General features: G+C 65.0%; 51 protein-coding genes (2 of these 51 running past the window's edge). 19 read left to right on the forward strand and 32 right to left on the reverse strand.

All coding sequences use genetic code 11. The annotated features are described in order from the left end of the window. From OPU71_RS08960 to OPU71_RS09035, 16 genes are all read right to left on the reverse strand, one after another. Positions 1-668, reverse strand: the 5' portion of a protein-coding gene (locus OPU71_RS08960; protein ID WP_267727499.1) for an FHA domain-containing protein. Its footprint begins 226 nt before the window's first position; the window shows 668 of its 894 coding nt (coding positions 1-668); it begins with the start codon at positions 666-668; its stop codon lies beyond the left edge, outside the window. A gap of 41 nt (positions 669-709) precedes the next feature. Further along, positions 710-1,675, reverse strand: a complete 966-nt coding sequence (gene ttcA, locus OPU71_RS08965) for a tRNA 2-thiocytidine(32) synthetase TtcA (RefSeq protein ID WP_267727501.1) — start codon at positions 1,673-1,675, stop codon at positions 710-712. 250 nt (positions 1,676-1,925) lie between these two features. Continuing rightward, entirely contained in the window at positions 1,926-2,666 is a 741-nt protein-coding gene (locus OPU71_RS08970; RefSeq protein WP_267727504.1) for a pteridine reductase, read from the reverse strand. A 22-nt stretch (positions 2,667-2,688) separates the two neighbouring features. Beyond that, a complete protein-coding gene (gene dusA, locus OPU71_RS08975) occupies positions 2,689-3,705 on the reverse strand; it encodes a tRNA dihydrouridine(20/20a) synthase DusA (protein ID WP_267727506.1) in 1,017 nt (338 codons plus the stop codon). Positions 3,706-3,742: 37 nt separating this feature from the next. Next, entirely contained in the window at positions 3,743-4,525 is a 783-nt protein-coding gene (locus tag OPU71_RS08980) for a DUF2145 domain-containing protein (protein ID WP_267727507.1), read from the reverse strand. Then, entirely contained in the window at positions 4,522-4,965 is a 444-nt protein-coding gene (locus tag OPU71_RS08985) for a hypothetical protein (RefSeq protein WP_267727509.1), read from the reverse strand. Before OPU71_RS08985 ends, OPU71_RS08980 begins: the two co-directional genes overlap by 4 nt. Positions 4,966-5,260: 295 nt before the next feature. After that, positions 5,261-5,680, reverse strand: coding sequence for a hypothetical protein (locus tag OPU71_RS08990; RefSeq protein WP_267727511.1), 420 nt, complete (start codon positions 5,678-5,680; stop codon positions 5,261-5,263). A gap of 62 nt (positions 5,681-5,742) precedes the next feature. Then, positions 5,743-7,374 (reverse strand): hybrid sensor histidine kinase/response regulator, encoded by a 1,632-nt coding sequence (locus tag OPU71_RS08995; protein WP_267727513.1) that lies wholly within the window; start codon positions 7,372-7,374, stop codon positions 5,743-5,745. Positions 7,375-7,446: 72 nt separating this feature from the next. After that, positions 7,447-7,887, reverse strand: coding sequence for a hypothetical protein (locus tag OPU71_RS09000; RefSeq protein WP_267727515.1), 441 nt, complete (start codon positions 7,885-7,887; stop codon positions 7,447-7,449). After that, positions 7,887-9,101 carry a hypothetical protein gene (locus tag OPU71_RS09005; protein ID WP_267727517.1) on the reverse strand — a complete coding sequence of 405 codons (1,215 nt, stop codon included), beginning with the start codon at positions 9,099-9,101 and terminating at the stop codon, positions 7,887-7,889. Before OPU71_RS09005 ends, OPU71_RS09000 begins: the two co-directional genes overlap by 1 nt. A gap of 190 nt (positions 9,102-9,291) precedes the next feature. Next, complete coding sequence (locus tag OPU71_RS09010) at positions 9,292-10,116, reverse strand: ABC transporter ATP-binding protein (protein WP_267727519.1); 825 nt, start codon at positions 10,114-10,116, stop codon at positions 9,292-9,294. Between the two features lie 185 nt (positions 10,117-10,301). Then, the gene (locus tag OPU71_RS09015) at positions 10,302-11,621 is read right to left on the reverse strand and encodes an ABC transporter substrate-binding protein (protein ID WP_267727521.1); all 1,320 of its coding nucleotides are present in this window, start codon (positions 11,619-11,621) and stop codon (positions 10,302-10,304) included. Positions 11,622-11,679: 58 nt separating this feature from the next. After that, on the reverse strand, positions 11,680-12,756 hold the full coding sequence (locus OPU71_RS09020) for a branched-chain amino acid ABC transporter permease (protein WP_267727523.1): 1,077 nt from the start codon (positions 12,754-12,756) through the stop codon (positions 11,680-11,682). A gap of 128 nt (positions 12,757-12,884) precedes the next feature. Further along, on the reverse strand, positions 12,885-13,799 hold the full coding sequence (locus OPU71_RS09025; RefSeq protein WP_267727525.1) for a branched-chain amino acid ABC transporter permease: 915 nt from the start codon (positions 13,797-13,799) through the stop codon (positions 12,885-12,887). A 150-nt stretch (positions 13,800-13,949) separates the two neighbouring features. After that, positions 13,950-14,771 carry an ABC transporter ATP-binding protein gene (locus tag OPU71_RS09030; protein WP_267727527.1) on the reverse strand — a complete coding sequence of 274 codons (822 nt, stop codon included), beginning with the start codon at positions 14,769-14,771 and terminating at the stop codon, positions 13,950-13,952. Beyond that, positions 14,771-16,744 carry an AMP-binding protein gene (locus tag OPU71_RS09035; protein WP_267727529.1) on the reverse strand — a complete coding sequence of 658 codons (1,974 nt, stop codon included), beginning with the start codon at positions 16,742-16,744 and terminating at the stop codon, positions 14,771-14,773. The genes OPU71_RS09030 and OPU71_RS09035 overlap by 1 nt, the downstream gene beginning before the upstream one ends. Positions 16,745-17,043: 299 nt before the next feature. Here OPU71_RS09035 and OPU71_RS09040 point away from each other — a divergent pair, with 299 nt between their 5' ends. Further along, positions 17,044-17,718 carry a Crp/Fnr family transcriptional regulator gene (locus OPU71_RS09040; RefSeq protein ID WP_267727531.1) on the forward strand — a complete coding sequence of 225 codons (675 nt, stop codon included), beginning with the start codon at positions 17,044-17,046 and terminating at the stop codon, positions 17,716-17,718. Positions 17,719-17,810: 92 nt separating this feature from the next. Here OPU71_RS09040 and OPU71_RS21225 read toward each other — a convergent pair whose 3' ends face one another. The 3 genes from OPU71_RS21225 to OPU71_RS09060 form a co-directional block, all read right to left on the reverse strand. Next, the gene (locus OPU71_RS21225) at positions 17,811-18,842 is read right to left on the reverse strand and encodes an OmpA family protein (protein ID WP_324256049.1); all 1,032 of its coding nucleotides are present in this window, start codon (positions 18,840-18,842) and stop codon (positions 17,811-17,813) included. A 425-nt stretch (positions 18,843-19,267) separates the two neighbouring features. After that, entirely contained in the window at positions 19,268-19,705 is a 438-nt protein-coding gene (locus OPU71_RS09055; RefSeq protein WP_267727533.1) for a MaoC family dehydratase, read from the reverse strand. 56 nt (positions 19,706-19,761) lie between these two features. After that, the gene (locus OPU71_RS09060) at positions 19,762-20,757 is read right to left on the reverse strand and encodes a DUF4105 domain-containing protein (protein WP_267727535.1); all 996 of its coding nucleotides are present in this window, start codon (positions 20,755-20,757) and stop codon (positions 19,762-19,764) included. Between the two features lie 245 nt (positions 20,758-21,002). Here OPU71_RS09060 and OPU71_RS09065 point away from each other — a divergent pair, with 245 nt between their 5' ends. Beyond that, positions 21,003-21,575, forward strand: coding sequence for a response regulator (locus OPU71_RS09065; RefSeq protein ID WP_267727537.1), 573 nt, complete (start codon positions 21,003-21,005; stop codon positions 21,573-21,575). 8 nt (positions 21,576-21,583) lie between these two features. On the opposite strand, the gene rtcR is transcribed toward OPU71_RS09065, so the two are convergent. Continuing rightward, complete coding sequence (gene rtcR / locus OPU71_RS09070; RefSeq protein WP_267727540.1) at positions 21,584-23,170, reverse strand: RNA repair transcriptional activator RtcR; 1,587 nt, start codon at positions 23,168-23,170, stop codon at positions 21,584-21,586. 349 nt (positions 23,171-23,519) lie between these two features. On the opposite strand from rtcR, the gene OPU71_RS21340 reads away from it, so the two are divergent. The 5 genes from OPU71_RS21340 to OPU71_RS09090 all read left to right on the forward strand — a co-directional run bounded on the left by OPU71_RS21340 (position 23,520) and on the right by OPU71_RS09090 (position 28,726). Beyond that, the gene (locus tag OPU71_RS21340) at positions 23,520-23,972 is read left to right on the forward strand and encodes a zinc-ribbon domain containing protein (protein ID WP_420712366.1); all 453 of its coding nucleotides are present in this window, start codon (positions 23,520-23,522) and stop codon (positions 23,970-23,972) included. Next, positions 23,947-25,158 carry an RtcB family protein gene (locus tag OPU71_RS09075; RefSeq protein ID WP_267727542.1) on the forward strand — a complete coding sequence of 404 codons (1,212 nt, stop codon included), beginning with the start codon at positions 23,947-23,949 and terminating at the stop codon, positions 25,156-25,158. The genes OPU71_RS21340 and OPU71_RS09075 overlap by 26 nt, the downstream gene beginning before the upstream one ends. A 4-nt stretch (positions 25,159-25,162) precedes the next feature. Then, complete coding sequence (locus OPU71_RS09080; RefSeq protein ID WP_267727544.1) at positions 25,163-25,903, forward strand: hypothetical protein; 741 nt, start codon at positions 25,163-25,165, stop codon at positions 25,901-25,903. A gap of 175 nt (positions 25,904-26,078) precedes the next feature. Next, on the forward strand, positions 26,079-27,119 hold the full coding sequence (rtcA, locus tag OPU71_RS09085) for an RNA 3'-terminal phosphate cyclase (RefSeq protein ID WP_267727546.1): 1,041 nt from the start codon (positions 26,079-26,081) through the stop codon (positions 27,117-27,119). Positions 27,120-27,235: 116 nt separating this feature from the next. After that, complete coding sequence (locus tag OPU71_RS09090; protein ID WP_267727548.1) at positions 27,236-28,726, forward strand: DUF4832 domain-containing protein; 1,491 nt, start codon at positions 27,236-27,238, stop codon at positions 28,724-28,726. 381 nt (positions 28,727-29,107) lie between these two features. Here OPU71_RS09090 and tehA read toward each other — a convergent pair whose 3' ends face one another. The 5 genes from tehA to OPU71_RS09115 all read right to left on the reverse strand — a co-directional run bounded on the left by tehA (position 29,108) and on the right by OPU71_RS09115 (position 36,315). Beyond that, positions 29,108-30,058: a dicarboxylate transporter/tellurite-resistance protein TehA gene (gene tehA, locus OPU71_RS09095; protein WP_267727550.1), complete on the reverse strand. Its 951-nt coding sequence runs from the start codon at positions 30,056-30,058 to the stop codon at positions 29,108-29,110. Positions 30,059-30,204: 146 nt separating this feature from the next. Then, a complete protein-coding gene (locus OPU71_RS09100; protein WP_267727552.1) occupies positions 30,205-31,023 on the reverse strand; it encodes a MipA/OmpV family protein in 819 nt (272 codons plus the stop codon). 110 nt (positions 31,024-31,133) lie between these two features. Further along, positions 31,134-31,877, reverse strand: coding sequence for a hypothetical protein (locus OPU71_RS09105; protein ID WP_267727554.1), 744 nt, complete (start codon positions 31,875-31,877; stop codon positions 31,134-31,136). Between the two features lie 69 nt (positions 31,878-31,946). Next, complete coding sequence (metH, locus tag OPU71_RS09110) at positions 31,947-35,621, reverse strand: methionine synthase (RefSeq protein WP_267727702.1); 3,675 nt, start codon at positions 35,619-35,621, stop codon at positions 31,947-31,949. 73 nt (positions 35,622-35,694) lie between these two features. Further along, a complete protein-coding gene (locus OPU71_RS09115) occupies positions 35,695-36,315 on the reverse strand; it encodes an FMN-binding negative transcriptional regulator (protein ID WP_267727556.1) in 621 nt (206 codons plus the stop codon). Positions 36,316-36,546: 231 nt separating this feature from the next. Between OPU71_RS09115 and OPU71_RS09120 the strand changes: the two genes are divergently transcribed. Next, positions 36,547-37,113 (forward strand): NnrU family protein, encoded by a 567-nt coding sequence (locus tag OPU71_RS09120; RefSeq protein WP_267727559.1) that lies wholly within the window; start codon positions 36,547-36,549, stop codon positions 37,111-37,113. Between the two features lie 27 nt (positions 37,114-37,140). On the opposite strand, the gene OPU71_RS09125 is transcribed toward OPU71_RS09120, so the two are convergent. Continuing rightward, on the reverse strand, positions 37,141-38,763 hold the full coding sequence (locus tag OPU71_RS09125) for a methyl-accepting chemotaxis protein (RefSeq protein ID WP_267727562.1): 1,623 nt from the start codon (positions 38,761-38,763) through the stop codon (positions 37,141-37,143). 166 nt (positions 38,764-38,929) lie between these two features. Here OPU71_RS09125 and OPU71_RS09130 point away from each other — a divergent pair, with 166 nt between their 5' ends. The 3 genes from OPU71_RS09130 to OPU71_RS09140 all read left to right on the forward strand — a co-directional run bounded on the left by OPU71_RS09130 (position 38,930) and on the right by OPU71_RS09140 (position 43,101). Continuing rightward, positions 38,930-39,409, forward strand: coding sequence for a nucleoside 2-deoxyribosyltransferase (locus tag OPU71_RS09130; RefSeq protein ID WP_267727564.1), 480 nt, complete (start codon positions 38,930-38,932; stop codon positions 39,407-39,409). Between the two features lie 73 nt (positions 39,410-39,482). Beyond that, entirely contained in the window at positions 39,483-40,574 is a 1,092-nt protein-coding gene (gene ydiK, locus OPU71_RS09135) for an AI-2E family transporter YdiK (RefSeq protein ID WP_267727566.1), read from the forward strand. 133 nt (positions 40,575-40,707) lie between these two features. Then, complete coding sequence (locus OPU71_RS09140) at positions 40,708-43,101, forward strand: CotH kinase family protein (RefSeq protein WP_267727567.1); 2,394 nt, start codon at positions 40,708-40,710, stop codon at positions 43,099-43,101. 75 nt (positions 43,102-43,176) lie between these two features. On the opposite strand, the gene OPU71_RS09145 is transcribed toward OPU71_RS09140, so the two are convergent. After that, positions 43,177-43,926, reverse strand: a complete 750-nt coding sequence (locus OPU71_RS09145; protein ID WP_267727569.1) for a ParA family protein — start codon at positions 43,924-43,926, stop codon at positions 43,177-43,179. Between the two features lie 205 nt (positions 43,927-44,131). On the opposite strand from OPU71_RS09145, the gene OPU71_RS09150 reads away from it, so the two are divergent. The 3 genes from OPU71_RS09150 (at position 44,132) to OPU71_RS09160 (ending at position 46,838) form a co-directional block, all read left to right on the forward strand. Continuing rightward, a complete protein-coding gene (locus OPU71_RS09150) occupies positions 44,132-44,818 on the forward strand; it encodes a DNA alkylation repair protein (RefSeq protein ID WP_267727570.1) in 687 nt (228 codons plus the stop codon). 20 nt (positions 44,819-44,838) lie between these two features. Next, positions 44,839-45,381 (forward strand): M48 family metallopeptidase, encoded by a 543-nt coding sequence (locus OPU71_RS09155; RefSeq protein ID WP_267727571.1) that lies wholly within the window; start codon positions 44,839-44,841, stop codon positions 45,379-45,381. A 191-nt stretch (positions 45,382-45,572) separates the two neighbouring features. Continuing rightward, entirely contained in the window at positions 45,573-46,838 is a 1,266-nt protein-coding gene (locus OPU71_RS09160; RefSeq protein WP_267727572.1) for a diguanylate cyclase, read from the forward strand. A gap of 10 nt (positions 46,839-46,848) precedes the next feature. Here the strand turns inward: OPU71_RS09160 and OPU71_RS09165 are convergent, their stop codons facing one another. Continuing rightward, positions 46,849-47,274 carry a flagellar basal body-associated FliL family protein gene (locus OPU71_RS09165; protein WP_267727575.1) on the reverse strand — a complete coding sequence of 142 codons (426 nt, stop codon included), beginning with the start codon at positions 47,272-47,274 and terminating at the stop codon, positions 46,849-46,851. A gap of 223 nt (positions 47,275-47,497) precedes the next feature. Here OPU71_RS09165 and OPU71_RS09170 point away from each other — a divergent pair, with 223 nt between their 5' ends. Beyond that, the gene (locus OPU71_RS09170) at positions 47,498-48,790 is read left to right on the forward strand and encodes a DUF3422 family protein (RefSeq protein WP_267727576.1); all 1,293 of its coding nucleotides are present in this window, start codon (positions 47,498-47,500) and stop codon (positions 48,788-48,790) included. An 11-nt stretch (positions 48,791-48,801) separates the two neighbouring features. Here OPU71_RS09170 and OPU71_RS09175 read toward each other — a convergent pair whose 3' ends face one another. Then, entirely contained in the window at positions 48,802-49,533 is a 732-nt protein-coding gene (locus OPU71_RS09175) for a substrate-binding periplasmic protein (RefSeq protein WP_267727577.1), read from the reverse strand. Positions 49,534-49,658: 125 nt separating this feature from the next. Continuing rightward, positions 49,659-50,153, reverse strand: coding sequence for a hypothetical protein (locus OPU71_RS09180; protein ID WP_267727580.1), 495 nt, complete (start codon positions 50,151-50,153; stop codon positions 49,659-49,661). 154 nt (positions 50,154-50,307) lie between these two features. Here OPU71_RS09180 and OPU71_RS09185 point away from each other — a divergent pair, with 154 nt between their 5' ends. After that, positions 50,308-51,426: a poly(3-hydroxybutyrate) depolymerase gene (locus OPU71_RS09185; RefSeq protein WP_267727582.1), complete on the forward strand. Its 1,119-nt coding sequence runs from the start codon at positions 50,308-50,310 to the stop codon at positions 51,424-51,426. Between the two features lies 1 nt (position 51,427). On the opposite strand, the gene OPU71_RS09190 is transcribed toward OPU71_RS09185, so the two are convergent. Both OPU71_RS09190 and OPU71_RS09195 read right to left on the reverse strand, forming a co-directional pair. Then, complete coding sequence (locus OPU71_RS09190) at positions 51,428-52,225, reverse strand: hypothetical protein (protein ID WP_267727584.1); 798 nt, start codon at positions 52,223-52,225, stop codon at positions 51,428-51,430. Between the two features lie 128 nt (positions 52,226-52,353). Then, positions 52,354-53,754 (reverse strand): YbaY family lipoprotein, encoded by a 1,401-nt coding sequence (locus OPU71_RS09195; protein WP_267727586.1) that lies wholly within the window; start codon positions 53,752-53,754, stop codon positions 52,354-52,356. 190 nt (positions 53,755-53,944) lie between these two features. Between OPU71_RS09195 and OPU71_RS09200 the strand changes: the two genes are divergently transcribed. The 3 genes from OPU71_RS09200 to OPU71_RS09210 all read left to right on the forward strand — a co-directional run. After that, positions 53,945-54,565: a DUF4124 domain-containing protein gene (locus tag OPU71_RS09200; RefSeq protein WP_267727588.1), complete on the forward strand. Its 621-nt coding sequence runs from the start codon at positions 53,945-53,947 to the stop codon at positions 54,563-54,565. Between the two features lie 84 nt (positions 54,566-54,649). Further along, complete coding sequence (locus OPU71_RS09205) at positions 54,650-54,913, forward strand: hypothetical protein (protein ID WP_267727590.1); 264 nt, start codon at positions 54,650-54,652, stop codon at positions 54,911-54,913. Positions 54,914-55,408: 495 nt separating this feature from the next. Continuing rightward, positions 55,409-56,812: the 5' portion of a methyl-accepting chemotaxis protein gene (locus tag OPU71_RS09210; RefSeq protein ID WP_267727592.1), read on the forward strand. Its footprint extends 219 nt past the window's final position; the window shows 1,404 of its 1,623 coding nt (coding positions 1-1,404); the start codon lies at positions 55,409-55,411; the stop codon falls past the right edge of the window.

Genomic DNA, 56,812 nt, shown 5'->3' on the forward strand with positions numbered 1-56,812 from the left:
TCGAGGATCACGATGTCGTTGCCTTCCTCGCGGCCCATCAAAAGGATCGGGCGCGATTCGGTCACGATGTGGGCCACGCCGCGATGCCGCAAGACAAGCCGGGCGCGGCTGGTATCCGTACCGGCACTGGAACTTGGCGGCACCGAGTCCGGGCCGATTTGCGATGTCAGTTCGTAGAGTGGAATGTCCATGCCGTCGTGGCGGACGTTCCGGTCGCGCACCGACGATGCAAGGGCCTTGACGCCCTCGGTCAGGTGCAGGGCGAGCTCACCGGTCATCAGGGCCTGGCCGGGCTCGGCGGTTTCGGCAAGGCGGCCTGCCAGCTCAACCGCCAGGCCCGAAGGTTCGTTGCCCGAAACCAGCTCGCCGCAGTGCAGCCCGATCTTGAGCCCGATCGTGATGCCGGAAACCGGCGGCAGACGCTGCACCTTCTCGTGCATGTCGGATGCGGCCTGCGCCGCGTCGTCGGCGCGTTTGAACGAGGCGATCAGGCGATCGGCGCGGTCGAGCAGTGCATGGCCATGGTGTGCGTCGACAGATCGCATGATGCGGTTGCGGGCTCGATCCAGCGCGCGCTGAGCCTCGGTCGGGCCAATCTTGTCGGTGAGCTTCTGGCTACCAAGCAATTCGGCAAACAGCACGCAGTTGAAATCGGTCCGGTTCGACATCTGGTTACGTTCCGCGGGAATCGGATGCATTAAGAATCTGTTTAACGGCTGTTGAGCATAGAGCCTTGAGGCTCTTCTGCACCAACGAATGTGTCACGTTCGTTTCGGGCAATCGAAACAATATCCACCACCGCCGGGGCGCTTGGCATGTCCGGTGCGTCAAAGGCAATGTCCCCCTCGTCGACGCCCTCTCCGGCCTTGACCCCCTTGAAGTCGAAAAGCCGCTGATCCTGCAGGTGTGAGGGCACCACGTTGGCAAGCGCGGTGCTCAGCGACTGGATCCGCCCCGGATAGCGTTGCTCCCATTCCTGAAGCATAGCCTTGACATGCTTGCGTTGCAGGTTCTCCTGCGAACCACACAGGTTGCAAGGGATGATCGGGTATTCCATGCCACGTGCGAAGCGGCTCAGGTCGCGCTCGGTGCAATAAGCCAGCGGGCGGATGACGATGTGCTGGCCGTCGTCACTGGTCAGCTTCGGTGGCATCGACTTGATGCGGCCGCCGAAGAACATGTTCAGGAACAGGGTTTCGAGCATGTCGTCGCGGTGGTGGCCTAGCGCGATCTTGGTTGCCCCCAGTTCGCGCGCCACCCGGTAGATGATGCCGCGACGCAGGCGCGAGCACAGCGAACAGGTTGTTTTGCCTTCCGGGATCTTGTCCTTGACGATTGAGTAGGTGTCTTCCGTGACAATGCGGTACTCGATGCCAAGCTTCTCGAAATACGCTGGCAGCACCTCGGCGGGAAAGCCTGGCTGCTTCTGGTCGAGGTTCATCGCGATGATGCGGAAGTTCACCGGTGCGCGTTCACGCAGGGCCAGCAGCAGCGATAACAGCGAGTAGGAATCCTTGCCGCCGGAGCAGCAGACCATCACCACGTCACCGTCCTCAATCATGTTGAAATCGCCGATGGCGCGGCCGACCTGGCGTTCAAGGCTTTTCTTGAGGCGCAGGAAGGTGTTCGAAACGGCGGTTTCGCTCGCCTCGTCGAGGGCGGGTTCCAGGGTCACGGGAGTCGCGTAGGTGTTTGAGATAGCAGGCAATTATAGCTGCCGGACCAGCGCTTTCGGGATTCCTTTTGGCGCCCCGAAAAGGGACTTTCGGCTTTGCGGCGACGTGCGGCCAAAGCAATGATTTCAAAGAACTTATTTGCCACCCGCAATGGCGATCAAGGGGCGGATCATGCGTTTGCGATCCGGCCTGATTCCACCGGCATGGGAAATCTACCCGTGCGTACCACCGTTTGAGGCGGGCGCTGGCTCAAAGATGCGCGGATCGACCGCCGTCCACTGCCAGTATCTGCCCGGTAATGTAGGGCGCATCAAGCATCAGGAAGCGCACTGCGCCGGCAATGTCCTGCGCTGAGCCGACCCGCTTGAGCAGGGTGTGAGCGATGATCGCTTCACGTTCGGCGGGCGGAAACTGGCCGTCTTCGGGCCATTCGATGGCGCCCGGTGCAACACCGTTCACCCGCACCTGCGGCGCCAGTTCAATCGCCAGCGCACGGGTCAGGCCAAGCAAGCCGGCCTTGGCGGCGGAATACACCGGGTAGCCGCTAAGCGGCCGCTCGGCGTGGATGTCCACAATGTTCACGATGGCGCCGCCGCTTGCGCGCAAGTGGGGCGCTGCCGCCTGCGAAAGAAACAAGGGCGCCTTGAGGTTGGTGCCGCTCAGGTCAAGCCACTGCGCCTCGTCGATGTGCCCCATCGCGGTCGGGTAAAAGCTCGACGCATTGTTGACCAGGCCATCGAGACGCCCGAATTGCGCCAGCGTGCGTGAAACCATGTCTGGCAGGGCCGCCGTGTCGAGAAGATCGGCCTGCAGCAGCAGGCTGCTGCCGGGCCTCTGCGCTTCCAGCTCGGCGGCGAGTGCCTGGGCATCGGTGCGCGATCCGCGATGATGCAGGGCCACGCGACAGCCAGCGGCATGCAGGGTTCGCGCAATGCAGGCGCCGACGCGCCGAGCGGCGCCGGTGATCAGGATGACTTTCTCGTCTTGCATCGGGATTCCCTCGTGAATCACTTCAGCCAGGCACCGGGGGCTCGACCGCTTCGGGCTTGCCGACACAGGCCCATGCTTCCCACAGCAGTGCCGGTTCGTCAGCCCGCAGGCGCTGCGGATCAGAGAGCAGGCGGCGGAAGCCGCGTGCTCCGGGCAGGCCGTTGGCAAGGCCCAGCACATGCCGCACGATGGCACGCATCGGGGTGCCGTGGGCGGCTTTTTCGCGCTCGCAGTAAGCGACCAGCGCGGCGATGACATGCTCGCGCGACGGCGCCCAGTCCGGCGTGAACAGCGCGCGCTCCCATTCGGCCAGCGCCCAGGGGTTCTGGTAGGCCTCTCGGCCGATCATCACGCCATCGACATGGCGCAGTTGCACTTCGATCTGCTCGGTGCTGGTGAGGCCGCCGTTCACGAGGATTTCAAACTGCGGGAAGTCGAGCTTGAGCCGGTGCGCGAACTCGTATCGCAGCGGCGGAATTTCGCGGTTTTCCTTCGGCGAGAGGCCCTTGAGCCAGGCATTGCGGGCATGCACGATGAAGGTGGTGACGCCCGCCTCGGCCACGGTGCCGATGAAGTCGCGCACGAAGGCGTAATCCTCGATGCGGTCGATGCCGATGCGGTGTTTGACGGTGACCGGAATCGCCACCGCATCGCGCATCGCGCGGCAGCCATCGCGCACCAGTTCGGGTTCGGCCATCAGGCAGGCGCCGAAAGCACCGTTCTGTACCCGTTCCGAGGGGCAGCCGCAGTTCAGATTGATCTCGTCGTAGCCCCAGTCTTCGCCCAGCTTTGCCGCATGGGCGAGTGCCGCCGGATCGGAGCCGCCCAGCTGCAGCGCAACCGGGTGCTCTTCGCCGTGAAAGCGCAGGTGGCGTTCAACATCGCCGTACTGCAGCGCGCCGGTGGTCACCATTTCGGTGTAGAGCCACGCGTGCGGCGCGAGCAGGCGGTGGAAGTAACGGCAGTGACGATCGGTCCAGTCGAGCATGGGCGCGACGGACAAACGGCGGGGCGGCAGCGGATTTACGGCGTGAGTCATCCGCCCGATTCTAGCGGATCGCTGCCGCCTGCCGGGCTCAGAGCCTCACCAGCACGCGCCGGGCGCCCGGCGCGTAGCGCGCAAGCCAGGCGTAGACCGACTCGACCGTCACGGTGTCGATCTGGCCTGCCATGCGCCGGTCGAAGGGTTGATCGTCGAAGGCGACGTTGGCGCGGAACATCCGCGCGGCGAGCCGTGTCGCGGTGTCGATCTTCAGCGTGGTGGCCTGATAGCCGGCGCGCTTGAGCCAGGCTTGCGCTTCGCCACGGCCGCTGAAGGGGCCGGCTTCGGCATCGGCCAGGACTTCGATCGCCCACTGGTTCGAGTTCTGATAACGCGCCTCAAACGGGTAAGCGAGCATGTTGTAGCGGGCCTCGTGCATCACGGCATAGGCGCCAGACCGGAAGGACGCAGCCAGGCGCTTCTGGGTGTCGGCCGGCGGGATCAGGATCAGCCCTTCCCAGCGGAACAGGTCGTCGGCGTAGAAGTTGGCCAAGCCTTCGGCGTACAGCGCAGAACGGGCGCTGCCGCACTGGTTGAGCTCGTGCAGCACCGTCCAGCGGCCGGAGGGCGAATCGCGCCACACGTAACCCAGATGGGTGTAGCGCAGGCCCCACTTTGAAAGATCCTGGCCCACCCGCGCCAGCATCACGACCTCGGCGCCACTCTGGTCGAGCGACTCGCGGGTCTTGAGCGCGAGCCCGAAAGCCTTGCTCAGGGTTTCGGGCCTGATCGGCTGCTCGGTGCAGGGCTGGCCGGCGTGCGCAAGCCGCAGCGCCAGCAAGCTCAGCACCAACAGGCACCGGCGGAGGGCGCTCACAGCGTGGCACCGGTCAGGCGGGTGTGCTGCAGCAGGCTCTTGCCGATTTCGTTCGGCACGTACGCAATCGCCTTGCCGCCGCTGGTCAGCAGGTAGCCTGCCGCCTCGGTGAGCACCTGCACCGTGCTACCAACCGCCACCGACGCACCACCGGCGGCCTGCCCGGTGAGCTTCACCGACACTTCAAGGCCGTTTCCGATGTTTTGCAGCACCAGCACGCTTGCCTCGCTGCCGTGTTCAACCGCCACGACCGACAACTCGGCACCGGACGACAAGGCCTCGGCCGTACCGCCAAGCACTGCCCCCACCGCAGACGAGGCGGCCGCCGATGATTGGCCCGAGGCCTGCGATGCGTCACCTGCAGCATGCGCAATGGGGGCGAGCGCGAGCACTGCAAGAAGCGCGCTGCAGCGAAGTTGCCTGGCGAACGAAGTCATCATGATGCTTGCTCCAGATACGGCACATGCCGCAGGCGGAGTCTAGGCAGCGTCGGTGTGTGAGCCCCAAGCGCGTACTCGTAAGCAGCGGTGTCACCCGCCTGCCGCGTGAACCGCCTGCACAGCGACTGCCGCAGCGCAAGCCGCGCCTGTGCTGGCGCGCCATTGCGAAGGCTCAGCGCAGGGCGGCACGGGGCGGCCAGGCTGAAACCTTTGATAACCGACGCTCACGATCTGGATACGGCGCCACACCAATGCCGGCAGTTCGCGATCCAGGGCGGGCCCTGCCCGCAGCGGCCTACTGCCTGGGTGTACCGGTCACGCTGATGTCGAGCGTGTACTTCGCGGTCGCGTTGCGCCGCGCGGCATTGCGCATCAGGTACACGCGAAGGGTGTATTCACCGCTGGCCGCCAGTTCAGAGGAAAAGTCGTTGCCCGCACTCGAACCGACGAAGATCGCTTCCCCGCTTGAGCCAGGCGGCAGCACATTGAAATAGGCAGACGGGTTGCCGGGCTTGAACCGCACCACCATCGTCTGGCCCGCAGCAGCACGCAGCGTGTAGTCGATGATCTGCTCGCCCTTGATCTGTGCCTTGATCGTCGTACCGGACGCCCCTTGCTTGAACTGCACCGGCTGCACCTTGATCGCGGGCTCGGCCTGCGCGGGGGTCGAAAGCAATACGACGGCGGTGGCGATGCTTGCGAGAATCGGTTTCATCCAGGGATCTCCGGAGTGAGCGCGTGTTGGCGGGCAGGGCGGTACCGCGGCGAGCACAATGATCAGGCCTTTGCCGAAGGTGGTGCCGGGATCGTGATCCGGATCGTCGTGGCCTGGTCGGCATCGCTGGTTTCCATGCTGATCGTGCCGTGCTGGGCTTCGAGCATCAAGCGTGCCGAGTAGGTGCCAAGCCCGGTGCCCTCGCGCTTGCCCGCCGTGGCGAACTTGTCGAAGAAGCGTTCGCGAACTTCCACCGGCACGACGCCATCGTTGCGCATCACGATTGCGACCGGCGAGGTGGACTCGATCGCTACATCCACCGCTCCCCCTTGCGGGATCGCCTCGCAGGCGTTCTTGAGCAGGTTTTGCAGGGCGGAGTGCAACAAGGCGCCGTCGCCCCAGGCGACGATGTCTTCGGCGCTGCTGCCGGACGGCAGCTCGAACCGGATTACGATGTCCTTGGCGGCGAAGGTCTTGCGCGAGACTTCGATCAGCCGCCGCAACAGCCTTGCCACCATCACCGGCTGCGGTGCCAGTTCGAAGCGGCCGGTCTCGATCTTGTAAAGCTCGGCAGAGCGGTTGATCAGATCCAGCGCCGAGTGCGCCGAATCCTCGATCAGTTGCAGTTGCGACTTGACCTCGTCTGACAGGCCGGCATTTTCGAGCAGGCTCTGGGTGAGGCCCAGCACCCCGGCGAGCGGGCCCTTGATGTCGTGGCGGGTGATCTGTTCGACGTCTTCGCGCAGCCGGGCGGCCTCCATCATCGTGTCGTAATCCTGCTGCAGGCCACGATGCAGTTCGATATAGCGGAGGAAGTTCTTCACCCGCATCTGCAGGGTATCCGGGTCGATCGGTTTGGTGACGAAGTCGATGGCGCCCAGCGTCATCGCGCGGTGCCGCGCGGCATCGTCGGTCAAGGCGGTGACGAATACGATGGGGATGTGTTCGGACGAGGGGTGGCTGCGGATTGCCTCGGCCACTTCAAAGCCATCCATGTCCGGCATCATGATGTCGAGCAGCACCAGATCCGGCGGGTCGTCGGATTGGCAGATCGTCAAGGCCCGCTCGCCGTTCTGGGCAACCTTGACCTGGTAGTCCTGCTTGAACAGGCCGGCAAGCAGGGTCAGATTGTCGGGCATATCGTCCACCACCAGCAGACTGGCGCGCACGCTTGGCGCGCTGCCCGAGTGCGCCGCTGCCCTGGCTGGCGCGGCGGCGGCATCGTTAGTGGCGAACGGCTGGCTGGGCGGCGCTTCGGCACGGCGCGGGCGCCAACGCAGGGCCCGCGCCACGCGCTCTGCCAGCACCGCCGAGGTGTAGGGCTTGACGACCAGCTCCGAAACGCCCGCCGCAATCGCGCGCTCGACGCGGCGGCGTTCGCCCTCGGTGGTGATCATCATGAAGGGCAAGGCGCTGGTCGCAGGGTTTGCGCGCACCCGCTCAAGCAGTTCATAGCCGTCCATCAAGGGCATGTTCCAGTCCGACATCACCAGCGCGATCGGTTGATTCTGGATCACCTCCCACGCTTCGGCTCCGTTACGCGCCTCGATGATCTGCGCTGCGCCGAGCTGCCTGAGTTGATTGACGGTGACCCTGCGCATCGCACTGAAGTCATCCACCACCAGCACGACGCCATCGCCGAACGGGTTGGTCGGTCTGCCCTGCGGCTTGGTCTCGCTTGAAAAGTGACTCAACGTGGCTCCCTTCGTTGCGTAGCAGGGCGGTCACTGGCGTGCGGCGGGCGGACGCTGGTCCTGCTGGTTCGCTCAGAAGGCAAACAAGGGCTTGAGCTGTGCCGCTGCGGCCTTGTCGGCCGGCATGAAGACCACCAATGACGCATTGCCTTCCAGTTCTTTGAGCGCCGCATCGACGTTGGCGACAATCCGCGGTGGCCGGCCCTTGCCGCTGAACACCAGCCGCGCCCACAGTGCCCGCATCTGCACCGGGGTGCGCCCGAGCAGGCGGGCATAGAACACTTCCCGCGCCCATGGCGGCACATCCAGCTCGAGCGCCTTGAGCTGGTTCTTGTCGCCCTCAAGGCGTTCGCCGATGTACAGCCGGGTGACCTCTTCGCGCGACAACATGGCGAGCGTATTGGCATGGCCCGCCACCACCACGACACTGCCCGGCTCTTCGGCGCGCAGGCTCGGGATGGCAAGCAAACCTGCTGAAACGGCGGCGAGAAGGAGGCGGGCAAGTGTGCGCATCAGAAGATGTAGTGGGCGGCAAGGCTGAACACGTCGGAATGCGTCTGTCCGGCCGGCAAAGGCACGGTGAAGCTGCCCTTGGCGCCGTTGCTCGGCTGCACACGGTCAAGCTGCAACTTGAGCGCCAGATTGAGCACCAGATCCCAGCGCAGGCCGACCGACACGGTGCGCTGGCTGTAGTTTTGCTGCGCCAGTACGTTGGCGACTGTCGCGCTGGCGAGCGGGTCGGTGATGCGGGCGTCGGCTTCGGTGTTGTGGCTGCGGCGTGCTGCGTAACCCACGAAGGGCATCCAGTCGCCGAAGCGGCGCCCGACCGTCAGGTAGGCGCCTGTGTCGCTGGCCAGCAGGCGTGAGTCGCCCGGGCGGGTTTCGGCGACTTCAGCAAGCAGCAGCCAGTCTTCCGTTTCATAGCGCAGGCCGGCGCTCAGGTAACCGGTGTTGCTGGATTCGGCAAAGGCGTAATCCGCGGCGACATCCGGTGCCCGCTGCTGCAGGAGCGCGAGCACACGATCGAACGCGGGCGACTCGAGCTGCGTGGTGCCGTTCTGCGCCATGACGCGAAAGGTCCAGTTGCTGTCGTAGAGCGTGAAGGCCATGCCGTAATAGGTGCCGCTCAGCGAAGCGCGCAGGGTCTCGTAGCGGTTGGCGCCGACGAAGGCTTCGGTTGCCAGCGACCACGGCCCCAGCGGCGTCAGATGGCGCAGGTAGGCGCCGTCAAAGAATTCGGTATTGGTGACCAGTGCGTACACCTCGCCCGGCGGGCGCACCCAGGGCTGCGCGTAGCGGACGTTGCGGGTATCGGTGAACAGGAAGAAGGGCATCATGTAACGCCCCAGCTTCACTTCGATCTGGGGCGTCAGCTGGATACCGGCATAGGCCCAGGTCAGCTTCAGCGGCGATCCATCGGACGGGGGATCGCGCAGCAGCACCTGCGCGGTGGCGTTCAGGCTGTCGCTATGGACATAACGCAGTTGCAGGCCCGCTTGCGTATCGACGCGCGGTGTCGCGGCAGTGCCGATGTCAGCGTCGGCGGTGGGGATGTACTTGTAGCGGGCGTCGTCGAAACTCGAACGTGCAAGGCCTGCATTGATGAAGCCGTTGACCTGGATGGCGCCGCCCTCATCCGCCTGCGCCAGCGCTGCAGCCTGGCCAAGGATCAGCGCAGCCGCCAGCCGCCGGGCTCGACGCCAGGTCGAAACCGGGGAATGCCGCACAGAGCCGCATTGATCGCCAGAGCCGTTCACGTTTGCCCGATCAGGAATTGCCGCAGCAGAAAGCCGCCAGATTGCATTACGGCGTATCGACGCCGAACTTGAATCTGCGCCCCAGGGCAAGCGTTGCGCCATCGATCGCCGCGCGGCATCAATGCGGCAAGCCCACCACGCGGGCGCAATCGGTATTTCACTAAAGCCAGCGCTTGCGCCGGCGGTAGTGCTTGACGTCGCGAAAGCTCCTGCGCCCGGTGCTGGATAGACCGAGGTAGAACTCCTTCACATCTTCGTTGTTGCGCAGGGTGTCGGCATCGCCCTCCATCACCACGCGGCCGGATTCAAGGATGTAGCCGAAGTGCGCGTAGCGCAGCGCGACCATGGTGTTCTGCTCGGCGAGCAGGAAGCTCACGCCTTCCTTGTGGTTGAGGTCGCGCACGATCTCGAAGATCTCTTCGACGATCTGCGGCGCGAGGCCCATCGAGGGTTCGTCGAGCAGGATCATTTCGGGTTCGGCCATCAGCGCACGGCCGATCGCGCACATCTGCTGCTCACCGCCCGAGGTGTAGCCGGCCTGCGAGCCGCGCCGCTGCTTGAGGCGCGGGAAGTAGGTGTAGACCTTGTCGAGCTTGTCCGCCAACTGGCGGCGGGTGCCGTTGCGCGTGAAGGCGCCGGTGAGCAGGTTCTCTTCGATCGTCAGGTGGCCGAAGCAGTGGCGCCCCTCCATCACCTGGATCACGCCGCGGCGCACCAGCTCGGCCGGCGTGAGGCGGTCGATGCGGGTGCCGGCGAACTCGATGCTGCCCTTGGTGACATCGCCCCGCTCGGCGCCGAGCAGATTCGAGATAGCTTTGAGCGTGGTGCTCTTGCCCGCGCCGTTGGCACCCAGCAGCGCAACGATGCGGCCCTTCGGCACCTCGAGCGAAACGCCCTTGAGCACCAGGATCACATGGTCGTAGATGACCTCGATGTTGTTGACCGAGAGGTAGGACGCAGTGGCCGGTTGAAGCTGGGTGGGCATGACAACCTCGGTGCTGATTTGCGGAAACTTGAACTCACCGCAGAGGCGCAAAGGCGCAGAGGGCCGCCGAGAGAATCCTGTGTCCTCTGCGGCCCTCTGCGTCTCGGCGTCTCTGCGGTAGGAGCATTGGGCGGGCCTGGTTAGGCTTCATTGCATTGCACCCAAGCCACTCATCGAAGCAATCGTCACATCGCCTTCTTGCAGTCGCGCGGCGTGATGCCCTTGTCCTTGGCGAACTGCGCCGCACTGGCCTTGAAGAGCGGGTGCACCAGCTGGCGGTTGCCGTCGATCCAGTCGGTCTTCACCACCCACTTGCTGCCGTCCCACTGTTGCAGCTTCACCTTGCCGGAACCTTCGTGGTCTTCGCACGAGGTCTTGATCGGCGGCAGCAGGCCGGTGGCGCCCAGGGCCTTGAGCCTGGCGTCGTTGAGGTCGAGGTTTTCCAGCGCCCAGGCGATCTGCTCGCCCGTCATGGTCTTGCCCTTGCCGTACTTGTCCTGCGCCTTGCGGATCGCCTCGACGGCAAGGATGCCGTACGAAACGCCGCGGTTATAAAGGATCGAACCGAGCTTGCTCTTGTCGCTGAGGTTGCCCTTGCCGGCGCCGTACACCACCTTCTCGATGTCGGCGACCAGCGGCACATCCTTGCCAGCGACGTTCCAGGTGGCGCTCATGTAGCCCTTGGCGGCCTCGCCTGCCGGCACGGTGTCTTCTTCCGACCCGGCCCACCACGATCCGATCATCTTCTCGCGCGGGAAGCCGACCTTCTGCGCCGCCTTCAAGGCGGTCTGGTTCATCACGCCCCAGCCCCAGAAGATCACGTAGTCCGGCCGCTCCTGCCGCACCTTCAGCCACTGCGCGCCCTGCTCGTTGCCGGGGTGCGCGACCGGGATCTGCACCAGTTCGAACTTGTTCACTCGCGCCTCGGCTTCAAGCGCGACGATCGGCTCCTTGCCGTAGGCGGAGTCGTGATACATGTAGGCGATCTTCTTGCCGGCAAGGCTGCCCTTGTTCTGATCCTTCAGGTATTTGACGATCGCGGTCGCCTGCATCTGGTAGGTGCCGACCATCGTGAAGGCGAAGGGGAAGACCGAACCATCGACCGCATCGGTACGGCCGTAGCCCACCATCGCGAGCGGGATCTTGTCCGCCGCGGACTTATCGATCAGCGCATACGAGATGCCGGTGGAGAGTGGAAACACCGGCGCCGAATTCGCGCCCGCCTTGCCCTTGAGCCGCTCGTAGCACTCGACGCCCTTGGCGTTGTTGTACTCGGTCTCGCATTCCTCCCAGGTCATCATGACCCCGTTCACACCGCCCTTCATGTTCACGTACTGAAGGTAGTCGATCATGCCGCCGAACAGCGACTGCCCGTTCGCGCCGTAAGGCCCGACGCGGTATGACAGGATCGGGAAGAACTGCTCCTTGGCCTGCGCATGGGCGGTGCCGATGCTGCCCAGTGCCATGGTCGCGGCGGCCGCGACGGCGAGTGCGATGCGTTTCATACGGTGTCTCCTCCGGGTGTTTCTCGTTGTGTTATCCATCGCCGCGTTGATCCCCCGATCAATGTGGAAATGGCCAAAGCCGTAGTTTCTCCTTGGTGATCTGCCACAGCCGAGTCAGACCATGCGGCTCGACGATCAGGAAGAACATGATCAGCGCACCGAACACCATGAACTGGATGTGCGACACGGTGGCATTCGAAAACGGCAGGCCGATCGCCTGTGCGGCCGGCTGCAGCGTGCTGTCGAGGAAGATCGGCAACAACAGGATGAACGCCGCGCCGAGGAAGGAGCCGAGCACGCTGCCGACGCCGCCGATGATCACCATGAAGAGGATACGGAACGAAAGATCCAGATTGAAGCCGTCCGGCTCCACCGAGCCGAGGTAGCAGAAGGCGTACAGCGCGCCGGCCACGCCGCAGTAGAAGGAACTGACCGCGAAGGCCGTGAGCTTGGTGTGCATCAGCGGAATGCCGATGACCTGCGCGGCTACGTCCATGTCGCGTACCGCCATCCATGCGCGCCCTGTGCCGCTTCGGGCGAGGTTCTTCGCCGCAAGCGCCATCACGACGACGATGCCCAGCACCAGCAGATACTTGGAGACCGGCGTGTCGAAGCTGAAACCCAGAATCTGGATCTTCTGCGCCGAGATCACGCCCGACGACGAGTTGTTCGACAGCCACGGGAACTTCGTCAGCACCCAGACGATGAAGAACTGCGCGGCGAGTGTCGCCACCGCGAGGTAGAAACCCTTGATGCGCAGGCTCGGCAGGCCGAACAGCACGCCCACCGCAGCCGCGGTGAAACCCGCGAGCAAGAAGGAAACGAGGATCGGAATGCCTTCCACGCGTAGCTGGAAGTTGTAGGCCGCGTAGGCACCGACCGCCATGAAGGCGGCAGTGCCGAGCGAAAGCTGGCCGCAATAGCCGGTGAGGATGTTGAGGCCCAGCGCGGCCAGCGCGAAGATCAGGAAGGGAATCAGGATCGCGGAGAACCAGTACTCACTGGCGAACAACGGCACGCCGAGAAACGCGAAGGCCAGCAGCAGCCCGATCGCGATGCGGTCTTGCCGGATCGGGAAGATTTGCATGTCCTCGGCGAACGAGGTTTTGAACTGGCCGGCCTCACGGTAGAGCATCTGTGTCACTCCCTTTGAGTCCGTGAGTAGCAAGCGCGCCGAGGCCGTGCCGAGAAGCGCAGTCGTACACGCGGTACGGTGAGCATCGCAGGCGCGGGATCGGCGGGCATAGCAGACGCATCGCGGACTCAAACCCGGTCAATGTGTTTTTCACCGAACAAACCCTCCGGGCGCACCAGCAGGAACAGCAGCGCCAGCACATACGGGAACCAGCCCTCGATGCCACCGAAGTTACCGCCGAAGCCGGCCTGCATCAGCGGTGGCAGATAGATCTCGGCGAGCTTCTCGGATGCGCCGATGATCAGCCCGCCGACGATCGCGCCGGCAACCGAGTCGAAACCACCCAGCACCAACACCGGCAGCGCCTTCAGCGCGGTGAAGGTGAGCGCGAACTGCACGCCGTTGCGCGAGCCCCACAGCAGGCCCGCGACCAGTGCCACAAAACCGGCCACCGCCCACACGATTGCCCAGATGCGTTCGAGCGGAATGCCAATCGACAGCGCGGCCTGGTGGTCGTCCGCCACTGCACGCAGCGCGCGACCGATGCGGGTTTTCTGGAAGAAGATCGCGAGTACCGCGACCAGGACCGCCGCGATGCCGGAGGCCACCAGATCGAAGCGGCTGACGACGATGTCGAAGCGTTCCAGCAGCCACGGAATCGGCTCGTCCTGAATGCCCAGTTCAATCGGCCGTACCGCATCGCCCCATAGCATCGGCGCGAGGCCTTCGATGAAGAAGGCAAGGCCGATCGTCGCCATGAAAAGCGAGATCGGTGGTTGGCCGACCAGCTTGCGCAAGACGAAGCGTTCGGTCGCCAGCCCCAGCAGCACCATCGCGCCGAATGCCAGCACGATCGCCACCGGCAAGGGCATGCCGTGCCCCATCAGGCCCACCACCGTCAGCGCCGCAAAGTAGACCATTGCCCCCTGCGCAAAGTTGAAGACACCAGAGGCTTTGTAGATCAGCACGAAGCCGAGCGCGACGAGCGAATACATCACGCCCGAGAGCAGGCCACCGATCAGCGCTTCAAAAAAGAACTGCATGACTGCCCCCATCGCAAAACCGGTTCAACGCAGAGGCGCAGAGACGCAAAGGGCCGCAGAGGGTTAGGGTCGCTTTGCTCAGCGGCCCTCTGCGTCTCCGCGCCTCTGCGGTTAACACAGCCTTCACAAATACCCAACGTGCGACGGCGCTCAATGCCCCGCCCCCAGGTAGGCCTTGATCACGTGCGGATTCGCTTTGACTTCGGCCGGTACGCCGTCGCCGATCTTCTTGCCGTAGTCGAGCACGACGACGCGGTCCGAGATGTCCATCACCACGCCCATGTCGTGCTCGATCAGCACGATGGTCGTGCCCATCTGGTCGTTCACATCGAGGATGAAGCGGCACATGTCCTCCTTCTCCTCGACGTTCATGCCGGCCATCGGCTCGTCGAGCAGCAGCAGGCTTGGCTCGGCGGCGAGCGCGCGGCCCAGCTCCACGCGTTTCTGCAGCCCGTAAGGCAGTCGGCCGACGGGCGTCTTGCGGATGTGCTGGATCTCGAGGAAGTCGATCACCTCCTCCACCTTCTGCCGGTGGGCGAGTTCCTCGCGGCGGCCGGGGCCGAAACCGAGCATGTGTGCGAACAGGCCGTGGTGCATCTTGGTCACGCGGCCAGTCATCAGGTTGTCGAGCACGCTCATGCCCTTGAACAGCGCGATGTTCTGGAAGGTGCGCGCGATGCCCTGGCGCGCGGCTTTGTGCGGCTCCATCGCGCGACGCTCCCTGCCATGAAAGACGATGCGCCCTTGCTGCGGGTGGTAGACACCGTTGATGACGTTGAGCATCGAACTCTTGCCCGCGCCGTTGGGGCCGATGATGGCGCGCACCTCGCCTTCGCGCACATCGAAGCTGATATCGGTGAGCGCCTTCACGCCGCCGAAGGCGAGCGAGATGTGCTCAAGGCTCAGGATCACCTCACCGATCTTGCGACCCGCCGTTTCTACCGCTGCGTTGCCGATTTGGTTCATCTGCATCACGCCGCCCGCTTCGCGCCACCAAGGGCGAACACCTGCGCCGCTTCGATCTTCAGATCGGCCGCGATCATGCCGCTGCGGCCGTCCTCGTACTTCACCTGCGTCTCGATGTAGCAAGTCGCCTTCGTTTCATCGTAGAGCGCCTCGATCAGCGTGCCGTACTTCTCTTCAATGAAGCGGCGCCGCACCTTGCGCGTGCGGGTCAGTTCACCGTCGTCGGCGTCGAGCTCCTTGTGCAGGATCAGGAAGCGGTGAATCTGGCAGGCGGCCATTTTTTCGTCGGCAGCCAGATCCGCGTTCACCTGTTCGACGCAATCGCGGATCAGCGCATACACCTCGGGCCGGCCGGCGAGATCGGTGTAGCCGGCGTAGGCGAGATTACGCCGCTCGGCCCAGTTACCGACCGCGCTGATGTCGATGTTGATGAAGGCGCACACCTGCCCGCGCCCGTCGCCGAAGGCCACCGCCTCCTTGATATTGGGGAAGAACTTGAGCTTGTTCTCGATGTACTTCGGCGCGAACAGATTGCCGTCGGTGAGGAGACCGACATCCTTCGCCCGGTCGATGATCTTGAGGTGGCCGCGCGCATCGAAGTAGCCCGCATCACCGGTGTGGACCCAACCGTCTGCAGTCTTGGTGCTGGCGGTGGACTCGGGGTTCTTGAAGTAGGCCTGGAACACGCCGGGGCCGCGGTAGAGCACCTCGCCGTTGTCGGCAATGCGGATCTCGACCCCCGGCGCGGGCGGGCCGACGGTGTCGGCAAAGACTTCGTTATGCGGCTGCATGCAGATGAACACGCAGCCCTCGGTTTGGCCGTAGAGCTGTTTGAGGTTGATGCCGAGCGAGCGGTAGAAACTAAAAATCTCCGGCCCGATCGCCTCGCCCGCGGTGTAGCCCACCCGCACTCGTGAGAAGCCGAGCACGTTGCGCAGCGGCCCGTACACCAGCAGTTGGCCAAGGCCGTAGTGCAGGCGGTCGAGCAAGCCGACCTGTTTGCCATCCAGTATCTGCGGGCCCACCCGCTTCGCCACCGCCATGAAGTGATGGAACAGCCAGCGCTTGATCGCGCCGGCATCCTCCATGCGGATCATCACGCTGGTGAGCAGGTTCTCGAACACCCGCGGCGGCGCGAAGTAGTAGGTGGGGCCGATCTCGCGCAGGTCGGTCATCACCGTCTCGGCCGATTCCGGGCAGTTGATGCAGAAGCCGGTGACGTAGGCCTGCGCGCACGAGAAGATGTTGTCGCCCACCCAGGCCATCGGCAGGTAGGAGAGGATTTCGTCATGCTCGGTCAGGCCGTCGAAATCGGCAGCGTTCTTCGCAGTGAGCAACAGGTTCGCGTGCGAGAGCATCACGCCCTTGGGCGTGCCGGTGGTGCCGGAGGTGTAGAGCATGATCGCCACGTCGCCGGCCGCGCCCTTGTCCACCTCCAGGTCGTAGAACTGCGGCTCGCGCTGATGGCGTGCCTGGCCATGCCGCTGAAGTTCGTCGAGCGACATCAGCCCGCGCTGTGTGTAGTGCCGCATGCCACGCGTGTCGTCGTACAAGATGTGGGCGAGCACCGGCGCGGTGGCCTGCACTTCGAGCAGCTTATCGACCTGTTCCTGATCCTCGGCGACGGCGAAGCGGATCTCGGCATCGTCCATCACGAAGGCCATCTCTTGCGCCACGGCGTCCTGGTACATCGGCACCGGGATGCCGCCGAGCGCCTGCGCCGCGCAGATCGCCCAGTAGAGTCGCGGGCGGTTGTCGCCCACGATTGCAAGCCGGTCGCCCCGGCGAAAGCCAAGCTCGGCGAGGCCGCAGGCAATTTCCCGCACCTGCGTGGCTGCATCCGCCCAGGAGTAGGTTTGCCAGATGCCGAATTCCTTCTCGCGTACCGCCGCTTTCGCGGGCCGGACGCTGGCGTGATGCCGCAGCAGCCGCGGGAAGGTATCCAGCGAGCTTGTCTGCGCCAAACCGGGATGCGGCATCCCCACCCTCCTCAATTCGCCATGGCGCGTGGCACCACGGGCACCGGTCGCGCCCCCGCGACTTGTGCCAGAATTCCCCCGTTGGTCTGCGTAGCCGGTCATCGCCGCTACGTCGGAGCGCCTGGCGCCGAAGCCTGCTGAATCCCCCGCAGCACGCTTGTTCCCCTGCACCTTGCGCTTTTTACTTGGTCCCGGCTTCGGGCTCAATCGTGCAGTGCCGCACGGGGGTCGAATCCGGAATGGTCTTCACCATAGCCAAGCGTGCTTACGGCGCGCTGTCACCATACGGACAATCGAATATGAGCACGCTTGCAGACTTGCTGCGCGACAGCCTCTGGATCGGCGATCTCACCGACGCGCAGCGCATGCGCGTGGAACGCGAAGTGCAGGTGCGCTACTACGCGGCCGGCAGCACGGTGGTGCGCAAGGGGGATGCAGTAGAACACTGGACCGGCGTGGTCGACGGCTTGGTCAAGATCAACGCCTTTTCGGCCGATGGGCGCTCGACGACCTTCACCGGCGTGCCGCGTGGCGGCTGGTTCGGCGAGGGTTCGCTGCTGAAGAACGAGATCCGCAAGTACGATGCGATCGCGCTGCGCGATTCGCATGTCGCGCTGATGCCGCGTGCGACCTTCATGTACCTGCTCGATACCAGCATCCCCTTCAACCGCTTCCTGCTCACGCAGATCAACGAGCGGCTCGGCCAGATCATCGGCATGCTCGAATACGATCGCCTGCTTGAACCGGACGGCCGCGTCGCCCGCTGCCTCGCAGGGCTCTTCAACCCGGTGCTCTACCCCGGTATCGGCGCGCAGTTGCAGATTTCGCAGGAGGAGATCGGTTACCTTGCTGGGGTCTCGCGCCAGCGGGTGAACCAGGCGCTCAAGGTGCTCGAGCAGGCCGATTTGCTGCAGGTGGAATACGGCGGCCTGGTGATCAAGGATCTGAACGGCCTTCGCAGCTTCGGCGCATAGCTGGCGCCGCGTTCACGGCTCGACGACCAGACCATCAAAAGAAAAGCCCCATCGTTTCCGATGGGGCTTTTTGCTCTCGGGTTACCGAAGCATTACGGCATGCGGGTGCCGATGACTTCGATTTCCACGCGGCGGTTGGTTTGCAGACATGCGATCAACAGCTTGTTGCTGTTGTTGTCAGCGCCAAGGCCGGTACACGGTGCGATCGGGTTGGCTTCGCCCTTGCCTTCGGTGGCGATGCGGTTCGCATCGATACCCTGCTCGACCAGGAAGTTCTTGACCGCAGCCGCACGCTTCTCGGACAGCGCCTGGTTGTACTTGTCGGAACCAAGGCGGTCGGTGTAACCGACGGCGGTGATCACTTCAAGGGTCGAGAGCTTCTTGGCTTCAGCCGCGAACTCGGTCAGCTTGGCCTTGCCGTCGTCGCGCAGATCGGCCTTGTTGAAGTCGAACAGTGCGTCAGCCGCCATCGTCACCTTCTGTGCGGAAGGCTTCGGCGCTGCTACAGGCGCTGGGGCAGGCTTGGCTGCCGGAGCTACCGGTGCGGCAACCGGAGCCGCCTTCGCCGGCACGCTGAACACCCAGCCCAAGCCGATGCGGTACATGATGTTGCCGCTCGAACCCAGATCTTCTCCCCAGTACTTCTCATCGGTGAAGCCGTAGACGTAACGGGCATCAAGCTGGGTAAAGAATTGCTCACCGAAGAAGAGCTGGGCACCCAGACCGCCGTTCACGTAGCCCGCATTCTTTTTCAGCTTGTTGCCGTTGGAGCTGACCGTGTCTGCTTCAACACCGCCGCCTGCCAGCAGGAAGGGACGGAACTTGCCGCGCGAGAACAGCCACAGGGCATCGGCACCGAAGAGGTTCTGACGATAAGCGTAGGGGTCATTCGAACGGTTGCCGAATGCGCTGAGCTGAATGTCGAACGACTGCGACACCGGCTTGCCGAAGGAAATGCCACCGCCGACATCAAGGTCGTCAGCCATCCAGTCCTTGTCCGAATCAAGCGTTGTAACGCTCGGCAGGACGTAAGCGGACGGGTTGTATGCCATCTGGGCATTTGCCGAGGCGGCCAGGCCAAGCAGCCCGACTGCGATGGCGATGCGGGTCATTTTTACGGACATAGCGATCTCCTGTAGTGCGATTGAATTTATGTTTATTGATGACGTGAGACGAGTTCCGGCGGTACTACAAAGTGAAAACCAGTTTCACCCCTGTTTATAGCTTCTTCAAACAGCCAGCGACACCCGATTACGATGGCCTTAGGGGCGGCACAAGGAATCGCGGTGTTGCACATTTCATGAGTTCGGATGAACGTAATCGCTGTCTGACGCCGCCCTGGCCCAAGAACCTCATCTACCGACAGGCGGACGACAGCATTCTACGCCCCGCTTCGATTACATGACGGTTTCGTTTCAGGATATTGCGCACCACAGGGCGGGCTTTTGTGGCGATTTCGACAAGTCGTGGCGCGAACTTGCCGGACTGGAGCAAGAAGCGCACGGGCAAATTCCTGCTGTGGTGACTTAATTCACACTCAATTGAGCGATCAAGCGCGAATCGGTGCCATGACCGTCGCATCGCCCAACAAGACGGGTTTTCCGCTCACGCTGCAAACGCATTCGAGTTCAACCCGGTTCTTTTCCTTGTCCACCGATTTGACGGTAACGGTGGCTTCGACGGTATCGCCCAGTTTTACCGGCCGACGAAATCGCAAGGATTGCCCCAGATATACCGTGCCGGGGCCGGGCAACTGGTTGCCGAGCAGCGCCGAGAACAGGCTGGCGGTGAGCATTCCATGGACGATCCGGGTGCCGAACTGCGTACTTGCCGCATAGGCTTCATCAAGATGGACCGGGTTGGTGTCGGTGGATACCTCGGCAAATGCGCGTACCTCCGACTCGGTGAATGCTTTGCTGAGGGTCGCCGATTCGCCGGGCATCAGCTCGTCGAGATAGCGGGGCGCTGCGTTTGCATGCTGAGTCATGTCTGCTTTCCTTGAACAATCGCGCCGTTGCTGGGCGCACTACGGTGTTTGTCTGATCAGTCTGCAGGCCGCGGCGGCAGCTCGGCCCGGATACGCGTGGAAAAGTCCGCGGCGCTGCCTGCCTGCTTGGCGCGCTGCGTGATGTCGCTGCGGGTACGTAGCTCCGCCAGGGGCATCGTTGTATTGACGACCCGTTCCTCATACGCCATTTCGTCAAGATGCCCATTGGCAATGATTCGCCAATCGAACAGGCGGCTGATGCCGAACACATGTTTGACGTTCTTGAAGATGGCCGTGGTGCAGTTGGTTGTCAGGGCGTTGTACCAGTCGGGCTTTCGCGCCAGGGCATTGAAGGATTCCACATAACCTTCAAGCAGCTTGCGGGCAGATTCCGGGGAGGTGTTCAGTCGATATAGTCGGATCTGCTCCTTGCGATAATTGGTTCGCACGCCAAGGACATCGCGCTCGTCGGCCACCACGTAGTAAAGCTCGAACTGGCGGAAGAAGCCCAAGACGGCGGAGTATTCCTCACCCTTTTCCTTGCGCGTTTCAATCGAGATCGCCAGCGGCGCTTGATCCTTGAACTGCCAGCTCAGGATCGTGTGCCCATATTGCGTTGGCCCCCAGAAGCTGATTGCCAGATCCAGCCCTTCCAGTTTCGACAGGTCGTAACGGCGGGTTTCCCAGTGCGGGACGAAGTCGGCATCGCTGGAGCGATACTCAAAATTGCGCAGGTTCTTGATGACCAGCGTATCGCCTTCAATCGTCGCGGTGGGCAGCTGGCTGACGTCCGTGAGCCACGCACGATCGTTGCTAGCCGGTATCGTAAGCCACCAGATCGCAACGAGGCCCCAGGCGGCGATGCCAAGCAGCGCCGCGCGCCGGAACGGTTTGATCTTCCACATGATCAAAGCCAGGCCGGCCAGATAAGCCCCGCACAGCGAGCCAGCCAGCGCGCGTGAAGCGGGGCCATCAACCCAGATTGCCGCAAGCGCCCAAAGGCTTAGCAAGAAGGCAGCAAATCCGAGTAGAACACGAAGGAACACGCGCATTGATCAACCCCTGTGCCATTTGACTGCCGCCAGCCTAGCGGCAAGACGATGCCGCGTCCACGCGCGCAGCGGTATCGTCCACGCTATCGGTATGGCATAGGTGTTTTCATCAAAGTGTGACGCCCGACGCATCCGGGCGGAGGCAGTTTCCGATCGCGGAAACGACGACGGTATGATTTTGTCGTTCTACGAACTATTTACAATTCTGGCGCCCGACGCTCAGCGAGCAATCATCCGAGGTCATTGTGGGACTCTTCGATCAACTCAAATCCATCCTCGCCAAGGCCCCCGCTCCTTCCAGCCAGACGCCGCTGCCGCAGCCCGGCCTGAGTACCGGCGAGCAGCATGTGGATCGCCGGGTGCGTGAAAGGCATGATGCACGCCCCGGGACCAGCGCCCTGATCGTTGACGACTCACCCACCATCGTTGCGGCGCTGCGCAAGATGCTCAACTCGGCCGGCTATGTCACGCTTGAGGCGTTGACCGCTGAAGATGGCATCGAGATCGCGCGCGACCTCACGCCGGACATCATCTTCCTCGACATCGTGCTGCCGGGCATGAACGGCTTTGCCGCACTTCGCACGCTGCGCCGCGACCCGCTGACGCGCGATATTCCGGTAATCATGATCAGCGGCAACGAACAGGCAACCGAGCAGTTCTTCGGCACCCGTATCGGGGCCGACGATTTCATGAAGAAGCCTTTCTCAAGGCTGGAAGTCTTTGCCCGGATCGAACGCCTGCTCGATGCCGACATGGTGCCTCGCCGCGTCAGCACAGGTGCCGCGGAAGCCGCGCGGGACGCCGGCGCGCAAGCCTGATCGGGCGGCTACTTCGCCGATAGCTGCTGCCATTCCAGATCGAATCGCGCAAGGTATTTCCGCAAGCGGTCGGCATCGTTGATCTTGGCCTTTTGCAGGCGCGATGCGCCAAACAAGCGCCGGCCGGCGTCTGAAAGTGACGCCGATCGGCGGCAGACTTCCGCCACGCTCTCAAGCTGCAAACGATCGAATAGATCCAGCGTTGCCAAGCGCTCGCCCAGCAGGTCGGCGAGCGGATTCGCACTTGGGCCGCCCCAGGCGCCGCGCAGCCGAGCCAGTTCCTCCACCACCACCGCTTCGGTGATTCTGCCGGTATCGGACAAGGTGGCCATCCGCGTCACCGACGCCGACAACTCGCGGAAGTTGCCCGACCAGCGTGCATCCGGCCCGGTGGCAAACTTCAGGTAGGCACGCTTGGCCTCGGCATTGAAGCGCACCTGCTCGCCGTGCTCGCGGGCGTATCGATCGAGTTCAAAATCCAGGTTCGGTTCGATGTCCTCCGCCCGCTCTGCAAGGCCGGGCAGGGTGTAGGTCCACAGGTTGATCCGCGCGTACAAGTCTTCGCGGAAGCGGCCTTCCGCCACCCACTGTCTGAGGTCGCGTACCGTGCCGGCAATCAGCTGGAAGTCGCTCTCCACTTCGCGGTCGCCGCCGAAGGGGAAGAAGCGCTTTTCTTCGATTGCCTTGAGCAGCATGGCCTGTTCGTCGAGCCCCAACTCACCGATTTCGTCGAGGAACAGCAGCCCGCCATCGGCGCTGCGCAGCAGGCCAGCGCGTTCGCTCTGTGCGCCGGTGAAGGCGCCCTTCACATGACCGAACAGTGCTGACATCGCGCTGTCACCCCGCAGCGTGGCGCAGTTCACTTCGACAAAACGCCCCGCCAGCTGGTGGCGCGTCTTCTTCATCTCATACACCCGCCGCGCCAGCAGCGACTTGCCCGCACCGGTCGGCCCGCAGAGCAGCATCGGCGCCTTCGAGCGCACCGCGACCCGTTCGATCTGCTCGATCATCCGATTGAAGCTCGCGTTGCGCGTGGCGATGCCCGATTTCAGGAAAGACACCGTGGCATCGCGCTCGCGCGCAAAGCGGGTGGCGATGTGGTCGTAGCGCGAGAGATCGAGGTCGATCACCGCGTAGCTGCCCACCACTTCGCCCGCCTCTTTCTTGCGCGGCGGCGAGGTCTGCACCAGCTTGGCCGGCAGGTAGCGCGCCTCGGCGAGCAGGAACCAGCAGATCTGCGCCACGTGCGTGCCGGTGGTGATGTGGATCAGGTAGTCCTCGGCTTCGGTGTCGAAGCGGTAGCCGTGCGCAAAGTCGTGCAGCGCGGCGTAGACCTCCTCGAAATCCCACGGATCGCGCAGGTTGATCTCGACGCCGCGCACCTCGGTTTCCGGCGAGATGGCCGCGATGTCCAGCTTCAAACGCTCGAACAAGCCACGGCTGCGCGGGTCATGCAGCAGCTCGACGCGGTGCACGATGAGATCGTCCTGCTGGCACAGGCTCACCGTCGGCCGCCATTTCTCCCAGCGCTGGCTGCCCTTGCCGACGTAGTCGAGCACGGTTCCGACAAAGCCGATCGCAACAGTCCTTCTCATACGAGCATCCGGGATAAGGTCCTAGCTCACAGTCTAACAATTCATGAGTACCACGCAGGGTGCCGTCGCGACGATCTCGATCAAAATCCTTTCAAAACAGTCGGTTGTGGGGGAAGTGCCGGAAACACCGGGCATTGGCACGCTATTCGCAATAGGGATGGCATCGCAAAGCCTGAAGCAATGGTCCACGAGCTGGGTGTCCAAGCCCGCTGGTGCCACGAAGCCAGTGGTTTATCCACCGTCGTTTCGTGGCATGCCACCGCGAAGGCGTGCGAAGGATGGATGGCCGCAATCGGGCGCTTGCCGGGTTCGAGTCCCGTCGCGCCCACCAGGGTTCTGGAGTGACAACATGAAAAGTGGCAAACAACGAAGGGCCGAGATCAAACACGCCCGGCTGCAGCGCCGAAGCCGGCGAGAACAGGCGCTCGCGCGTGTTCTGGCGCGGACTGCCCGGCCAGGTCATGGCGCCGCCCGCTGCGACGCAGCCAGACTGGCGCCCGCCAACAGCTGCGGGCTGCCCGAATTCGTGCGGCGCGGCTACTACGAAGACCAGCCTTTCCGCTGCAAGGACTGCGGGGCGGCGTGCGTATGGACCGCTGCCAGCCAGAAATGGTGGTACGAAGTCATGCAAGGCGGTATCGAAACACGCGCGGTGCGCTGCACCGCCTGTCGCGCCCGCGAACGCGCCCGCAAGGCGCAGGCGAGGCGCGTGCAACAGGAAGGGTCGCGGGCACGGGCAATACGTCCCGCAGAAAACAAGAACAGAGGAAATTCGAATGCACTACCAGACGCTACAAACTGAACACGGCGCACCGATCAAGATGTGGACCCAGGGCGTGCCGGTGGAAGACGAAGCCCGCGCGCAGCTGATGGCTACCGCGAAGATGCCCTTCATCTTCAAGCACCTTGCCGTGATGCCGGATGTGCACCTCGGTAAGGGTTCGACCATCGGCAGCGTGATTCCCACCCGCGGCGCCATCATCCCGGCCGCAGTGGGGGTGGATATCGGTTGCGGCATGATGGCCGCGCGTACCACGCTCACCGCCGCCGACCTGCCCGATAACCTCGCTGGCCTGCGCTCCGCGATCGAAGCGGCAGTGCCGCACGGCAAGACGATGGGCAAGCGCGACAAGGGGGCCTGGGATACGCCGCCGGATTCGGTGGATGCGATGTGGGGTGAGTTGCACCTCGGTTTCAAACGCATCACCGAGAAGCACCCCAAGCTTGAGCGCACCAACAACCACAAGCATCTCGGAACGCTGGGAACCGGTAACCACTTCATCGAGGTCTGCCTCGACGAGGAAGACCGCGTCTGGTTCATGCTGCACTCCGGCTCGCGCGGTGTCGGTAACGCCATCGGCAACCTGTTCATCGAGCTTGCGCAGGCGGATATGCGTCAGCACATCGCCAACCTGCCGCACCGCGATCTGGCCTACTTCGAGGAAGGCAGCGCGCACTTCGACGACTATGTCGAAGCCGTGGGTTGGGCGCAGGATTTCGCGCGACGCAACCGGCTGGTGATGATGCAGAACGTGGTCGCCGCGGCGCGAAGGGTAATCAGCGTGCCCTTTGCCGCCGATGTGGAAGCGGTGAATTGCCACCACAACTACGTGCAGAAGGAAACGCACTTCGGCCAGGAGGTTCTGGTGACCCGCAAGGGCGCCGTGTCGGCGCAGAAGGGCCAACTCGGCATCATCCCCGGATCGATGGGCGCGAAGAGTTTCATCGTGCGCGGGCTGGGTAACGAAGAAGCCTTCTGCTCGTGCAGCCACGGTGCCGGCCGAACCATGAGCCGAACCCAGGCGAAGAAGCGCTTCACCGTCGCCGACCAGATCCGCGCCACCGCGCATGTCGAATGCCGAAAAGACGCCGAGGTGATCGACGAGATCCCGATGGCCTACAAGGACATCGACGCAGTGATGGAGGCGCAGTCCTCGCTGGTGGAGGTTGTGCATACCTTGCGGCAGGTTGTTTGTGTAAAGGGGTAGAAGAATGGTTGATAACCAAACCTTGCAAGAAATTCTGGGATTGAATGTCCCCAACACGTCGGTCCCAGGCGAACGGTTGTTTCGCGGCGATCTACCCGACTGTAAGAACAACGCTTGCCCGCATTGGTTCAATGATGGTCTTGCATGGAGCCTCATTGCAGACGGGTATCTGCGTTCAGGGAACATCCTTGTTGCTGCGGTGATGACAGGTGATGAGGACCCAAATGAAATGCTGTATCCGGTTTGTTTTGCGTATCGACACGGGCTTGAACTTCGATTCAAAGAGATCATTCTTCTTGGAAATCACGTCAAATCGAAGACCCCGAAGACGGAGTCGGGGCATGACCTGCTCGCCCTGTGGAGACTCGCACGGCCGATTCTTACCAACTACGTTGGCGGCATTACCAACGATTTGCTTGACACCATAGAAGCGCAAGTCTCTGAGCTCCATTCTGTTGACAAGAGTGGCGACGAATTCCGATATCCAAGGACGCTAGACCGAAAAGGCGCTGCCTCGCGCGTGACGCTCCCGCAGGCAAAACACATCAACCTGCGTCATTTGAGAGATGTTGTTGGATCAATCGACACGGTGTTGATTGGTTCCATTTCAGCGCTTTGGGACCGGAGCGAACTTGCATTGCCAGTCGTCACGGATGCACCCGACTTGGCGGAGCCTGACACGACATCACGCCAGGAAACACATGTTCGATCACGCAACCCCGCGCAGGAGGATCCAGAGCTTTGAACGGTAGCGATGTTTGACGGAGGGTCCCTGTTTGAATCCGAGCGTTCTGTGTCACCTCCAGCGCTTTGCAATTCTTGAACTGCGGATTCAATCGCCCACTTGCCTTCCTGAATGAGGCTCCGATCGACAACACGATCCGCCCACGCGGTGGTGCCAACTGAATAACAAGAAAATCATGCAATCAAAACAAAACGCCGCGCCCTGGCTTGAGCTGGACGGCGCCCAGGGCGAAGGCGGCGGACAGGTGCTGCGCAGCGCCCTGACGCTGTCGATGATCACCGGCACGCCCTTCCGCATCGAGCACATCCGCGCCAAGCGCAGCAAGCCGGGCCTGCTGCGGCAGCACCTCACCGCGGTGCAGGCGGCGGCGGCCATTTGCGGCGCCCAGGTCAGTGGTGCCGAAGCCGGATCGCAGCGCCTGAGCTTTGCGCCCGGCCCGATTCGCGGTGGCAATTACCGTTTTGCGATCGGCACCGCAGGCAGTTGCACGCTGGTACTGCAGACCGTGCTGCCCGCGCTGTGGTTCGCCGATGTGCCGAGCACGCTCAGCGTCAGCGGCGGCACCCACAACCGCGCGGCGCCGCCGGCGGACTTCCTGATCCGCGCGTGGCAGCCACTGCTGGCGCGGATGGGGGTTGAGCAGACGCTGCAACTGCAACGCCACGGCTTCTACCCGGCGGGCGGGGGCGAAGTGTCGGCCAGCGTGGCGCCTTGCGCATCGCTGCAGCCGATCGAGCTGCTGTCGCGCGGCGCGCTGGGCGGCATCCGGGCCGAGGCACTGGTGGCCGGTGTACCCGGCAGCGTGGCACGCCGTGAGCTGGAACGCGTGCGCGCACAGATCGCCGAGGTCGACGGCCAGATCCGCGAACTGCCAAGCCGCGAAGGGCCGGGCAACGCCGTGTTGATCGAAGTCGCCCACGCCGGCGTGACCGAAGTGTTCACCGCCTTCGGCGAACGCGGTTTGCCGGCCGAGCGGGTGGCCGATCAGGTTGCTACCGAAGCACGCCAATATCTGCAGAGCGACGCCGCAGTGGGCGAACATCTGGCCGACCAGTTGTTGCTGCCGCTCGCACTGGCCGGTGGCGGTGCCTTCACCTGCACCACCGCCTCGTCACACCTGCACACCAACACCGCGGTGATCGAGAAATTCCTGCCGGTGGAAATCGAGGTGGCACAGCAGGGGGCAGTGGTGCGGGTGAGCCTCACGCGCGCGTAGGCTGGATCTGCACTGCGCCAGCTTGAGGTGCGCGTCATCGCCCAGCATTTGGCAGGTGTGCAAGGCATTCAGAACGACTACATTCACGCACTGATGCTTCGTTCCGCGAGTGCCCTATGCCTGCCCGCTCCGCTCTGAATACGATCCGCTATCTGCTGGTGGCGGCTACCGCGATCACGCTGCAAGCCTGCGGCGGCGGGGGTGGCGGCAGCGATCCCGCGCCGCCGGCAGCGCCCGGCTGGCAGGCCGCGAGTGTAAGCAAGACCTTCACGGCGCTTGATCCGGCAAGTGACACCACGGTGAACCCGCTTCGCGGCTACTACCGCTGGCGCAACCAGGAACAGGTGCCGCAGGCTGCGCCGGCGCTCGACGCCTACAACCGCTACACCTGGCGGGCGCTGGAAACCGGCCCGGGTATCTACGATTTCAGCAAGGTCCTGAGTGACCTGCAAACCGCAAAGGGCCAAGGGCGCAAGTTCGCGTTTCGCGTACAGGCGATGCTCGGTTACGACAATGACACCCGCTACCTGCCCGACTATCTGGTGGGCAACAGCGCCTGCGTTGCCGCTTGCGGCTGGTGGGCCGACTACAGCGCGAGCACACCGGGGCTCAGCTTCATCCCCGACTGGAACGACCCCTACCTGCAACAACGCGCCCGCTTGCTGCTGCAGGCGCTGGCCCAGGCCATCGGCAGCGACGAGGACATCGCGTGGATCGACATCGGCGTCTACGGCCAGTACGGCGAGTGGGCGCTCTCGTCGGCCATCGACTACACCAAGGCGCCGGCCGGTATCGTTGCGCCGAGCGATGCGAGCAAGCGCGAGTTCGTCCGCATGCACCTCGACGCCTTCCCGGCGCGGCAACTCGTGATGTTCGCGGTGTATCGCAGCTTCGATGCAATCCGCTACGCCACGCAGGAACAGACCCTCACATCAAAGCCGGTCGGTCTGCGGATCGACTGCCTTGGGCGTGCCAACTTCATGGATCAGTGGACCAACCATCCGGCCGAGTGGTCGGTGTTGCAGAACCAGTGGCAGCGGGCGCCCTTCGTCGCGGAATTCTGTACCTTCGGATCAGGCGATGCCGCCAACAACGCCAGCGCCGCCTTGCAACAGCTGCGCGACTTCCACATCAGCACCGTCGGCAACGGCAACCTCAATCCCTGGGCGGACTTCACCAGCGCCGACCAACAGATCCTCCAGCAGATCGGCCGCGAAGCCGGCTACCGCTACCGGCCGGTGACGAGCACGGTGACGCTCAGCACCGCCGGTGTTCTGAAGGTTTCCACCCTCATCAACAACGATGGCAATGCGCCGAGCTATGAACCCTGGGCGGTGGGCGTGGAACTCACCGACGGTGGCGGTCAGCGCCTGTGGTCCGGTGTCTTTGCCGGCAAGCTGGGCGATTCAGCGGGCGGCGGCTCAGCGCAGACCTTTGCGGGCGAATGGCAACTTCCCGCGCTTGCGGCTGGCAGCTACACGCTGCACCTGATCGCACGCGATACCCGCGGCGGCCAGGCCAGCACCCTGCGGCCGCCCTTGCGCTGGCATGTCAGCGGACAAGCGGCCGACGGCGGCCTCGGGCTTGCCACCCTTTCACGGAACTGAGCCGGCGCGACCCGCAGGTTCACGAAGCGATGTCGCGCGCAATCACGCACGGCCACCACCGAGCGCTGCGCCGCCCACAGATCAACATCTTCCCGGCGCCGGAGGCGATCGGCGCCGGAAAGCGATCTGGGTTCAGCGCGAACGCGCTTGGGCCCGGGCTCGACCGATGAAACGCGTCTTTCTCGTGCCGTTCGCCGCCCTGAGCCAGCCGAATACATGTTCGATTCGCATTTCGCTGGCCTCTGCTGTCGCTTGTGCGCCCGGATCCAGTGCTCGCGCAGCTGCGCGACGATGCGCATGGCACGGTAGCCCTTTGGGGCCACCGAGCTATTGGGATGTCAGCGTGTAAAGCGTTTTGACCTTGGGGGCCCGCGGTGCCGCTCAGCCCGGCATGCGTGGCAGCAGACGGCCGCTGAGTAAGAGCGCGCCGGTGCGCAGCGTCAGGTAGCCAATGAACAGGTTGGCGCCAATGAACACCGGCAAGGCGAGTATCGTCGCGGCAGCAATGCCCGCCAGCGCAAGCTTGAGCCCCACCACCGTCGCCGAGGCGATACCGAAGGTGTAGGCCCAGTAGCTCGGCGCGAAGGGCTGCTCGCCGAGCCAGCGCCAGAGCCGCACGCCGAGCAGCAACTGGAACAAACCATAGCCCCACAGCATTAACAACCAATGATCGTGGCCGGTGGGTTCGATCATCAGCCACGCCATCGCGCAAACCACCGGGGGTGCGAACTGGATGCCGATCAGCGGGCGCTGCGGCGCGGGCACGGGCGGCGCTTGCCACAGGCGCAGGAAGATCAGCGATTCAAGCGCAAACCACGAGAACATGCCGGCACCGAGAAACAGCCAGCCCCAATCCGCGTGCCCCAGCGCGCCGAGCGCCGCCGCGCTGGTGAAATTGCCCGCCACCGTGGGCAGGTAGATCGCCGGCAGGGTGCTGCTCGCTTCGCGGCCGCCCTGCCACAAGCTGCCGGTGTGCCACAGCGAAAACAACAAGTGCCAGCCGATGCCTGCCAGCGCCAGGCCCCAAGCCAATGTGTGTGAGTAGGGTTGCACCGCCATCACCATCAGCAGGGTGGACACCGCGAGCAGCGCCGGCGTGCTGCCTTGCACCGGGTGGCGAAACTCCGCCGCCACGACGCCGGGCTTGCGCCATGCCTGCAGCAGATAGGCAAGCAGCAGGCAGAGCCAGACGGTGCCCGCGAGCAGCAGCAGCGCTTCGCCGATGAGGGCCGGAGCAACCCAAAGTCTGTGCGCAAGGCGCCACGCCTGCCCCAGCCCGGCGAGCCCGAGCACCATGCCGAAGAAAGACGCGGGAAGTGGCGAGCGGGACATCAGGTATCCAGGCGGGGTGCGGAGGCGCAATTGTAGCGGTGCCGCCATTGATGGCGCCCGTCGCATCCCAGCGGGGTTACTCCGCCCCGCAAGCGCGGCTGCTTGTGTGGCCGCTGCCGTGATCAGCCCGCTCTGCGGGCCTGCGCCTACCAGATATAGCCGACGCCAGTGATCAGAGTGAGCTCATTTTCATGATCGACGATCGGGCTCTCGGCGGTACCGCTGTCGAAGTGCTCGATCGCCGCCGACACGGTGCCGAGCCAGTGCTTGTCGAAGCGGTAGGTTGTAATGAGCGATGCCATCGGCGACCAGGTAGAGCCGGTATCGTGTTGCGGGCGGCCCGCCCGGGCTTCATCGGCCGCCACCCCGCCGAAGTAGTAGTTCGCCAGCTTGCTCGAGCGCCACAGCAGTCCGAAGCCCGGCATGATCAGCCAGCGATCGCGCACAACAGGGAAGTCCGCCCACATCAGCGCCTCACCCCCCTCGCTCGTGCCGGTCACGTCGGCGGCGGCGCGGAGAGTCAGCAGCGCATACGGTGTCACCACGTTTGCGCCGATGCCCAGCTCGAACTGACCTTCTCGTCTGTGCATGCCCGCCAGTTCGGCCGTGTCTTCGGGGTCAAGGTTGCCGAAGCGGACGCGGCCATATCCGAACACGGATACCGGACTGCTGTTGTAGACGTAGTAGCGCGCCCGGTCGCCCAGGTACATGAAGTGCTCACCAAAATACACCGCGCCCGGAATCGGCAGCGCGGTGTCGTCCTGCCCGATGTAACGCGCGTTCGCCCCAATGAATACGCCGCCGAGCACAAGGCCTCGCGGTACCGGGGAGGTCTCGGTGTCCGGCACCAGCGCTTGCAAGGAGCCGAGGTCGAGCTCTGCGGCGAGCGGTGCCGACAGCGATGCACTGGCCAACAGCGCAATCGACAAGACTCTGATGGAAGAACGGCGAAGCGAGCGCGGCATAACGGACATCCCCTGAACCAGTTGAAGGTATCTTGAGCGAGCTTACACCGACCGCCTCGCTTGCAGAGACTGTGCGGAGTCGTCAGGCGTCTCCGGTTACTTTGTCAGCGTCACCGTCTCCCTGGCTGGCGTTCGCACAGGCGTAAGTTGTACCAAGTCGCCCGTGCAACAGGAAGGTAGGTTTCATAATCATATGGAGGAAGCCGTTCCTGCAAGGCTGCCTCACTCTCATCCGATGCGGCAGCCGTCTTCGCGAGTGTTCTCAGGCAATGTTCGGGACTTCCTCCGTGCAGATAAGCCAAGGCGAGATCATTGCGGACACGATCGGTTTCGACCCAGTCGATGTACTCCCCACACACCTCCAGCATCGTCGCCAGTTCGGCGCTTGCCTCGCGGTAATGCTTGGAACGGTAAAGAGCGCTGAAACGGTTCCGCGTTTCACGCTGAGCAAGCCGCGTACAGGTCTTCGGAGGTCTCCGGAAGTCACCGTCCAAACCTGCACGCGCGCCACAGAAGGTGCGGCAGGCGTCTTCGGTTACTGTCTGGACGTCAATTTGCGTTCCATCTCCCGAGGGCGTCAGGCGCAAGCGGCAGGGATGCTCCTGCTCGTTGGAAAGCTCGCCCACATACTCAGCGATGTCTCCGACCATTCGCCCCGACACATCGCAGCCGTGTCCATTCGTACCACTTGTCGTGAGACTGAACCAGGACTGACCACTGCGTCGTTCGATCTTCAAAGAGCCGGTGTCGCCGGGGCGGATGTAGTCACCCGGCGCGATGGTTTCCGCCATTGCTGCTGTGCCCACCGTCAGAGCAAACATGAAGGCGGACGCGCGTTCCTTCCAGCGTTTCATCCCTGCTCCATCAAGATCGACTTGTGGGTTCGCCGGAAAACGAGACGCCCAACCCCTCAGCTGCATCTCTCAGAGGATAGGCGCCAGCCAGCGTGCCGCTTCCTCCACGCTCATGTGTTTGCGCCTGGCCCAGTCTTCGAGCTGGTCGCGGCCGATCTTCTGCACGGCGAAGTAGTGCGACTCCGGGTGGCTGAGGTAGAAGCCGGACACTGCGGCGGCGGGCGTCATCGCGAAGGATTCGGTCAGGTGCAGGCCGGTGGCGCGGGGCGCTTCGAGCAGCTCGAAAAGCGGGCCCTTCTGCGTATGGTCCGGGCAGGCGGGGTAGCCCGGCGCCGGGCGTATGCCCTTGTACTGCTCGGCAACGAGGCCGGCGGTGTCGAGCGACTCGTCGGCGGCGTAACCCCAGTCGGACTTGCGCACCTTTTCGTGCAGGTACTCGGCGAAGGCTTCGGCTAGGCGGTCGGCGAGGGCCTTGAGCATGATGCCGCTGTAGTCGTCGTGCGCGGCGGCGAACTCTTCGAGCTTCTTCTCGATGCCGACACCGGCGGTGACCGCGAAGCCGCCCAGCCAGTCGGGCTTGCCGCCTTCGGGCGCGAGGAAGTCGGCAAGGCCCCAGTGCGGCTTGCCGTCCGGGCGCTCGTGCTGCTGGCGCAGCTGCGGTAGTACCTGACGTACCGCGCTGCGTGACTCGTCGGTATAGACCACGATATCGTCACCCCGGCGCGCAGCGGGCCAGATGCCGAACACGCCATGCGCGGTGAGCCAGCGGCCGTCGATGATCCTCTTCATCATTGCCTGCGCATCGGCATACACCTGCCGTGCCGTCGCCCCGACCACTTCGTCGTCGAGGATTGCAGGGAAGGGGCCGGCGAGGTCCCAGGTCTGGAAAAAGGGGCCCCAGTCGATGTACTCGGCGAGCTTGGCCAGATCCATGTTGCGCAGCGCGCGCAGGCCGGTGACGTCGGGCTTCGGCGGCGTGTAGGCGTCGAAATCCAGCTTGGCATGGTTGGCCGCAGCCGCGGCGTAGGGCACCAGTTGCACGCCGCGTTTCTTGGCGTGCTGCTCGCGCACCTTCTCGTAGTCCTCGGCGACTTCGGCGACGAAGGTGTTGCGATGGTCGATCGAGAGCAGCTTGGTGACCACGCCGACGGCACGCGAGGCGTCCGGCACGTAGACCACCGGGCCTTCGTAGTTCGGCGCGATCTTGATCGCGGTGTGCGCGCGGCTGGTGGTGGCGCCGCCGATCAGCAGCGGCACGTCAAAGCCCTGGCGTTGCATCTCGGCCGCGATGTGGCTCATTTCTTCAAGCGAAGGCGTGATCAGGCCGGAGAGGCCGATCGCCTGTGCGCCATGTTCGCGTGCGGCATTGAGGATCTTCTCGGCCGAAACCATCACGCCGAGATCGACGATGTCGTAGCCATTGCAGCCCAGCACCACGCCGACGATGTTCTTGCCGATGTCGTGCACGTCGCCCTTCACGGTGGCGATGACGATCTTGCCCTTGGCGGCGGCACCGGTGCGCAGCTTCTCGGCCTCGATGTAGGGAATCAGGTGGGCGACGGCCTGCTTCATCACGCGGGCGGATTTCACCACCTGCGGCAGGAACATCTTGCCGGCGCCGAAGAGGTCGCCGACGACGTTCATGCCGTCCATCAGCGGGCCTTCGATCACCGACAGCGGCGGCTTGCCCGCGGCCTCCAGCGCGGCGCGTGCTTCCTCGGTGTCGGCGACCACGTAGTCGGTGATGCCGCGCACCAGCGCGTGCTTCAAGCGTTCGCCGACCGATTGCTCGCGCCATGCGAGATCTTCCACGCGCTCTTTCGCGGAGCCTTTCACCTGCTGGGCATAGTCGACCAGGGCTTCGCCCGCACCGGGGTGGCGGTTGAGCACCACATCCTCGACCAGTTCGCGCAGCTTCGGTTCGAGCTCGTCGTACACGCCGAGCTGGCCGGCGTTGACGATGCCCATCGTGAGCCCCGCCTTGATCGCGTGGAACAGGAACACGGTGTGGATCGCCTCGCGCACATGGTCGTTGCCACGGAACGAGAAGGACACGTTCGAGATGCCGCCCGAGGTCTTGGCGTGCGGCAGGTTCTGGTGGATCCAGCGCACCGCCTCGATGAAGTCAACGCCGTAGTTGTCGTGCTCCGCGATGCCGGTGGCGATAGCGAACACGTTCGGGTCGAAGATGATGTCTTCGGGCGGGAAGCCGATGCCGGTGAGTAGCTTGTAGGCGCGCTCGCAGATCTCGATCTTGCGCTGGTAGGTGTCAGCCTGGCCCTTCTCGTCGAAGGCCATCACCACCGCCGCGGCGCCGTAGCGCATCACCAGCCGCGCCTGTTCGAGGAACTTGGCTTCGCCTTCCTTCATCGAGATCGAGTTGACGATGCCCTTGCCCTGCAGGCACTTGAGCCCCGTCTCGATCACCTCCCACTTCGAGGAGTCGATCATCACCGGCACGCGGGCGATGTCAGGCTCCGAGGCGATCAGCTTCAGGAAGCGTTCCATCGCCGCCTGCGAGTCGAGCATCGCCTCGTCCATGTTGATGTCGATGACCTGCGCGCCGTTCTCGACCTGCTGGCGGGCCACCGCCAGTGCGTCGTCGAAGCGGCCTTCGAGGATCATCTTCGCGAACACGCGCGAGCCAGTCACGTTGGTACGCTCGCCGACGTTCACGAACAGCGAATCGCTGGAAATTGCAAGCGGCTCCAGCCCCGAGAGGTGCATCACATGTGACTTCTTCGGGCGGTAGGCGGGTTTCACCGTCGACACCGCTTCGCCGATTGCCTTGATGTGCTCCGGCGTCGTGCCGCAGCAACCGCCGACGATGTTCACGAAGCCGCTCTGCGCCCATTCGCCGACCTGGCGCGCCATGTTCTCCGGCGTGTCGTCGTATTCGCCGAATGCGTTGGGCAGGCCGGCGTTGGGGTGGGCCGAGCGCCAGGTCTCGGACACCCGCGCCATTTCCTCGACGTACTCGCGCAATTCCTTCGCGCCCAGCGCGCAGTTCAGGCCGATGGTGAGCGGGTTGGTGTGCGCGAGCGAATCCCAGAAGGCCTCGGTGGTCTGGCCCGAAAGGGTGCGGCCCGAGGCATCGGTGATGGTGCCGGAAATCATCACCGGCCAGCGGCGGCCGGCCTGCTCGAACAGGCGCTCGATCGCGAACAGTGCCGCCTTGGCGTTGAGCGTGTCGAAGATGGTCTCGACCATCAGGATGTCGGCACCGCCTTCGACCAGACCCTTGGCCGACTCGACATAGTCGGCGACCAGCGCGTCGAAGGTGATGTTGCGAAAACCCGGGTCGTTCACGTCCGGCGACAGCGACGCGGTGCGCGAGGTGGGCCCCAGCACGCCGGCGACGAAGCGCGGGCGGCCGGTCTTCGCCGCGAACTCGTCGCATACGCCGCGTGCCAGCCGCGCGCCTTCGACGTTGAGTTTATAGGCCAGATCCTGCATGCCGTACTCGCCCTGCGACACACGGGTGGCGTTGAAGGTGTTGGTCTCGATGATGTCGGCACCGGCGTCCAGATACGCCGCGTGGATGCCGCGGATGATCTCTGGCTTGCTGAGCAGCAGCAGGTCGTTGTTGCCCTTCACGTCGCTCGCCCAGTTGGCAAAGCGCGTGCCGCGGTAGTCGGCTTCCTGCAGCTTGTGACGCTGCACCATCGTGCCCATTGCGCCATCGAGCAGCAGGATGCGGGTTTCGAGCAGGTCGCGGAGTTCTTCTGTACGGTCGGCTTGCATCATCGTTCTCATCGTTCTGTCTGCGCCATCGCGTTAGCACGCGGCGGCGCGGGATTCAGGGGCGGGCGCGCGATCAGCGGCCGGTGGCGAGCGTATTCATCATCAGGCTGGCGATCGCGTCAGCGTCCGGGTTGTCCTGTTGGCCGAGTGCGCTGATCACCCGCAGCCGATCGGCCGGCGACTTGTTCTGCGAGAGCTTGAACTTGGCCTCGACGCGCTGCATGTCGAGCGCAAAGCAGTGGATGTGGGCCTGCATGCCCGCGCGTTCATCCTGCCGCAGGTGCCGCGTCCCGGTCTCGCCGAGCGGATCGGGGTCGAAGGTATCGATCAGGTGGTCGAGCATCGCCTGCGCGGCTTCGCCTTCGATCACGCGGACCTTGGCGTGAACATGCACCGTCGCGTAGTTCCAGGTCGGCACGCCAGGCTGTTCGTACCAGGTGGGCGATACATACACATGCGGGCCGTGGAACACGGCCGTGACCGCAGCGCCATCGGCCAGCAGGGCGGCGTGCGGGTTGCTGTGCGCCACATGGCCAACGAGGGTGCCCGTCGGGTCGGCTACCAGCGGCAAATGGGTGATGACCGGTTCGCCCTCGGCCACGCTGATCAGCGTGGCGAACGGATGCTGCGCGATCAGTGCGATGATGGCGTCGCGATCCGGTGCGGCGAAATGGTCTGGAACGTAAAGCGTCATGAAGCGCCTTCAAAACAGAAAACCCGCTCGGCCTCGGTGGCGGAACGGGTTCTTTTGAAACGCGTCTCGCTTTAGCTGATTTCGGCCCGGTCGGGGTCGGCGCCCAGCAAGCTGAGGACATCAAAGCGGCGCAGGGGCCCGATTCTGCTTGCCGCCATTGCGCCGTGTCAAGAAAATTGCCTCGTTTGTTCAGATACTTGGCGCCTTGCGCGCCAATCTTCGGAGTTCCTCATGTCGATCATGTTGCTGGGCCTGTCCATGTTCTTCGTCGTGCATGTGCTGGCGTCGATTCCGTCGGTGCGCCGCGCCGCCGTTGCCCGTGCCGGTGAAAACGGCTGGCGGGGCGTCGTCACGATCAACGCCTTCGCCGGGCTCGGGCTGGTGGTGCTGGGCTGGCCCAATACACCCAACCCGCAGCTGTTTGCCCCCAGTGCGGCGGCCATCCGCCTGGCACCGCTGGCAGTCACCCTGGCGTTGGTGCTGTTCGTCGCTGGCGGGTTCAACTTTCCCGGCTACCTGCGCGCGCGCCTGCACCATCCGATGGTCATTGGTGTGCTGATCTGGTCATTGATGCATCTGTTCGCCAACGGCGGCTTGCGGGAAACCGTGCTCTTCGGCTGCTTCGCGGCCTATTCGGCGTTTGTGCTGATCGTGGCCGTCGTCTTCCGCAAGCGGGCCGTGGTGACGCCCGTACTGGGCGCCGACCTCAAGGCGGCGGTAATCGGCCTGATCGCTGCCGGCGCGGTGATGCACGGCCACGCCTGGCTGTTCGGGGTGCCCGCATTGTTGCCGTATTGAGGTTGCGCTGAGGCCCGCCAGCGGGCCTCAGACGCGGAAGCGCGAGGTCACGCTGTCGAGCTCGGCGGCCGTCTGTTCCAGTGCCTGCGCAGTCTGGGCTGCAGAACTCATCTCCGCTGCAGTTTCTTCGACCTGGTGCGCGATGCGATCGACTTGCTGCGCGAGCAGGCTGCTGGCCTGGCTCTGTTCCCGGGTGGATGACGCGACATCGCGCACCAAGGCTTCGGCGGCCTGAGCGCCAGCTGCAATCCGGGTCAGCGTATCGGCCGCCGTCGCCGCCGCTTCGCGCGCCTTGTCGGCCAGCGGCAGCGCATGGTCCATGGTTTGCGCAGCGTCCAGCGTATCGTGCTGGATGCGCTCGACGACATGCGAGATTTCCGAGGTGGCCGTTTCGGTGCGGGCCGCAAGCTTGCGCACTTCATCCGCCACTACCGCGAAACCCCGGCCATGTTCGCCGGCCCGCGCCGCCTCGATCGCAGCGTTGAGCGCGAGCAGATTGGTCTGGCCGGCGATTTCCTTGATCACTTGGGCGATACGCGAGACTTCCTCGGCGTTCTTGGCCAGCGCGCGCACCTGTTCGGCGGCCCCGCCCAAGGTCGACGCCATGCTGCCGATATCGTCCGCAGCCTTCGATACCTGGCCCTTGCCTTCGCTCGCCAGCTCGGCCGCGTCGCTGGCGTGGCGCGCGGTTTCAGCGGCGTTGTCGGAGATGTGATTGATTGAAACCGTCAACTGCTCCATCGACGCGGCCATCGACTGGGTGCTGTCAGTCTGTTCTGCGGCAGCGTCCGCCACGGTCGTCGACGCGGCGTTGATCTCCTTGGCCGCGCTCGTCACGCGCGCTGCGCCGGCGCCAATCTCGCCGATCACGTCATGGAGCTTGCGCACCAGCCGGTCAAGCTCGCCGAGCAGACTGTCGCTGCGCGCGTTATCCAGGCTGACCGTGAGGTCACCATTCGCAACCGCGCGCATCACGGCCACCGCCTTGACCGGCTCGCCGCCGATGTCGCGCAACACCGCCCTTACCACCGCCGTCGCGACGAGGCCGACGAGCATCAGAATCACGACGATCGCCGCCAGCACCTTCATCAGCTCCTGCCGGAACACGACATCGAGGTCATCAACGTAAAGGCCGGTACCGATTACCCAGTCCCAGGGTTCGAAATGCCGCAGGTATTGCAGCTTGGGCACCTGTTCCGTCCCGCCCGGCTTGGCGGTCAGCGTGTCGGTGAAGCCACTCTTGTCGAGTGCGGCGGTCACCATCTTGCGCACGGTGTAGGTGCCGGATTTGTCCTGGCGATCCCAATGGCTCTTGCCTTCGTACTCGGGCCGGATCGGGTGCGCCACGCCCATGGCCTTGGAGTCATAGACGTAGAAGTATTCCTTGCCCTGATAGCGCATCGATTTGAGCGTCTGTTTGGCGAGTGCCTGGGCCTGGTCCTTCTGCAATTCGCCCTTTTCCACCCGCGCCTGCAGACCGGCGACGACGCTGTACGCGATGTCGACGGCCGAAGTCAGTGTGAGCTTGCGGTCTTCGAGCAGCTGCGTGCGCAAATGGGCGATCTGCAGGGTGGCAAGAAACAGCATGCCGAGCAGGGCTACCGCGACGAGCACCAACAGGCGGGTTTTCAGGCTCAGTCTGGCGAACATGGGTGACCTCCACTTTTCCGGCTCATACCCCTGCGGAACGCAATGCCATGCGGGGCAGGGAAGAGTCTGCTTAACGGCTCAAGTAGTGCAGGACTTGAGCGGGAGACGACCCCATCCGTCGCAGACTGCGTTAGAGTGGCGCCCGCCTTTCGTTCCCCGCAGCGCCATGAAGCTCTACCTCGCCGGCCCAGATGTGTTTCGTACCGATGCCCTGCGCTGGGCCGCCGAGGCGCGCGAATGCTGCATGCGCTTCGGCCATGAAGCCCTGGTGCCGCTCGACGGCACCGGGCAGGACGCGGCGGGCATTTACGCCGACAACATCGCCATGATCGATGCGGCCGATGCGGTGCTCGCGAACCTGGCGCCCTTCCGCGGCGCCGAGCCCGATTCGGGTACCTGTTTTGAGGTGGGGTTTGCGATTGCACGCGGCAAGCCGGTGATCGGCTACCTGCCCGATGGTGAAGCCTTGCAGGCGCGTGTTGCGCGGCTGTTCGGGCCGTTGCGGCGCGATGCGCAGGGTTTGCTTGATGCACAGGGCCTGCGCGTCGAGGATTTCGGCCTGCCGGTCAACCTGATGCTGGCGGTGCCCGCACGGATCGTCAGCGGCGATCTGCGCGCAGCGCTCATGGCCTTGCAGGGCCGCTGATCGGTCGCTTCGCTTGGCAGTGTCATGCGCTGCGATCAGAATCGGGGCTCCCACTTCCCTCACGAGCCCGACAATGTCGCCCAAGCAACCTGAAGTCACACGCACCCTGCTGGCGGTGGTGACGATCTCACTGCTGATCCTGACCTCGCTGTGGATCCTGAGCCCCTTCATCGGCGGCCTGATCTGGGCCACGATGGTGGTGGTGGCCACCTGGCCGATCATGAAAGCGCTGCAGGCAAGGCTGTGGGGCAAGCGCAGCCTCGCCACCCTGGTGATGGTGGTCGCGCTCCTGCTGGTCTTGTTCGTGCCGCTGACGATCGGCATCTCCACCGTGGTTGCCCATGCCGGCGCGCTGGCCGATCTGCTGCCCAGGCTCGCCGAAGCCAAGGTGCCTGAACCCCCAAGCTGGGTGGCCAACCTGCCGTTGGTGGGTACGCGCCTGGCGGAGTCCTGGCACACGATCGCGGTGGCCGGTATCACCCCGCTGATCGCCAGCATCAAGCCCTATGCCGGCGAAGCGCTCAAGTGGACGGCGGCCCATGCCGGCTCGCTCGGCATGGTGGGGGTTCAGTTCCTGCTTACCGTAGTGATCGCCGCCATTCTCTACAGCACGGGCGAGGCGGCTGCGCGGGGGGTGCGCGGCTTCGCACGGCGACTGGCCGGCGACCAGGGCGACAAGGTGGTGATCCTCGCCGGTCAGGCGATTCGTGGCGTGGCGCTCGGCATCGTCGTCACCGCGCTGGTGCAGTCAACCCTCGGCGGTCTGGGTTTGTGGATCACCGGCGTGCCGTTTGCCGGCCTGCTCTCGGCGGTGATGTTCATGCTTTGCCTTGCTCAGCTAGGCCCGATCCTCGTGCTCGTGCCGGCAATCGCCTGGCTTTACTGGAGTGGCGACAACACCTGGGGCACCGTGCTGGTTGTGTGGACCGTGATCGTCGGTTCGCTCGACAACATCCTGCGGCCCTGGTTGATCAAGAAAGGCGCCGATCTTCCCTTGCTGCTGATCTTTGCGGGCGTCATCGGTGGCTTGTTCGCATTCGGCCTCGTTGGCCTGTTCATCGGGCCGGTGGTGCTTGCGGTGACCTACACCCTGCTCGATGCATGGATTGGCGATTGCTGGCCGCGCGAGGATGAAGGGCAGAGCAAGCCTTCCCTTGAAAGCTGAGATGCGGCGCTTTGGTTCGCCCGGCGAATGATTCAGGTCATGCCGTGCGAATCTGAACACCTCAGAATGCCGGGCGGTAGTCCCGGCATTTTCTTTGCGCTGTTCTTATCGACCTCATCTTTCCGGACCCGCGATGCGAAATCTCCCCCTCGCCGCCAGCCTGCTGGCAACTCTGGTTCTTGCCGCCTGTGGTGGCGGCAGCAGCAGCACCCCGGCGCCTGAACCCAAACCACCTGTCGTCACCGACTACACCATCGGCGGCCTTGTCAGCGGGCTGCCGCTTGGCAACACGATGGTGCTCACGCTCAACGGCGCCGCGCCGCTCACGGTGAGCGCCGATGGCGCGTTCAGCTTCACGACGCGGCTGGCCGATGCCGCGACGTATCAGGCGCTGGTGATGACCCAGCCCGCCGGCGCAGTGTGCGAAGTGAGCAACGGGGCGGGCACTGTTGCCAAGGCCAATGTCAGCAACTTGCTCGTCAGCTGCCTGGTGCCCCCGCCACCCCCGCCGCCGGCACCGGCCGACTACGCCATCGGCGGCGAACTCACCGGCTTGCCGGCGAGCGAGAAGGTAAGCGTTTCGCTCAATGGCGGGGCGCCGCTGGAACTGGCGGGCAATGCCAAGTTCAGCTTCGCCTCACGTGCCGGCACAGGGGCCGCTTTCGATGTCCGTATCGTGCAGCAACCGGCCAGCGCCTATTGCGCCATCGCGCGTGGGGTCGGGGCGGTGCAGGCGCGCGACGTGGCCGACATTGCCGTGCGCTGCGCCAGCACCGCCAGCGACCCCGGCGCCCCGCTGCTGGACAACAGCAAGTTGCATCGCCTGCGCCTGACGATCACCGCAGACGAGTGGCAGGCCTTTGTGCAGAACACCGAACGCTCGCGCTATGACCAGGATGCACACGGCAATGGCGGCTGGTCCTTGTGGTCGATCAGCGAAGTCTATCGGCGCGGCACGCTCGAGTACCTCGACGCGAACGGCGCATTGATCAAGTCGATGCCGGATGTCGGTTTCCGCATGCGCGGCAACACCAGCCGGCAGTGGCCCGAGGCCTGGACGCAGGACGCCGGCACCGGGCAATGGACCGGCGGCCCGCGACGCTTCCACATCAATCTGAAGTTTGACGAGGACTTCAGCGGCGATGAGAGTGCCTACGCCTGTATCGATGCCAACGGGCCGGCGGCGGTTGATGGTCACCCGTGCTACCGGCGTGTGGCCGATGACATTGCACCGGTGCCGGGCAACAAGGACCGCACCTTCATGGGCATGGAGAGTTTTGCCCTCAAATTCAACAAGGACGACCCGACTTATCTGCGCGAGCCGCTCGCCTACGCCATGCTGAACGATCGCGGCGTGGTGGCCGGGCGTGCCGTTCATGCCTCACTTGAGTTGGTGGTGACCGCAGGCGCCCGCGAAACAACGCTGTTCGGCCGCCCCTTGCCGCAGACCTACCAGATGGGCGTTTTCAGCCTGGTCGAACCGGTCGACAAACTGCTGGTCCAGCGCCGCTTCGGCAAGAACGGCTACCTCTTCAAGGTAGGCGGCGGCGACCTGAGTGCGAACGATCCGGATAGCTGTCTGAGTTTTGAAGCGCGTGGCGGCACGAATGTCAGCGGCAGCTTCTGCCGGATCGGTATCGAGCAGCCCGACCCGGCCAACCGGGTCGAGTGGATTGGTGCCGCGAAGGCGAACGACCCGGCCTGGGTGAACAGCGACATCAACGACAGCAATGGTCAGCGTTCGCAGTTCAAGCCTTACCTGCCGAACTACGATCTGAAGACGAAGAAGTCGAGCCTTGCGGCCGGCCGTACCGAGCTGAAGAAGTTCATCGCACTGGTCAGCGATCCGGCGACCACCGTGGCGCAACTTGAAGCGGTGTTCGATGTCGACGGCTTCATTCGAGCGCAAGCGGTAGACATCGCGATCGGCGCGGTGGATCACTACGTTCGGGTCGCCAACAACTACTACCTGTACCAGCACCCGGACACCAAGAAGTGGAGCTACATCCCCTACGACTATGACTTCGCGTTTCGCGACAACCACATTGCCTCGTGGCCCGAGAATCCGCCCTTCCGCAATGTTGCATCGGCCACCGCCTTAAGCGGCGCGAAGAGCTGGCGTTCAACCCGCATCGACGGCGTGAACCCGCGGCTCTACGACATCGTGTTCGCCAGCGCCGCCAATCAGGCCAAGCTGCTGGCCGAAATTGCCGCCTTGCGCGAGCAATGGTTCGATTGGGCTGGCCGCACCGGCCCGATGATCGAGCAATGGCTTGGGCGCATCGAGCCGGCGATTGCCAGAACAAACGTCGCAGAACCGGATTCGGGCGATACGCAGTACAAGCGCGCCGCCGCCACCGGCGACAGCTACACCTATTCAAGCTGGGTGAACGAGTCGAATCCGCTGGCGACCCAGCGCGGCGGCCCCTACCCGGGCAATGCGCTGGCGCCCAGCATCCAGAGCAATGACACGCTCAAGCGATTCATCGCAACGCGCAACGCGGCACTCGCCGCCGAAGCCAAGTAGGAAGCGCGGGCGAGCTTGCAGAACGGCCCTGAGCCTCGCGGCTCAGGGCCGTTTTCATTGCAGCGCGCGCCGCTTTCAGGCGCCGCCGCGGGAAAGACCCGCACGGGAGAGGAAGCTCGCGCACAAAGGGTTTTCCGGTGCGCTGGCGGCTTGCGATGCCACCGGCCGCAGCAGGCGGGGCGGTGCCGCTTCAAAGGCAAGCACCTCGTCGATCCACGCAGTGAGCAAGGCCCAGTCGTGGCGATAGTTTTCTACCCGTGCCGGCGGGAAGTCGAACAAGGACAAGCCCTGTTCGAGAAACTTGCAGTAGGCCTGCGCGCTGCGGATCGTGCCGAGGTAGTCGATCTCAAGCCCGGCCGCCCAGGCGCTCAGCGCCTCGGCATTGCGCGTGCGAGCGTCGATCCGCATCCCGACGCAGGCGATGCGGCACTTGCCCGTGGCCACGCGTGGCAAGGTCCGCAGCTCGGCAATGCAGTCGGCTGCGGCGGCGCGGTCGAACACAGAGCTGGTGGCGGGCAGCAGGATCGCGTCGGCGTAGAGCGCCACTTTCATCAGCCCCACGCCCTGGAAGCTGCCGGGGGTGTCGAGTACGACATGTTCGGTGCCCAGCGGCGGGCGCGCGAAATTGCGCTCGTCGATGGTCCAGCCGCGGATCGGCGCCCGTTCGGGGCTGCGCAGGCCAAGCCAGAGCCGCGATGACTGCTGCCTGTCGACATCGCCCAGCATCACCGAACACCCGCGTGTGGCCAGGTAGCCGGCAACATGGGTTGCCAAGGTTGATTTGCCCGAGCCGCCCTTGCGGTTCACGACGGCGATCACGCTCATCGCTGCGGCTCCCGGATTACTGATGTGATGCGTTCTGCCATGCCTGCCTGCTGTGTCAGTGCCACGCTCATGCGTAAGTCATTGAGCGCTTATTGAGCTCAGTCTAGCTCAGCAGGCCTGATTTGTTGCAGCCAGACGCCGGCACCGCCGTGCGACCGGCGCCCGCCATGGCAAAGTAGTGGCCCACGCTTGCCACTTATCCACGATGGATACCCGCGATTTCACCCAGCAGGTGCTCGCCGCGCTGCTGCCCTTGGCCTCGGCCGAACGCCGCGTGCCGATGCAGGCCTACATGAAGCATCGCTTTCCCTTCCTCGGGATCGCCACGCCGGCCAGGCGCGCCGCCACGCTGCCGCTGATCCGCGCCTTGCGGCAGCCTTGTGCGGCGGATCTGATCGCCGCGGCAACAGCTTTGTGGGCACTGCCGGAGCGGGAATTCCAGTACGTCGCAGCGGATCTGCTTGCGCGCCATTCGCGACAGATCACGCTGGCCGAGCTGCCGGCCCTGCTCGACTTGGTGCGGGCGCGCGCCTGGTGGGACAGCGTTGACCCGCTCGCCGGTGTGATCGGCGATGTGCTGCAGCGCGCGCGGGTGCGCGACCCCGGTGCCCAGGCAAGCATGGATCGGGCGGTGCAGGACGGCGATTTCTGGGTACGGCGCGTCGCGATGCTGCACCAGCTGGGCTGGCGCGAGGCCACCGATCTGGCGCGCCTGTTCGCCTACGCGGAACGCCTGGCACCCGAGCGCGAGTTCTTCATCCGCAAGGCCATCGGCTGGGCGTTGCGCGATGCGGCGCGGCATCACCCGGCGGCGGTGCAATCCTTCGTGGCGCAGATGGGCGACCGGCTGGCCGCGCTGAGCCGCCGCGAAGCGCTCAAACACCTTGGCTGATTGCGGCACACTGCCATCCCATGCAGCCCCAATCGCCCTTCCGTTACCTCGCCGGCTACCCCGAGCGACTCAGCGCACCGGTGCGCGCCCTCATTGAAGCGGGCCGTCTTGGCGCCGTGCTGCGCGAGCGCTACCCGCAGGCGCATGAAGTGCGCACCGACCGTGCGCTGTACGACTACGTCAGCGCGCTCAAGTCGCGCTACCTGCGCAGCGCGGAACCGCTCAGCAAGGTGGCTTACGACAACCGGCTGCATGTGATCCGCCACGCCTTGGGCACCCACACCACCATCTCGCGGGTGCAGGGCAACAAACTCAAGGCCAAGCGCGAGATCCGCGTGGCCAGCGTCTTCCGCGAGATGCCGCCGGAATTCCTGCGGATGATCGTCGTGCACGAACTGGCCCACCTGAAGGAGCGCGATCACGACAAGGCCTTCTACCAGCTGTGCCAGCACATGGAGCCGGCCTACCACCAGCTGGAGTTCGATCTGCGCGCCAGCCTCGTGCTGTTCGAGGCGACCGGCGAGCGCCCCTGGGCGCCCGCTGCGGTGCCGCCCGTGGCTTAGCAAAAGCTCGGGAAGGTCTGAATAAGTGAGCGAGACGGATGCAGCGCAAGGCGCGGCGCGCGCAGCGACCAAGCCATATCAACGGAATAGGCGCGGGAGCGAGCACGCCGCAACGCAGCGATGCGCCGTCGCAGCCAATTATTCAGGCCTTCCCTAGCCGGCGCCCGCGGGCGGGTCCTACAATCGGCGGCATGCCCGATCCCCAGCCCACCCCCGCAGCGCATATCGAACGCCTCGCCGAAGTCGTGGCGCTGCCGATCGGCCGCTGGGACACGGCTGCGCGCCTGATCTACTGCAATTCGCCCTACGTGCAGTGGGCCGGCCGTTCGCGCGATCAGTTGCTCGGGCGCAGTCTGGCGGAACTGTACGGTGAGGCTGCCTGGAATGCCGCGCGGCCGGCCTTCGAGCACGCCTTTTCGCGCGGTGAAACCAGCAGCTACGAGCGCCTGCTGACCCACCCGCCGCATCCGCCCCGCTGGGCCCGGATGCAGGTGTTTCCCGATATCGAAAATGGCGTGGTGGCCTCGGTGTTCACCATCGCGACCGACATCCACGAAGACGTGCTTGCACGCGAAGCGCTGATTGCCGCGCGGGTGCGGCTGGACCGCTTCACCGAGAACATCCCCAACCCGCTCATCTACCTCGACCGTGACGGCGTGATCCGTTTTGCCAACAAGGCCTACCGCGACGCCTGCGGCAAACCGGCCGAGGCCATCGTCGATCACCACCTGCGCACGGTGCGCGGCGATGCGGTGTGGCAGGAGCACCTGCCCTACCTTGAACGGGCGCTCGCCGGTGAGACGGTGCACTACTCGCGCCTGGTCGATGGCCTCACGCACGGCCCGCGCTGGTTGCGGACCAGCTTCGTGCCCGATTTCGACGATGACGGCGCGGTGCTCGGGCTCTATACCGTGACGATCGATGTGCATGATCTGACGATTGCGCAGGAGCAACTTCGCCGCAGCGTGGAGCGCGACGCGCTGACTGATGTGTTGAGCCGCCGCGCCATGATGGCGCGCATCGACGGCGTGCTGGCCGACGCCCTGCAAGCGCCGGTGGCGCTGTACTTCGTTGACCTCGACGGCTTCAAGTCGGTGAATGACGAGTTCGGCCACGGTGAGGGCGACGAACTGCTGGTGCGCGTGGGCGCCGCCCTGCAGGCCAGCGTGCGGGTCGAAGACGCCGTTGGCCGCTTCGGCGGCGACGAATTCCTGGTGCTCGCCGAGGTCCGCGATGCGGCCGGCGCTGAAGCCCTGGCGCAGCACCTGCTTGCCGCGATCCGCAATGTCACCGCGCTGGCCGGCCGCGTCAGCGCGAGTGTGGGCTACGCCCTCGCCCCGGGTGACGCAACACAGGCAATCAAGCTGCTGCAGTGCGCCGACGAAGCCATGTACGCCGCCAAGCGCCAGGGCAAGAACCGGGTCAAGTCCTTCGCCGGGCTGACGCAGGCGCGCTGAGGGCGCCGAATCAGGGCTGCTGCAGGATGAAGTGGGTGAACAGCACCTGCTTCACGCCGTTCTTGGGCTTGGTCCCGAGGGTTTCATTCACCGATTCGAGGATCTGCTCGGCCAGCGCGTTCTTGCCCTCTGCGGTGCGCAGGCTCTCCGGCGTCTGGCGCGCGATGATGAGGTTGATGTCGTGCTGCAGTTGCGGCTTGTAGGCATCAACCGTCTGGCTCGCGGCCGGGGTGGCCGCCTCCAGCACCACTTGCACCTGCAGCACCGTGCCGCCGCGTCCGGTCTTGCCGATATTCACGACGAACTGCATCGGTGCGGGCCCCGCCGCGGCCGATTTGCCTGCATCGCTTGCCCGCACTGCGGTGGCCGGCACGCCAAGCGTGGCGGCGATCAGCAGCGGGGTCACAAGCGTGCGTCGAAGGAACTGTCCGGACATCTGGCCTCCCGAAGGGTCGCGGCGCGGTTGCTGGGTTGGCGCGATGATACCTGCGCGCCGCATTCGCGCCAGTCAGCCGGGCTGGCGGCATCGCTGTTTTCCCTGAGACGGCCTGCGCAACAAGCGGCAGCCGGGGTGCTTGCTTCGGCAGTCACACGCAGGGCAGCATGGATTTCCCCCGCTCGCCGCTGATTCCGCCGCCCAACCCGCCCGAGTAAACGCCATGACCCAGTTGCTGACGCCGCACCCGATGCGTGAAGTGCTCAACGACGAAGCGCATGCCCGCCCGCCCGCGCCAATCAGTGCGCCGGCCCGCCTCAGTTCCCTCACCCTGTTCTTTGAACGCGACAGCAGCGGCCAGCTCGATGCAGTGGCGCGCCTTGCGCGGCGGATGGGCGCACCGGCGCCGGATACCTCGCGCGCCTACTACACCGGCATCGCGGGTGATCTGATGATCCGCTGGTCGCTGCACACCGAGTTCGTGCGCTACACCTTCATCGAACCGGCCGAAGACGAGCCCGACTTTTCGCGCACCGCGCTCGACCGCATCCCGGCCGACTGGCTGCACAGCCTGCCCGGCCAGTTGCTGGTGGCCTTGCATGCGGTGCTGCTGCGCGATGACCCGGTGGACAATTCCGCGCGCGGCATCTCGGAACGCTGGTTCGCCGGCAACGACCTGATCGGCGCCGAGATCGCCGGCGCGCATGGCTGCGCCTACACCGATCTGCGCCTGCACGCCGATCCGCGCATCGCCAGCGGCTTCTCGCGCTTTGCGGTGGTCGATCGCGGCATGGGCCCGCTGCAAACCGGGCGCATGTTGCAGCGCCTGTTCGAAATCGAGACTTACCGGATGCTCGCCCTGCTCTCGCTGCCCGAAGCCAAGCAGCAGATGCCCCGGCTCGATGCGCTGAGCAACGCCCTGCGCCACATCACCGAGCGGATGGACAAACCCGAGCACGATGCCGGCGAGTTGCTGCACGAGCTGGCCGCGCAGGCCAGTGCGGTGGAAAACCTGGTGGCGCAGAGCCAGTATCGGCTCTCGGCCTCGCGCGCCTACTACAGCCTGGTCGAACGACGCATTGCCGAGCTGCGCGAACGCCGCCTGCCGGGCCTGCAACCCTTCCATGAATTCATGGAGCACCGCCTCGCGCCGGCGATGGAAACCTGCGACACCGTGGTGGGCCGGCAAGACCGCATCACCGCCCGCATCCAGCGCACTACCGCCTTGCTGCGCACACGGGTGGAAGTGCAGCACGAGGAACAGAACCGCGTCCTGCTGGCCAGCATGGATACCCGCGCGGCGATGCAGTTGCGCCTGCAGCAAACGGTGGAAGGGCTCTCGGTGGGCGTGCTGACCTACTACGCCGTCGGGCTGGTGGGCTATGCCAGCAAGGCGCTCAAGGCCGCCGGCGTGCATCTGAATCCCGAAGTGGTGACCGGGCTGGCGATTCCTGTTGCCGCCGTGGCGGTGTGGGCCGGCGTGCGTGTGGCAAGGCGGCACCTGCACCAGCCTTGAGGCGGGCGGCCCTACTGCGGCGGCAGCTTGGCCAGGGCCTGGTTGAAGCGGCGGATCAATGCCTCTGCCCCCGGCTGATTGCGCGGCGCGATCAGGTGCAGGCTCAGTTCCCCCAACGTACCTTTGCCACGCCGCAGGGTGTCCGGCGCCAGCTGGGCTTCGCGCAGCGCGGCACTCAGCAGTTCCGGCGTGGCCACCACGAGGTCCGCGCGCCCCAGCAGCACCATGCGGATGCAGGCGCTCAGGCGTTCGGGCCGTTCCGGCGCAATGCGTTTTCCCTGGATCAGCGCCTCGATCTGTGGCGGGCCCGCCCAGGCATGCGGCAGGCACAGCGTGCCGCGCCACAGCGCGTCGACGCCTTCGTCCACCCGCGAGTCGTCCGGCCGGCCGAAGAGGAAGTGCGGCAGCCGGTGAATCGGGTCGGAATACAGGAAATCGCGCTCGCGCTCTGGCGTGCGGGTGTAGGGAAAGGTTGCCGCATATTCGCCGGCCAGCGTCAGGCGGTAGCCGCGTGCCCAAGGTAACCAGTCGATACGCGGCGCCATGCCGATCTGCTTGAAGGCTTCGCGCACCCGCTGGGTCGCGGTGCCGCCGCCGGGCGCGGATTCTTCCGCGTAGGGCGCGTAGCCATTGCCGCTGACCAGCGCCAGTTCGGCGGCCCACACCTGCCCCGCAAGCGCGACGATCAGCAGCGCAGTGCAGCGCCTGATCAGGCCAGCGAAGCGTTCAAGGAAAAGGGCCACACGCAGGTTCCCGGAGCTTTTCGCAATCTTACTCACTTGGCCCCGCTTTGGCCTTGCCGCGGGGCCGCTGCCGCCGGGCGAGGCAGGGCGCCCGGCGCACTGACGCGGCGGCGCGCCCGTGGTTTTCAGCCGCGCGAGCGCGGGCGTCCGCCGGGGCCGCGACTGGCCGCAGGCGGGCGACGCGGTGCGCCGGCCTGCTCGCGCTTGAGCTCGGCTTTTTCGGTCTTGGTCAGCGGTGGCAAGCTCGCTTCGTAGGCGCTGATGGCTGCGCCCAGCGCGTCGGCGGCAAGCTGGATCACCGGATGCTTGCCGGCGGGCGCCTCGAACTCGGCGAGGCGCTCCTTCACGCGGAACACCCGCTCTTCGTGCTCATAGTTCTTGCGGCCCAGCGCCAGCACCGTCTGCGCCGCTTCGGTAAGCGTGTAGCCGCCATCCTGCTCGATCATCAGGCCGTTGGCCGACAGGCGGGTGAAGGCGTCGTGCAGCTTCACCTTGGGCGGCAGGCGCTTGTCGGTGAGCGAGAGCGCGGTGATCAGTTCGTCGAGCGTGGCGGGTTTGCGTTTGGAAGCAAGGGCCACGGCGAGCAGCAGCAGGACGTCGGTGTCGTGAATCGGATTCATTGCAGGCCTTTCAAAACTCAAGGGTAATCGATTCGGGGCCGGCGGCGGGCCTGGCGCGCACTTTTGCCGCATGGCGATTGAGTTCTGCGCCTCACGGACTAAGCTGGATAGTGCATTGCAGCATTTCGCCACTCGAACGAAAGGATGGCTCGCCATGCGTATTCAAAGACACCCCGTCATCATCGGCCTGGCCTTGTTGCTGCTGGCCTTGCCGCAGCGCGCCATGGCGGCCGATACCCTGGCTGCGCTGCCCGCGCTGAATATCGACATCCGCGAGACCTCGGTGTCCGGCATTTCCTCGGGCGGTTTCATGGCGGTGCAGCTTCAGGTGGCGCACTCGTCGATCATCAAGGGCGCCGGCGTGGTGGCGGCGGGGCCGTACTACTGCTCTCAGGGCAGTGCGATCACGGCAACGACCGCGTGCTCCTGCACGCTCGACCCGACCCATTCGCTCTGCAGTGTTTCGCCCGACAGCGCAAAAGTGCCGGCTCTGGTGGCGGCCACGCGCAAGTTCGCCGCGAACAAGTGGATCGACGATCCGGCCGGCGTGGCGCAGCACCGTGTGCTCAGTCTGGCCGGCGGCAAGGACCGGACCGTACCGGCGCCGGTGGTGGCGCAGTTGGGTGCCTACTACGCAGCGCTCGGCATGCCGGCGGACCAGCTCAGCGCGGTCGGGCTCGCCGATGCCGGCCACACCATGCCCACCACCGACTACGGCGCGGCCTGTGCGATCACCCAGGAGCCCTACCTCAACCGCTGCAACTACGATGCCGCCAAGGCGATCCTTACCTGGATCTACGGGCCGCTCGCCGCGCCCGCGCCTGCGCAGAAACCGGGCAAGCTGATCAAGTTCAACCAGCGCGCCTACATTCCGGCAAGCAGCCGCTACAGTTGGGCCAACGGGCTCGACAGCACAGCCTGGCTCTACCTGCCCGAGCGCTGCGCCAAGGGTGAGGCCTGCCGCCTGCACATTGCGCTGCACGGCTGCCGCCAGGGGCAGACCTATCTGCCGCTGCACGGCTTGCCCGGCGGCGGCACTTACTACGGCACCACCTTCGTCGAGCACGCCGGCTACAACCGCTGGGCCGACGCCAACGGCATCGCCGTGCTCTACCCGCAGGCGGTTTCGGTGCCCTTCAAGAACCCGAACGGCTGCTGGGACTGGTGGGGCTACAGCGGCGAGCACTTCGCCGACAAGCAAGGGGTGCAGATCGCAACCCTGCGCGCGATGGTCGACCGCCTCGCGAGTGGCCGCAAGCTCACGCCGCCCTGAGTCAGCAACCGCGGCCGTCTGAATTGCGGGTGAAGCCCATGCCGCCGCCGCTCCCGTAGGACGGGACGATGCAGATCAGGATCGCCATCGACTTGGCCGAGCGCACGATGTCAGGCGGGAAGGGGGAGTAAGGCGCCGCGCGCTCGACCAGACGCTTGATGAAGGCGATCTGGTCGAACTGGTCGCCCGCGTTGAGGATCTCGAAACTGCGGATCGTGCCGTTGGGGTTGAGCCGCAACTGCACTGCGGCCTTCTTGTAGCCGGCCTGGCGCGGCTGCCGCTCGACATGCTGGGCGCTGTAGTTGAGCTTCGTGACCAGCGAATCGAGGTACATCTCAAGGCTGAAGGGGTCGATGTCCGGGCTGTCGGGAATGCGCTCAACCGACACCGCATCGTCGTCCTGCGCCTCGGCCGCGGTCTCGCGCCCGATCTGCCGCGCCATCGCCAGCGAGCGTTGCGCCAGGCTGGGCTGGGCGCGTTGTTCCTTGTCGATCGAGCTGAGGAACTCGTCCATTTCCCGCTTCTGGGCTTCCGTGAACTTGGGCGGCTGCACCACCGACGCCGGTGCCGTGCCGGCATCGCGGGTGAGCACCCGGCGCCGACGTTCCACCGGCTTGTCGGCGGCCGGCGGGGTCTGTGCCACTTGCTCGACCGGCTCGGGCGCGGGCAAGGGCTGCGGTTTCGGCGCAAGGCGGGTACTGAGGCGGCCCGGCGGCGCTTTCTGCGGCTTTTCCGCCATCGGAATCATCAGCACCGCGGCGTGAACCAGCAGAGAAACGGCAAAAGCGATGCGAAGCAAGCGCTGGGCTCGCTGTTGAGGTGACACGGGCATCGCGGGAGTCTAACCCGGCGCCCGGCAAATCCGAATCCGCTGCAATCTGCTGTTACGCAGCCGCGCGGGGCTCGCACCCGGCGCGGCTGCAGTGTTCAGCGCAGCGCCACCGCGCGCAGGCGGGCCAGCGGCTTGCCATCGGCGTCCAGCAGGCTCAGTTGCTGGCCCTCGATGCGCCAGGCGGTGACCTTGTTGAGCGCGGCCATGAAGCGGAGCTCCTGCTCCATGCCGCCGGCGCAGGCCATCATGGTGCTGGCGAGCTTGTCGAAACGCAGCGTATTGCCCTTCACCACATAGCCACCCATCAGGCGGTTGCAGCCGCCGCTGCCTGCCACCCGCGATGGCTCGCCATGCATTACCAGATGCGCCTCACGTTGCTTGTCGGCGACCTGGACCGGCGTGTCGCCGAGCAGTTCGAGCTTCCAGTAGGTGTCCTTGAGGGTTGCCGGCGCAGCCGGGTCGGGCGCGGCGGCACAACGGCCGGGCATGAGCTCGATGAAGCGATCCACCACCACGGTGCTGCGCGTGCCGCTGCCTTCCATCGGCGCGCGCTCGGCGATGCGACCTTCGATGCTCACCAGATAGGCCGTGCCGGGTTCGCGCCGGGCGGCGCTGTAGGCGCGTTCGAGCGCCGCGTTGTCGCCCTCGGTCGCCACCGGCAGGGTCTGTCCGGTGCTGCAAAGCTCGATCACGCCGGCATCGGCAAGGTAGCGGTACATGCCGGTCAGCACCAGGCGGGGTTCGAACGGGGTGTAGGCGGGCAGGCGCTTGAGCGTGTAGTTGAGGGTCGAGGCGATCGGTTTGCCCTGCCGATCGAGCTTGGTCAGCGCGCCATCGGCGGTCAGCGTGAACAGTTCGACATCGCTGCTCCCGCTGTTCAGACGCAGCACCGCGGGCTTGCCGCGGTAGGTCCATTTGCCGATCTGATCGAAGGGCTTGGCATCGGCCTTGCCCAGATACTCGATGCGCAAGCGGTAGCTCTGGTCGGCCAGCAGATCGAGGTGCCACCGGGTGCCTTCGCAGTCGGCGCAGGGCAGCGTGCCTTCGAAGGAGGCCGGCAGGCCCGCGATCCCCGCGGCAGGCTTTGGCACTGCGCCGCCGCCAACCTTGCGCAGCAGCAGTTCGAGCGGCGTGGCGGGTTTGCCGTCCAGAACCGGGTAATGCCGGTCGGTGGTGAACAGCAGCTTGCCCTCGTGGCGCACGGTGGCGCGCACGGTGTAGCGGTGCCCGGGCACCACGGCGGCCTCGTCGTAGTCGATCGAAAAGCGGAAGGGCGGTGCGCCGGCCGGGTCGATTTTCGCGCGCCCCAGCACGGTGGACGGCGCGTCGGCGCGTGAGACATCTTCGAGCGTTGCCTCGAACACGGCGCCCGGCGGCAAGGCAATCCGCTCACGGTAGCTGGCGCTGCCGCTCAGGGTGGCCGCGCCGGCAAGGCTGCAGAAGGCCAGTGCCGCCGCGGTCACAAGGGCCTGGCTGACGCGATGGATTCGACTCATGAACTGCGCTCCTTCGACATTCCGAAGGCGCCGACTATCGCATGCCGGCGCGCGGGCGACCATGTCATTTCGCGCCAGCCTGTCGTCCCGCGGTGCCGTGGCGCCGGTGTCATCTTTCTTCAGGGACGCCGCGTTCTTGGGGCATTCGGGCGCGCCGCGCCTTCACGAAGACCCGCCAACGAGGTGCCCCATGCCGCACGCACACCCCTTCCGCACCGCACTGATTGCGGCCAGCGCCCTGCTGCTGGGGGCGCCGGCTTCGGCCGCCGTCTACAAATGCGCTGACGCGCAGGGCAAGCTCACCTACTCCGGTACGCCCTGCAGCGGCCCGGAACAGCGCGAGCAAGCCTTGAAGCTGGCCCCGCCGACCCGCGGCGCCAGTCTGGCCAAGCAGGATGCAGGGACCGCCGGCGACGAGGGGGGGCGTGCCGCTGCCGGGCCCCAGGCCGAGAAGTACTGCCCAAGCGAGCGCGACATCGCCAACCTGGAAACCCAGGCAAGCAGCAACGGGCTCGATGACAAGGCGCGCGCCTTCATGCTTGACGAGGTGCGTCGCGCGCGATCCTGCCCGCGCGAAGACACCCGCTACACACGGGAAGACTGGGCGCGCATCCAGAACAGCATTCGCGACCAGAACCGTTCGCTTGAACGCGATCGACAGGCGGCGCGTGAGGATGTGTTGCGGATCCATTCCGTTGCGGGCTCACCCGAGGAACGTGATCGCATCGAGGCAGAGAAGCAGCGCGAAGCGCTGCGCGAGGCGGCTGCCATACGGCAGACCGACACGCTACGGCCGGCCCCGGCCCATTGAGTCACATGACTGTTACAAAACCGAAACATGGCTTTGTCACTATCCGCGTTCACGTTGAAACCCCATCCGAACCGGAGTACTGCCATGCGTATCACCTTTGCTGCCCTGCTGACCCTGACGCTTGCCGCCTGCGCGACGACGCCCGAACCGGCCCCCGCCGCAAAACCGGCACCGGCACCAGCCCCTGCAGCCAAGCCGGCCGAAGCGCCCAAGCCCGCGCCGCAGTGCTACAACGGAGACACCAGTGCCTTCGTCGCGGTTGGCACCAAGGCGGAAGTCGCCGGGGTCAAGGTTGAGTGCAAGCTGGCCGGCGACGGCAAGAGCGCCGTCTGGCAGGGCGCGAAGTAAGCCGCACCGCCGGCAGGGTGCCGCGGCACCTGCCGGCGCCCTGGCCCTGACACCCACCTGCGCGGTGGACGCAAGACAGCCCCGTTGCGGGGCTGTTTGCATTTGCGCCAACCTGGGTGAAGCGCACCCAGCTCATGGATTGCGGCTTGAGCCGGATCAGCCCCGCTTGGGCGTCGAAGCTCGCCGCGCTGTAAGCCTTCCTGCCGGGTCGTTCGAGCGTGAGTTCGCGCGCGTGCGTCTGCGTGTGGATCAGCGGCACCGTCGTCTCTTTGCCACCACGCGTTGCAGCGCCCGCGCGTGAGGCGCTGGCGGCCGATTCGTCCTGAAACCGGCGGCAGCCACCTCTTGCAGTCGTTCGCGCATGCCCTTCTTCCGATCGGCCAGCGCACCTGCGTGATCGTTGCCGGAGATCGCGCATCCAGCCAGGTGCCTTCAGTTTCATCGCCACCCTGCCGTTACAACACGCCTCAGGCTCGAACTCGAGGGGGTGCGGCGATGCTGGCGAACACGAAACTCAAGACGCGGATGGTGGTGCTTGGGGTGGCTGCCCTGCTGGGCATGTTCGCGATCGGCATGTGGGGGGCGATGGCGCAGCGCAGCAGCGGCTTCGAACAGCGCCAGGCGCTGATCCAGGCGGTGGTGGAATCGGCCCAAGGCACGATCGCCCACCATGTGCAGCTCGAAAAGGACGGCAAGCTCGATCGTGCAGCCGCGCAGGCGGCGGCACGCGAAGCGCTGCGCAAGGTGCGCTTCCGCGAGAAGGAATACTTCTTCATCTACAGCTTTGATGGCAAGAACGTGCTTCTGCCGCCGCGCCCGGAGTGGGAAGGCACGCCGCGCATTGATGAGGTGGACAAGAAGGGTTACCGCTTCATCGAAGCCATCACCAAGGCCGCGCAGGGCAAGGGCGGCTTCGTTGACTACTACTTCCCGCGCGCCGGTGGTACCGAGCCGCTGCGCAAGATTTCATATGTGCTGGGTGTGCCTGAATGGGGCTGGGCGATCGGCACCGGCCTGTATGTGGACGACATCGAAAGTGCCTTCCGTACCGATCTGGCGGTCAACCTGGGCGTGGTGCTGGTGCTGGCCGCCATCGTCTTTGCGCTGATTGCCTTCATTGCCCGTTCGGTCCTGCAGCAGATCGGCGGTGAACCGGCTGATGCCGTGGGCGCCATGCGCAAGGTGGCAGCGGGCGATCTGCGGGTGCAGCTTTCGGGCAGCGCGGCGGGCAGCCTGCTCAGCGAACTGGGCGGCCTGATCGCGCGGCTGCGTGAAACGATTGCCGTGCTGGCGGCGGATGCCGAGCGCCTGGGGGCGGCATCCCACCAGATCAGCACGACATCCAATGCCGTAGCCGCGTCGGCGCATCAGCAGTCGGATTCGACGCAGGCCATGGCGGCGGCGATGGAAGAGCTGACGGTGAGCGTGGGCCATATCTCCGATACTGCGCTGGAAACCGAGCACCATGCCAACGACGCCGCTGCGCAGGCGCGGCAGGGGCAGGGCGAGGTCGAGGCGGCGACTGACGAAATGCAGCAGCTCTCGAACACGGTTGCCGATGCCGTCAAGCGCATTGCAAGCCTGAGCACGCGGGCCGACGAGGTGGGCACGGTGGCGGCCTCGATCAACGACATCGCGTCGCAAACCAATCTGCTCGCCCTCAATGCGGCGATCGAGGCAGCGCGTGCGGGCGAACAGGGGCGCGGCTTCGCGGTGGTGGCGGATGAAGTGCGCAAGCTTGCCGAACGCACCGCCCATGCAACGGTTGAGATCAAGCGCATGGTCGAAGCCATCCAGACCGAAACCCACGGCGCGGTCGAGGTGATGACGACCGCCTCGGATCAGGCGGTGCAGGGCGTTGCCGCCGTCGGGCGCTCGGCCACGCTGCTGCGTTCGATT

Origin of the sequence: Niveibacterium sp. 24ML, from assembly GCF_026586805.1 — a bacterium.
Classification (GTDB): domain Bacteria; phylum Pseudomonadota; class Gammaproteobacteria; order Burkholderiales; family Rhodocyclaceae; genus Niveibacterium.

Coding starts and splice junctions, on each gene's coding strand:
- OPU71_RS08970 (WP_267727504.1), bottom strand. CDS start 2,666: ATGCAAGACGAGAAAGTCATCCTGATCACCGGCGCCGCTCGGCGCGTC.
- dusA (WP_267727506.1), bottom strand. CDS start 3,705: ATGACTCACGCCGTAAATCCGCTGCCGCCCCGCCGTTTGTCCGTCGCG.
- OPU71_RS08985 (WP_267727509.1), bottom strand. CDS start 4,965: ATGATGACTTCGTTCGCCAGGCAACTTCGCTGCAGCGCGCTTCTTGCA.
- OPU71_RS08990 (WP_267727511.1), bottom strand. CDS start 5,680: ATGAAACCGATTCTCGCAAGCATCGCCACCGCCGTCGTATTGCTTTCG.
- OPU71_RS09000 (WP_267727515.1), bottom strand. CDS start 7,887: ATGCGCACACTTGCCCGCCTCCTTCTCGCCGCCGTTTCAGCAGGTTTG.
- OPU71_RS09010 (WP_267727519.1), bottom strand. CDS start 10,116: ATGCCCACCCAGCTTCAACCGGCCACTGCGTCCTACCTCTCGGTCAAC.
- OPU71_RS09015 (WP_267727521.1), bottom strand. CDS start 11,621: ATGAAACGCATCGCACTCGCCGTCGCGGCCGCCGCGACCATGGCACTG.
- OPU71_RS09020 (WP_267727523.1), bottom strand. CDS start 12,756: ATGCTCTACCGTGAGGCCGGCCAGTTCAAAACCTCGTTCGCCGAGGAC.
- OPU71_RS09025 (WP_267727525.1), bottom strand. CDS start 13,799: ATGCAGTTCTTTTTTGAAGCGCTGATCGGTGGCCTGCTCTCGGGCGTG.
- OPU71_RS09030 (WP_267727527.1), bottom strand. CDS start 14,771: ATGCAGATGAACCAAATCGGCAACGCAGCGGTAGAAACGGCGGGTCGC.
- OPU71_RS09035 (WP_267727529.1), bottom strand. CDS start 16,744: ATGCCGCATCCCGGTTTGGCGCAGACAAGCTCGCTGGATACCTTCCCG.
- OPU71_RS09040 (WP_267727531.1), top strand. CDS start 17,044: ATGAGCACGCTTGCAGACTTGCTGCGCGACAGCCTCTGGATCGGCGAT.
- OPU71_RS21225 (WP_324256049.1), bottom strand. CDS start 18,842: ATGTCCGTAAAAATGACCCGCATCGCCATCGCAGTCGGGCTGCTTGGC.
- OPU71_RS09055 (WP_267727533.1), bottom strand. CDS start 19,705: ATGACTCAGCATGCAAACGCAGCGCCCCGCTATCTCGACGAGCTGATG.
- OPU71_RS09060 (WP_267727535.1), bottom strand. CDS start 20,757: ATGCGCGTGTTCCTTCGTGTTCTACTCGGATTTGCTGCCTTCTTGCTA.
- rtcR (WP_267727540.1), bottom strand. CDS start 23,170: ATGAGAAGGACTGTTGCGATCGGCTTTGTCGGAACCGTGCTCGACTAC.
- OPU71_RS21340 (WP_420712366.1), top strand. CDS start 23,520: ATGAAAAGTGGCAAACAACGAAGGGCCGAGATCAAACACGCCCGGCTG.
- OPU71_RS09075 (WP_267727542.1), top strand. CDS start 23,947: ATGCACTACCAGACGCTACAAACTGAACACGGCGCACCGATCAAGATG.
- OPU71_RS09080 (WP_267727544.1), top strand. CDS start 25,163: ATGGTTGATAACCAAACCTTGCAAGAAATTCTGGGATTGAATGTCCCC.
- rtcA (WP_267727546.1), top strand. CDS start 26,079: ATGCAATCAAAACAAAACGCCGCGCCCTGGCTTGAGCTGGACGGCGCC.
- OPU71_RS09090 (WP_267727548.1), top strand. CDS start 27,236: ATGCCTGCCCGCTCCGCTCTGAATACGATCCGCTATCTGCTGGTGGCG.
- tehA (WP_267727550.1), bottom strand. CDS start 30,058: ATGTCCCGCTCGCCACTTCCCGCGTCTTTCTTCGGCATGGTGCTCGGG.
- OPU71_RS09100 (WP_267727552.1), bottom strand. CDS start 31,023: ATGCCGCGCTCGCTTCGCCGTTCTTCCATCAGAGTCTTGTCGATTGCG.
- OPU71_RS09105 (WP_267727554.1), bottom strand. CDS start 31,877: ATGAAACGCTGGAAGGAACGCGCGTCCGCCTTCATGTTTGCTCTGACG.
- metH (WP_267727702.1), bottom strand. CDS start 35,621: ATGCAAGCCGACCGTACAGAAGAACTCCGCGACCTGCTCGAAACCCGC.
- OPU71_RS09115 (WP_267727556.1), bottom strand. CDS start 36,315: ATGACGCTTTACGTTCCAGACCATTTCGCCGCACCGGATCGCGACGCC.
- OPU71_RS09120 (WP_267727559.1), top strand. CDS start 36,547: ATGTCGATCATGTTGCTGGGCCTGTCCATGTTCTTCGTCGTGCATGTG.
- OPU71_RS09125 (WP_267727562.1), bottom strand. CDS start 38,763: ATGTTCGCCAGACTGAGCCTGAAAACCCGCCTGTTGGTGCTCGTCGCG.
- OPU71_RS09130 (WP_267727564.1), top strand. CDS start 38,930: ATGAAGCTCTACCTCGCCGGCCCAGATGTGTTTCGTACCGATGCCCTG.
- ydiK (WP_267727566.1), top strand. CDS start 39,483: ATGTCGCCCAAGCAACCTGAAGTCACACGCACCCTGCTGGCGGTGGTG.
- OPU71_RS09140 (WP_267727567.1), top strand. CDS start 40,708: ATGCGAAATCTCCCCCTCGCCGCCAGCCTGCTGGCAACTCTGGTTCTT.
- OPU71_RS09145 (WP_267727569.1), bottom strand. CDS start 43,926: ATGAGCGTGATCGCCGTCGTGAACCGCAAGGGCGGCTCGGGCAAATCA.
- OPU71_RS09150 (WP_267727570.1), top strand. CDS start 44,132: ATGGATACCCGCGATTTCACCCAGCAGGTGCTCGCCGCGCTGCTGCCC.
- OPU71_RS09155 (WP_267727571.1), top strand. CDS start 44,839: ATGCAGCCCCAATCGCCCTTCCGTTACCTCGCCGGCTACCCCGAGCGA.
- OPU71_RS09160 (WP_267727572.1), top strand. CDS start 45,573: ATGCCCGATCCCCAGCCCACCCCCGCAGCGCATATCGAACGCCTCGCC.
- OPU71_RS09165 (WP_267727575.1), bottom strand. CDS start 47,274: ATGTCCGGACAGTTCCTTCGACGCACGCTTGTGACCCCGCTGCTGATC.
- OPU71_RS09170 (WP_267727576.1), top strand. CDS start 47,498: ATGACCCAGTTGCTGACGCCGCACCCGATGCGTGAAGTGCTCAACGAC.
- OPU71_RS09180 (WP_267727580.1), bottom strand. CDS start 50,153: ATGAATCCGATTCACGACACCGACGTCCTGCTGCTGCTCGCCGTGGCC.
- OPU71_RS09185 (WP_267727582.1), top strand. CDS start 50,308: ATGCGTATTCAAAGACACCCCGTCATCATCGGCCTGGCCTTGTTGCTG.
- OPU71_RS09195 (WP_267727586.1), bottom strand. CDS start 53,754: ATGAGTCGAATCCATCGCGTCAGCCAGGCCCTTGTGACCGCGGCGGCA.
- OPU71_RS09200 (WP_267727588.1), top strand. CDS start 53,945: ATGCCGCACGCACACCCCTTCCGCACCGCACTGATTGCGGCCAGCGCC.
- OPU71_RS09205 (WP_267727590.1), top strand. CDS start 54,650: ATGCGTATCACCTTTGCTGCCCTGCTGACCCTGACGCTTGCCGCCTGC.